Source organism: Neobacillus sp. NRS-1170 (genome assembly GCF_050468025.1).
Genome location: NZ_JBITPF010000024.1, coordinates 1 through 57,411, shown reverse-complemented (window position 1 = coordinate 57,411; position 57,411 = coordinate 1). Strand labels below are relative to the sequence as shown.

Annotated in this window: 61 protein-coding genes (1 of these 61 only partly in view); 12 read left to right on the top strand and 49 right to left on the bottom strand. The window is 41.6% G+C overall.

The window, feature by feature from the left end:
* The 9 genes from ACIFOT_RS10060 to ACIFOT_RS10020 all read right to left on the bottom strand — a co-directional run.
* Window positions 1-1,336, bottom strand: the 5' portion of a protein-coding gene (locus tag ACIFOT_RS10060; protein ID WP_430064281.1) for a M4 family metallopeptidase. It extends 317 nt beyond the left edge of the window; only the first 1,336 of its 1,653 coding nucleotides appear in the window; it begins with the start codon at window positions 1,334-1,336; the stop codon falls past the left edge of the window.
* Window positions 1,337-1,755: 419 nt separating this feature from the next.
* Entirely contained in the window at window positions 1,756-2,544 is a 789-nt protein-coding gene (locus ACIFOT_RS10055; protein WP_430064279.1) for a 2-keto-4-pentenoate hydratase, read from the bottom strand.
* 294 nt (window positions 2,545-2,838) lie between these two features.
* The gene (locus ACIFOT_RS10050) at window positions 2,839-3,618 is read right to left on the bottom strand and encodes a 2-keto-4-pentenoate hydratase (protein ID WP_430064277.1); all 780 of its coding nucleotides are present in this window, start codon (window positions 3,616-3,618) and stop codon (window positions 2,839-2,841) included.
* 61 nt (window positions 3,619-3,679) lie between these two features.
* Window positions 3,680-5,140 carry an aldehyde dehydrogenase gene (locus ACIFOT_RS10045; RefSeq protein ID WP_430064275.1) on the bottom strand — a complete coding sequence of 487 codons (1,461 nt, stop codon included), beginning with the start codon at window positions 5,138-5,140 and terminating at the stop codon, window positions 3,680-3,682.
* A 15-nt stretch (window positions 5,141-5,155) separates the two neighbouring features.
* Window positions 5,156-5,614, bottom strand: coding sequence for a RidA family protein (locus tag ACIFOT_RS10040; RefSeq protein ID WP_430064363.1), 459 nt, complete (start codon window positions 5,612-5,614; stop codon window positions 5,156-5,158).
* 4 nt (window positions 5,615-5,618) lie between these two features.
* On the bottom strand, window positions 5,619-6,623 hold the full coding sequence (locus tag ACIFOT_RS10035) for an amidohydrolase family protein (RefSeq protein ID WP_430064361.1): 1,005 nt from the start codon (window positions 6,621-6,623) through the stop codon (window positions 5,619-5,621).
* On the bottom strand, window positions 6,614-7,156 hold the full coding sequence (locus tag ACIFOT_RS10030) for a 3-hydroxyanthranilate 3,4-dioxygenase (RefSeq protein ID WP_430064274.1): 543 nt from the start codon (window positions 7,154-7,156) through the stop codon (window positions 6,614-6,616). The genes ACIFOT_RS10035 and ACIFOT_RS10030 overlap by 10 nt, the downstream gene beginning before the upstream one ends.
* Before the next feature lie 15 nt (window positions 7,157-7,171).
* On the bottom strand, window positions 7,172-7,729 hold the full coding sequence (locus ACIFOT_RS10025; RefSeq protein ID WP_430064273.1) for an NADPH-dependent FMN reductase: 558 nt from the start codon (window positions 7,727-7,729) through the stop codon (window positions 7,172-7,174).
* Entirely contained in the window at window positions 7,726-9,207 is a 1,482-nt protein-coding gene (locus ACIFOT_RS10020) for a 4-hydroxyphenylacetate 3-hydroxylase family protein (protein ID WP_430064272.1), read from the bottom strand. The genes ACIFOT_RS10025 and ACIFOT_RS10020 overlap by 4 nt, the downstream gene beginning before the upstream one ends.
* 220 nt (window positions 9,208-9,427) lie before the next feature.
* Between ACIFOT_RS10020 and ACIFOT_RS10015 the strand changes: the two genes are divergently transcribed.
* Complete coding sequence (locus tag ACIFOT_RS10015; protein WP_430064270.1) at window positions 9,428-10,051, top strand: Crp/Fnr family transcriptional regulator; 624 nt, start codon at window positions 9,428-9,430, stop codon at window positions 10,049-10,051.
* A 7-nt stretch (window positions 10,052-10,058) separates the two neighbouring features.
* Here ACIFOT_RS10015 and ACIFOT_RS10010 read toward each other — a convergent pair whose 3' ends face one another.
* Entirely contained in the window at window positions 10,059-10,685 is a 627-nt protein-coding gene (locus tag ACIFOT_RS10010; protein ID WP_430064268.1) for a Crp/Fnr family transcriptional regulator, read from the bottom strand.
* A 198-nt stretch (window positions 10,686-10,883) separates the two neighbouring features.
* Window positions 10,884-11,495 carry a TetR/AcrR family transcriptional regulator gene (locus tag ACIFOT_RS10005; protein ID WP_430064360.1) on the bottom strand — a complete coding sequence of 204 codons (612 nt, stop codon included), beginning with the start codon at window positions 11,493-11,495 and terminating at the stop codon, window positions 10,884-10,886.
* A 353-nt stretch (window positions 11,496-11,848) separates the two neighbouring features.
* Here ACIFOT_RS10005 and ACIFOT_RS10000 point away from each other — a divergent pair, with 353 nt between their 5' ends.
* The 4 genes from ACIFOT_RS10000 to ACIFOT_RS09985 all read left to right on the top strand — a co-directional run bounded on the left by ACIFOT_RS10000 (window position 11,849) and on the right by ACIFOT_RS09985 (window position 15,124).
* Complete coding sequence (locus ACIFOT_RS10000) at window positions 11,849-13,255, top strand: amino acid permease (protein ID WP_430064266.1); 1,407 nt, start codon at window positions 11,849-11,851, stop codon at window positions 13,253-13,255.
* A 24-nt stretch (window positions 13,256-13,279) separates the two neighbouring features.
* Window positions 13,280-14,137, top strand: coding sequence for a tryptophan 2,3-dioxygenase (kynA, locus tag ACIFOT_RS09995; RefSeq protein WP_430064264.1), 858 nt, complete (start codon window positions 13,280-13,282; stop codon window positions 14,135-14,137).
* A gap of 41 nt (window positions 14,138-14,178) precedes the next feature.
* Window positions 14,179-14,805: an arylformamidase gene (kynB, locus tag ACIFOT_RS09990; RefSeq protein WP_430064262.1), complete on the top strand. Its 627-nt coding sequence runs from the start codon at window positions 14,179-14,181 to the stop codon at window positions 14,803-14,805.
* Window positions 14,806-14,986: 181 nt separating this feature from the next.
* Complete coding sequence (locus ACIFOT_RS09985; protein WP_430064260.1) at window positions 14,987-15,124, top strand: hypothetical protein; 138 nt, start codon at window positions 14,987-14,989, stop codon at window positions 15,122-15,124.
* Between the two features lie 21 nt (window positions 15,125-15,145).
* On the opposite strand, the gene ACIFOT_RS09980 is transcribed toward ACIFOT_RS09985, so the two are convergent.
* Genes ACIFOT_RS09980 through ACIFOT_RS09970 form a run of 3 tightly spaced genes read right to left on the bottom strand, consistent with a single transcriptional unit; the run spans window position 15,146 to window position 16,265 of the window.
* Complete coding sequence (locus tag ACIFOT_RS09980) at window positions 15,146-15,448, bottom strand: DUF2085 domain-containing protein (protein ID WP_430064358.1); 303 nt, start codon at window positions 15,446-15,448, stop codon at window positions 15,146-15,148.
* Between the two features lie 37 nt (window positions 15,449-15,485).
* Window positions 15,486-15,743 carry a hypothetical protein gene (locus tag ACIFOT_RS09975; RefSeq protein ID WP_430064258.1) on the bottom strand — a complete coding sequence of 86 codons (258 nt, stop codon included), beginning with the start codon at window positions 15,741-15,743 and terminating at the stop codon, window positions 15,486-15,488.
* Window positions 15,744-15,749: 6 nt separating this feature from the next.
* Window positions 15,750-16,265, bottom strand: a complete 516-nt coding sequence (locus tag ACIFOT_RS09970) for a GrpB family protein (protein WP_430064256.1) — start codon at window positions 16,263-16,265, stop codon at window positions 15,750-15,752.
* A gap of 167 nt (window positions 16,266-16,432) precedes the next feature.
* Between ACIFOT_RS09970 and ACIFOT_RS09965 the strand changes: the two genes are divergently transcribed.
* Entirely contained in the window at window positions 16,433-16,612 is a 180-nt protein-coding gene (locus tag ACIFOT_RS09965) for a hypothetical protein (RefSeq protein ID WP_430064254.1), read from the top strand.
* 39 nt (window positions 16,613-16,651) lie between these two features.
* On the opposite strand, the gene ACIFOT_RS09960 is transcribed toward ACIFOT_RS09965, so the two are convergent.
* The 6 genes from ACIFOT_RS09960 to ACIFOT_RS09935 form a co-directional block, all read right to left on the bottom strand.
* The gene (locus ACIFOT_RS09960; RefSeq protein WP_289987789.1) at window positions 16,652-17,062 is read right to left on the bottom strand and encodes a VWA-like domain-containing protein; all 411 of its coding nucleotides are present in this window, start codon (window positions 17,060-17,062) and stop codon (window positions 16,652-16,654) included.
* A 492-nt stretch (window positions 17,063-17,554) separates the two neighbouring features.
* A complete protein-coding gene (locus ACIFOT_RS09955; RefSeq protein ID WP_430064252.1) occupies window positions 17,555-18,538 on the bottom strand; it encodes a quinone oxidoreductase family protein in 984 nt (327 codons plus the stop codon).
* A 200-nt stretch (window positions 18,539-18,738) separates the two neighbouring features.
* Window positions 18,739-19,500, bottom strand: a complete 762-nt coding sequence (locus ACIFOT_RS09950) for an SDR family oxidoreductase (protein ID WP_430064250.1) — start codon at window positions 19,498-19,500, stop codon at window positions 18,739-18,741.
* A gap of 19 nt (window positions 19,501-19,519) precedes the next feature.
* A complete protein-coding gene (locus tag ACIFOT_RS09945; RefSeq protein WP_430064249.1) occupies window positions 19,520-19,750 on the bottom strand; it encodes a hypothetical protein in 231 nt (76 codons plus the stop codon).
* Window positions 19,751-19,824: 74 nt separating this feature from the next.
* Window positions 19,825-20,109: a hypothetical protein gene (locus ACIFOT_RS09940; RefSeq protein WP_430064247.1), complete on the bottom strand. Its 285-nt coding sequence runs from the start codon at window positions 20,107-20,109 to the stop codon at window positions 19,825-19,827.
* Window positions 20,110-20,202: 93 nt separating this feature from the next.
* On the bottom strand, window positions 20,203-20,502 hold the full coding sequence (locus ACIFOT_RS09935; RefSeq protein WP_430064246.1) for a phospholipase: 300 nt from the start codon (window positions 20,500-20,502) through the stop codon (window positions 20,203-20,205).
* A 144-nt stretch (window positions 20,503-20,646) separates the two neighbouring features.
* On the opposite strand from ACIFOT_RS09935, the gene ACIFOT_RS09930 reads away from it, so the two are divergent.
* Window positions 20,647-22,155, top strand: coding sequence for an ATP-binding protein (locus ACIFOT_RS09930; RefSeq protein ID WP_430064244.1), 1,509 nt, complete (start codon window positions 20,647-20,649; stop codon window positions 22,153-22,155).
* A 103-nt stretch (window positions 22,156-22,258) separates the two neighbouring features.
* The gene (locus tag ACIFOT_RS09925; protein WP_430064242.1) at window positions 22,259-22,783 is read left to right on the top strand and encodes a DinB family protein; all 525 of its coding nucleotides are present in this window, start codon (window positions 22,259-22,261) and stop codon (window positions 22,781-22,783) included.
* Between the two features lie 48 nt (window positions 22,784-22,831).
* Here the strand turns inward: ACIFOT_RS09925 and ACIFOT_RS09920 are convergent, their stop codons facing one another.
* The 3 genes from ACIFOT_RS09920 to ACIFOT_RS09910 form a co-directional block, all read right to left on the bottom strand.
* Complete coding sequence (locus tag ACIFOT_RS09920) at window positions 22,832-24,079, bottom strand: MFS transporter (protein ID WP_430064240.1); 1,248 nt, start codon at window positions 24,077-24,079, stop codon at window positions 22,832-22,834.
* Window positions 24,080-24,354: 275 nt separating this feature from the next.
* Entirely contained in the window at window positions 24,355-24,777 is a 423-nt protein-coding gene (locus ACIFOT_RS09915; RefSeq protein ID WP_430064238.1) for a Gp49 family protein, read from the bottom strand.
* Between the two features lie 167 nt (window positions 24,778-24,944).
* Window positions 24,945-25,694 (bottom strand): SAM-dependent methyltransferase, encoded by a 750-nt coding sequence (locus ACIFOT_RS09910; protein ID WP_430064236.1) that lies wholly within the window; start codon window positions 25,692-25,694, stop codon window positions 24,945-24,947.
* A gap of 130 nt (window positions 25,695-25,824) precedes the next feature.
* On the opposite strand from ACIFOT_RS09910, the gene ACIFOT_RS09905 reads away from it, so the two are divergent.
* On the top strand, window positions 25,825-26,340 hold the full coding sequence (locus ACIFOT_RS09905; RefSeq protein ID WP_430064234.1) for a YbaK/EbsC family protein: 516 nt from the start codon (window positions 25,825-25,827) through the stop codon (window positions 26,338-26,340).
* 49 nt (window positions 26,341-26,389) lie between these two features.
* Here ACIFOT_RS09905 and ACIFOT_RS09900 read toward each other — a convergent pair whose 3' ends face one another.
* Entirely contained in the window at window positions 26,390-26,779 is a 390-nt protein-coding gene (locus ACIFOT_RS09900) for a VOC family protein (RefSeq protein ID WP_430064232.1), read from the bottom strand.
* A 48-nt stretch (window positions 26,780-26,827) separates the two neighbouring features.
* Entirely contained in the window at window positions 26,828-27,802 is a 975-nt protein-coding gene (locus tag ACIFOT_RS09895) for a hypothetical protein (protein ID WP_430064230.1), read from the bottom strand.
* A gap of 111 nt (window positions 27,803-27,913) precedes the next feature.
* Here ACIFOT_RS09895 and ACIFOT_RS09890 point away from each other — a divergent pair, with 111 nt between their 5' ends.
* The gene (locus tag ACIFOT_RS09890) at window positions 27,914-28,711 is read left to right on the top strand and encodes an alpha/beta hydrolase (protein ID WP_430064228.1); all 798 of its coding nucleotides are present in this window, start codon (window positions 27,914-27,916) and stop codon (window positions 28,709-28,711) included.
* Between the two features lie 17 nt (window positions 28,712-28,728).
* Here the strand turns inward: ACIFOT_RS09890 and ACIFOT_RS09885 are convergent, their stop codons facing one another.
* The 10 genes from ACIFOT_RS09885 to ACIFOT_RS09840 all read right to left on the bottom strand — a co-directional run bounded on the left by ACIFOT_RS09885 (window position 28,729) and on the right by ACIFOT_RS09840 (window position 37,140).
* Window positions 28,729-29,184 (bottom strand): DUF2269 family protein, encoded by a 456-nt coding sequence (locus ACIFOT_RS09885; protein ID WP_430064226.1) that lies wholly within the window; start codon window positions 29,182-29,184, stop codon window positions 28,729-28,731.
* 84 nt (window positions 29,185-29,268) lie between these two features.
* Window positions 29,269-29,772 (bottom strand): N-acetyltransferase family protein, encoded by a 504-nt coding sequence (locus ACIFOT_RS09880; protein WP_430064225.1) that lies wholly within the window; start codon window positions 29,770-29,772, stop codon window positions 29,269-29,271.
* 2 nt (window positions 29,773-29,774) lie between these two features.
* Window positions 29,775-30,320: an HD domain-containing protein gene (locus ACIFOT_RS09875; RefSeq protein WP_430064223.1), complete on the bottom strand. Its 546-nt coding sequence runs from the start codon at window positions 30,318-30,320 to the stop codon at window positions 29,775-29,777.
* Between the two features lie 77 nt (window positions 30,321-30,397).
* Window positions 30,398-31,471 (bottom strand): sulfate/molybdate ABC transporter ATP-binding protein, encoded by a 1,074-nt coding sequence (locus ACIFOT_RS09870; RefSeq protein WP_430064221.1) that lies wholly within the window; start codon window positions 31,469-31,471, stop codon window positions 30,398-30,400.
* A 2-nt stretch (window positions 31,472-31,473) separates the two neighbouring features.
* On the bottom strand, window positions 31,474-32,340 hold the full coding sequence (cysW, locus tag ACIFOT_RS09865) for a sulfate ABC transporter permease subunit CysW (protein WP_430064220.1): 867 nt from the start codon (window positions 32,338-32,340) through the stop codon (window positions 31,474-31,476).
* A gap of 281 nt (window positions 32,341-32,621) precedes the next feature.
* A complete protein-coding gene (gene cysT / locus ACIFOT_RS09860) occupies window positions 32,622-33,443 on the bottom strand; it encodes a sulfate ABC transporter permease subunit CysT (protein WP_430064218.1) in 822 nt (273 codons plus the stop codon).
* Between the two features lie 496 nt (window positions 33,444-33,939).
* Window positions 33,940-35,013, bottom strand: a complete 1,074-nt coding sequence (locus tag ACIFOT_RS09855; RefSeq protein WP_430064217.1) for a sulfate ABC transporter substrate-binding protein — start codon at window positions 35,011-35,013, stop codon at window positions 33,940-33,942.
* A gap of 171 nt (window positions 35,014-35,184) precedes the next feature.
* Window positions 35,185-35,352 carry a YezD family protein gene (locus ACIFOT_RS09850; protein ID WP_289987812.1) on the bottom strand — a complete coding sequence of 56 codons (168 nt, stop codon included), beginning with the start codon at window positions 35,350-35,352 and terminating at the stop codon, window positions 35,185-35,187.
* A gap of 282 nt (window positions 35,353-35,634) precedes the next feature.
* The gene (locus ACIFOT_RS09845; protein WP_430064216.1) at window positions 35,635-36,141 is read right to left on the bottom strand and encodes a GNAT family N-acetyltransferase; all 507 of its coding nucleotides are present in this window, start codon (window positions 36,139-36,141) and stop codon (window positions 35,635-35,637) included.
* A 15-nt stretch (window positions 36,142-36,156) separates the two neighbouring features.
* A complete protein-coding gene (locus tag ACIFOT_RS09840; protein WP_430064214.1) occupies window positions 36,157-37,140 on the bottom strand; it encodes a glutathione S-transferase family protein in 984 nt (327 codons plus the stop codon).
* Window positions 37,141-37,403: 263 nt separating this feature from the next.
* Between ACIFOT_RS09840 and ACIFOT_RS09835 the strand changes: the two genes are divergently transcribed.
* Both ACIFOT_RS09835 and ACIFOT_RS09830 read left to right on the top strand, forming a co-directional pair.
* Window positions 37,404-38,705, top strand: coding sequence for a helix-turn-helix domain-containing protein (locus ACIFOT_RS09835; RefSeq protein ID WP_430064212.1), 1,302 nt, complete (start codon window positions 37,404-37,406; stop codon window positions 38,703-38,705).
* A gap of 253 nt (window positions 38,706-38,958) precedes the next feature.
* Window positions 38,959-42,708 carry a S8 family serine peptidase gene (locus ACIFOT_RS09830; protein ID WP_430064211.1) on the top strand — a complete coding sequence of 1,250 codons (3,750 nt, stop codon included), beginning with the start codon at window positions 38,959-38,961 and terminating at the stop codon, window positions 42,706-42,708.
* Window positions 42,709-43,016: 308 nt separating this feature from the next.
* Here ACIFOT_RS09830 and ACIFOT_RS09825 read toward each other — a convergent pair whose 3' ends face one another.
* From ACIFOT_RS09825 to ACIFOT_RS09760, 14 genes are all read right to left on the bottom strand, one after another.
* Window positions 43,017-43,142: a YjcZ family sporulation protein gene (locus ACIFOT_RS09825; RefSeq protein ID WP_430064209.1), complete on the bottom strand. Its 126-nt coding sequence runs from the start codon at window positions 43,140-43,142 to the stop codon at window positions 43,017-43,019.
* A gap of 193 nt (window positions 43,143-43,335) precedes the next feature.
* Window positions 43,336-44,292, bottom strand: a complete 957-nt coding sequence (locus ACIFOT_RS09820; protein WP_430064207.1) for a VOC family protein — start codon at window positions 44,290-44,292, stop codon at window positions 43,336-43,338.
* Window positions 44,293-44,388: 96 nt separating this feature from the next.
* On the bottom strand, window positions 44,389-45,174 hold the full coding sequence (locus ACIFOT_RS09815) for an SDR family NAD(P)-dependent oxidoreductase (RefSeq protein ID WP_430064205.1): 786 nt from the start codon (window positions 45,172-45,174) through the stop codon (window positions 44,389-44,391).
* A gap of 221 nt (window positions 45,175-45,395) precedes the next feature.
* The gene (locus ACIFOT_RS09810; protein ID WP_430064203.1) at window positions 45,396-45,905 is read right to left on the bottom strand and encodes an aromatic-ring-hydroxylating dioxygenase subunit beta; all 510 of its coding nucleotides are present in this window, start codon (window positions 45,903-45,905) and stop codon (window positions 45,396-45,398) included.
* A 40-nt stretch (window positions 45,906-45,945) separates the two neighbouring features.
* The gene (locus tag ACIFOT_RS09805; RefSeq protein WP_430064201.1) at window positions 45,946-47,250 is read right to left on the bottom strand and encodes an aromatic ring-hydroxylating dioxygenase subunit alpha; all 1,305 of its coding nucleotides are present in this window, start codon (window positions 47,248-47,250) and stop codon (window positions 45,946-45,948) included.
* A 110-nt stretch (window positions 47,251-47,360) separates the two neighbouring features.
* On the bottom strand, window positions 47,361-48,146 hold the full coding sequence (nadX, locus tag ACIFOT_RS09800; RefSeq protein WP_430064200.1) for an aspartate dehydrogenase: 786 nt from the start codon (window positions 48,144-48,146) through the stop codon (window positions 47,361-47,363).
* 15 nt (window positions 48,147-48,161) lie between these two features.
* Window positions 48,162-49,613 carry an aldehyde dehydrogenase family protein gene (locus ACIFOT_RS09795; protein ID WP_430064199.1) on the bottom strand — a complete coding sequence of 484 codons (1,452 nt, stop codon included), beginning with the start codon at window positions 49,611-49,613 and terminating at the stop codon, window positions 48,162-48,164.
* A 6-nt stretch (window positions 49,614-49,619) separates the two neighbouring features.
* A complete protein-coding gene (locus ACIFOT_RS09790; protein ID WP_430064356.1) occupies window positions 49,620-51,308 on the bottom strand; it encodes a thiamine pyrophosphate-binding protein in 1,689 nt (562 codons plus the stop codon).
* 26 nt (window positions 51,309-51,334) lie between these two features.
* Window positions 51,335-52,126, bottom strand: a complete 792-nt coding sequence (locus ACIFOT_RS09785; protein ID WP_430064197.1) for an SDR family oxidoreductase — start codon at window positions 52,124-52,126, stop codon at window positions 51,335-51,337.
* Between the two features lie 15 nt (window positions 52,127-52,141).
* Window positions 52,142-53,056, bottom strand: a complete 915-nt coding sequence (locus ACIFOT_RS09780) for a VOC family protein (RefSeq protein WP_430064195.1) — start codon at window positions 53,054-53,056, stop codon at window positions 52,142-52,144.
* Window positions 53,057-53,183: 127 nt separating this feature from the next.
* Window positions 53,184-53,720, bottom strand: coding sequence for a cupin domain-containing protein (locus tag ACIFOT_RS09775; RefSeq protein ID WP_430064193.1), 537 nt, complete (start codon window positions 53,718-53,720; stop codon window positions 53,184-53,186).
* 156 nt (window positions 53,721-53,876) lie between these two features.
* Window positions 53,877-55,154, bottom strand: a complete 1,278-nt coding sequence (locus ACIFOT_RS09770) for an MFS transporter (RefSeq protein WP_430064191.1) — start codon at window positions 55,152-55,154, stop codon at window positions 53,877-53,879.
* Window positions 55,155-55,450: 296 nt separating this feature from the next.
* On the bottom strand, window positions 55,451-56,242 hold the full coding sequence (locus ACIFOT_RS09765; protein ID WP_430064190.1) for an IclR family transcriptional regulator: 792 nt from the start codon (window positions 56,240-56,242) through the stop codon (window positions 55,451-55,453).
* Between the two features lie 77 nt (window positions 56,243-56,319).
* Window positions 56,320-57,120, bottom strand: coding sequence for an alpha/beta fold hydrolase (locus ACIFOT_RS09760; protein WP_430064188.1), 801 nt, complete (start codon window positions 57,118-57,120; stop codon window positions 56,320-56,322).
* Between the last annotated feature and the right edge of the window lie 291 nt (window positions 57,121-57,411).

Here is a 57,411-nt window from a genome sequence, read left to right as displayed (position 1 = left end):
ATGCATCTCCGGATTTTTGTGGTGTATAAACATCTTCACCCATTAAATAATCACCCTTATCAAGGAATACGCCGAATGTATCGGAAATCGATTCATTCAATGCTCCTGACTGGTATTGATATTCTAAACCAGCCGTTCTCTCTGTTACCGCATGGGTTAATTCGTGGGCTACAACATCAAGAGCGCCGGAAAGCGGCCTAAACTGTACTCCATCTCCATCACCATATACCATTTGCTGGCCATTCCAGAAGGCATTGTTATAGTTTCTGCTGTAGTGAACGGAGGAACGAATCGTTGCTCCATTATTATCAAAACTATTGCGGTTAAATGTATTTTTATAATAGTCATATACTTTACCAGCATAGTAGTTAGCGTCTACATCTGCACCTTGAGAAACGGCATTGAATAAATTATCTGGGTCAACAGAATAATTGCCTGGTAAAAGGGTACGATTTTGTGCTGTTCTTGTTTCAATGACTCCAGTCATCGGTTTTGTTACATCGTACAAATAATAAGTACTGTTTGAAAAATAAGTATTAAATGTTTTATAGTCTCCTAATACACCGTATCCGGAACCAGTTGCAGCCCCATCAGCGACAGCATTATAGGAATTTAAAATGTTGCCATTCACAGCATCAACATAAACAACCCAGTTTGCCCCATATGGCTGGATGAATTGAAGATTTGTTTTGTAGGCCAAATAAAAATCATTGGTTTTTTTATAAACGACTAATTCTGCCTTTTCAGCCGTATCTTCTACCTTTTTACCGGTTGGATCTACTTCGGCATTCGTTAATGTATCTTTCTTTGATAGATTAATAGATTTCCAAGCCTTATCAAGAGCATCAGCCTTGGATAGCTGCGCTTTAAGGGCGCCTTTAAAGTAGGAGGAAGCTTCTGGGAAGACGTCACCATTTACAGCCGTTACGATGCCATTTTTATCTGTATGAACCTTGAATTTCGCACCATCCACAGGAATTCCCTGAACAGATTGGACAAAATCATAGTGAGTTGTGCCAAGCTCGTCCTTTTGGACACCTAGTAAAGTCAAATCTTTATCTGCATCTAATTGATAAAGTTCCTTATTTTCTTTTAAAAATTGCTTGACCGCCGCTTTATCGTTCAGTGCTTTTGTTGATAGTTTTCCATGTACAAAAGATGGAACTGTTTGACCCTTTTTCCAGTTCACCTTTGCATCTTTACCATATTGCTTTGCATCCTTTGTGACCATAACATTGTACGGAACCGCACTTTGTGTTTGTGCCGCAGCAGTGATCGGCAATACAGCCCCAACAGTTAGTCCCAATGCTAGTACCAGTGACGTTCTCTTTTTCATTCTTCCATCCTCCTAATAGATAAAAAGATTTGTTTGGAATTTAATAATAGCATGGTAAATCTATCTGCATTATTGGGAAAAAAGTGATTTCTACTAGTGCCTGTCCCTGTTCGAAGTTTGTCGAATCTATTAAAAAACCCAAGGCTTGTTTCAAAATAGCCTTGGGAAATATTATTGGTTTAGTGATTTTGATAGGAAAATGAATTTAAAAAATGATTTTAACTTTAAAAAAGCCCTACTTGGAATTGAGATCGGTACTTTGGATTGATTTACTAGCCGAAAATTGAACCATACTCGCTAAAATTTCAATTTACTCGCAAAAAATTTCGATTTACTCGCAGTTTTTCTCCGTTTACTCGCGAAACCCATTTCAACTATTCATTTACATAAAAAAGCCAGGCACCCGAGCCTGACTTAGATTACTTGCATGAAAAAGACACACTGCCTAATTCAGCAAATTGTACAAGAATGGAATCTTTTGGTTCAAAAGAAATCGCTTCGGAGATGGCTCCGCTAAGAATGATATCCCCTTTTTTAATTCCTTTTCCTGCTTCCCCAAGCTTATTAACTGCCCAGGCAACTGATGTAGCGGGATGTCCTAGCACAGCTGCGCTTGAGCTGGTCTGGGAAACTTGCCCGTTCTTCGACATTACCATTCCGATATCAGCCAAATTTAAGACTTTCGGCGACATCCACTTGCTCCCAATAAAAAAGCTGGATGAGGAACAATTGTCGGCAACCACATCTGGCAGGGTAAACTTAAAATTTAAGTAACGGCTGTCAATGATTTCGATCGCCGGGGCCACATATTTGGTAACCCGCAGCACGTCCTCTGCTGTAATATTGGTTCCTTGCAGGTCCTCTGCAATCATAAAAGCGATTTCAGGTTCTGCTTTGGGATGGATGAATTTATTGTAATCAAGCGGTTCCCATTCAAGGGCAAGCATATCATCGGTCAAATAACCATAGATTGCTTCATGTACCCCCATCATTTCTTGTTTTGCCTTACTGGTAAGCCCGAGCTTTAACCCAATTCGGCGTGCCCCATCATTTTCTCTTTTTTGGATTAGTTTTTCTTGGATAAGATAAGCCTCATCGATGGTTAATTCCGGGTATTGATCCGTAACCTTAACCACTTCCCGACGCTCTTTTTCTGCCGAATACAAATAATCTACAATTTCTAAGTCAACACCGCTGGTTAACGTCATTATCTATACCTCCTATTCGCGGCCATTTGCCAATTATCAAAAGTTTGGCTTGTAAAAATTTTTACGTGACCCTATTCGCTGTAATAAGGCCTTTTCGGTCACGTAAACTCTTCCTACGTTACCCTTTTCTTGGTTCCTGAACCTTTTCGGTCACCTAGACTCTTCCTACGTTACTCTTTTCTTGGTCCCTGAACCTTTTCGGTCACGTAGACTCTTCCTACGTTACCCTTTTCTTGGTCCCTTAACCTTTACAGTCACCTAGACGTTGTAAAAGTATAAAATTACTATCAAAACCTACTCAAAAGTAACCGAAACTGATCCAAGTGAACCAAAATGTGCGGAAAATTGATCGCCCGCCCTAACAGGCAAGGCCTTCGTCAACGCACCCGGAAGGATTAATTCACCCGCTTTAAGCGTAATACCAAATTCATGAAGTTTATTCGCCAGCCAGGCCACAGCTTGAGCCGGATGTCCAAGAACCGCAGCACCAGAACCTGTTTCGGCCATTTCTCCATTTTGAAAAATCACCATTCCAACAGTACGCAAATCGATTCCGTCAATCGGAGTTAATTGATTACCCACCACAACCATTGCGGAAGAACCGTTGTCGGCAACCGTATCGACTAATTGAATCTTCCAATCCTCAATCCGGCTATCAATAATTTCAAGTGTTGGCACCACGTACTTTGTGGCCATTAGGACATCCAAAAACGTGACATTCGGTCCTTTTAAGTCCTCGCCAAGAATGAACCCAATCTCTGCCTCAACTTTTGGACTAATCAACCCCTCAACCTTCACGATGCCGCCATCTTCCACCTTCATTTCTTCCAACAAATGGCCATAATCTGGTTCGTCGACTCCCAGCATTTGCTGCATCGCCACGCTGGTCAAACCAACCTTTTTCCCGATGACCTTACTGCCCTGATTCACTTTTTTAGCCATGACCTCAAGTTGAATCTTATAGGCATCCTCTACCTTTAATTCAGGATACTCCACAGTAAGAGGAGCGATAGCATTCTTCGTGCTCTCCGCTTCTAAAAGACTTTCCACAATTTTGTCCACTAACTGATTCATACACTCACTCTTTCTATATGAATTCATAAAGAGTGCCATAAAAGCACTCTTCGATTCTGCCCTAAAGCTTCAACGTAATTGTTTTTGCTTCTGTATAAAATTCAAAACTATGACGGCCGCCCTCACGGCCAATGCCGCTCGCTTTTGCCCCGCCAAAAGGTGTTCGTAAATCGCGATAATACCAGCAGTTGATCCAAAGTAAGCCAGAATTCACTTTAGCCGCAACACGGTGGGCACGACGAAGGTCATTTGTCCAAACGACACCGGCAAGCCCATAGATGGAATCATTGGCAATTCGAATTGCGTCTTCCTCTGTTTTAAATGGAATGACTACAAGGACAGGGCCAAATATCTCCTCTTGTGCCACTCTCATTTTATTATCAACGTCATAAAGAACCGTTGGCTCGTAGAAATTTCCTTGGCCTAATTCTAGCATTCTTTTTCCGCCGATTGCTAGTTTGGCTCCTTCAGAAAGCCCGATTTGAACATATTGATCAACAGTCTCCAAGTGACCTTTTGATACTAATGCCCCCATATCGGTTGCTTCATCCAGCGGATTTCCTACCTTTATATTTCGAACAGCCTTTAAAAATTTATCAAGGAACAGATCGTAAACACTCTCCTGCACCAAAAGCCTAGAGCCGGCTAAACAAATTTCACCCTGGTTTCGAAAAATGGCTTCGATTGATCCCGCTACTGCTTCATCCAAATCGGCATCTTCAAACACTATGTTCGCAGATTTACCGCCAAGTTCCAATGAAACCGGAATTAATTGGGAAGCTGCATTTTGCATTACCGTCCGGCCGGTTGTACTGTCTCCGACAAAGGAGATGCGGCGGACCGATGGATGGTTGGTCATCGTTGTTCCGGCTGTTCCGCCAGGCCCGGTTATAATATTCAATACACCAGGCGGCAGTCCTGCTTCATTGGCGATTTCACCTAGCATGACGGCACTTAGCGGTGTATAGGATGCCGGCTTCACTACAACCGTGTTCCCTGCTGCTAAAGCAGCCGATGCCTTCCAGGTCATTTGCATAAACGGGAGATTCCACGGAATAATTAAGCTGGTTACACCAGCAGGTGCATACTTTGAATATGACATATATTTTGCTTGGTCATAGTGTTCATGATGAATATAATTTGCCATTTCCGCGAAAAAACGAAGATTGGCAGCAGACCTTGGAATATCAAAGCCGCGGCTCTCTTTAATGGGTTTTCCGACATCCAATGTCTCAACAAGAGCCAATTCATCAACTCGTTCCATGACTAAATCAGACATCTTACACAAAATCTTCGACCGTTCTGCGACAGGCATTTCGCTCCATATGCCGCTTTCAAACGTCCGCTGTGCCATTTCAATGGCATATCTAGCATCTTCTTCATTTGCCTTGGCGACCGAAGCTAGCTTTTGATTCGTAGAAGGATCGATCGTATCAAAGGTTTCACCTGAAAAAGCATCCCTATATTCTCCATTGATGAAGAGTTTCGCATCCTTGATTACTTGTTGCTGTGTTAAGTTCATCCCCGTCGCCTCCTGCTACTTTACTTCTACGATCATTTCAACTTCCACTGCATTATTGTGTGGAAGCTGAGCCATTCCAACAGCCGATCTAGCATGTCTGCCTCTTTCGCCAAATACCTGTACAAGTAAATCGGAGGATCCATTCATCACTTTAGGCTGATCGACAAAATCAGGTGTGCTGTTGACAAAACCTAATATTTTCACAATCCGCTTCACTTTGCTTAATTCGCCAAGTTCATTTTTTAATACACTTAGGAGATTTAGCATACATTGTCTTGCGGCATCATAGCCCATTTCAATGGTGACATCCTTCCCCAATTGGCCGCGGAACTCATTCGTCCCCTGACCTGATGTAAAAATAAGATTTCCGGTCCGGACGTAGCTCACATAATTCCCTGATGCAGGGCGAAGCGGCGGCAAGGTCAGCCCAAGTTCTGCTATTTTTTCTTCAGGTGTAAGAATTTTATTTTCCATCATGTCACACTCCAGCTTTTACAGGAATATTTAAGAATCGAAGCGCATTTTTACCGAGCATGGCTTCTGTTTGTTCTTGCGTGAGTCCCTGCGTTTCATCAATCACTTTTCCAGGCGGCACTTCTCTTAATAAGAATGGATAATCAGAGCCCATGATAATTTTTTCATGACCGAAATTTTCAATTAAATATCGGAGATTAATAGGATCATTGACTAAAGAATCAAAGTAAAAGTTTTTCGCATAATAGCTTGGCGGTTTGTCGAGCAATCGTAAATGCGGCCAAACCTTCCAGCCTTGATCAAGTCTTGGCAAAAGGTATGGAAGGGATCCCCCGCCGTGAGCGAAGCAAATTTTTAGCTTAGGGAATTTATCGATGACCCCTCCTAAAATAAGACTTGCGCCTGCAAGGGCTGTTTCGCTCGGCATCCCCACTGTGTACATCAAATTATGACGCGGCATCCGCTCTTTTCCTAGCGTTTCCCAAGGATGAATAAAGAGGGGAACCTCCCATCTTTCCGCCATCTCGAAAAACTCGATGAAAGAAGGATCATCCAAATTAACACCGTTTACATTAGTACCAATTTCAATGCCCTTTAACCCTAATTCGTGGACGCAGCGATCCATTTCACGAATGGCGATATCTACATTTTGCATTGGCACAGCCCCTAATCCAATAAATCGAGTTGGATACTGATTGACTGTTTCAGCAATGAAATCATTTTGAATCCGTGCTAATCTTTCCGCTTCTTCGGCAGGTGCCCAATAGGAGAACGTTACTGGAATCGGCGAAAGTACTTGGATATCAACCGATTCCCGCTCCATATCATAAATCCGCTTCTCCGGACTCCAAACTTGATCGGTGACTTCCCGAAATACCTTACCAGCGACCATAATATTGGCGCCGCAGGTACAGGTTCGTTCAAGCTTTGGCCATTTTTCTCCCGTAAAATGCTGAGTCAGCTCAGACCAATTCTCAGGAATAATATGCGTATGAAAGTCTACTCGCATTTCCATTCACTCGCTTCTTCCGGCATTACATTGCCGCAATTCATGCATGTTCTTAGCTCACGGCTGCCGTTAAAACCGGCAATAGCTTCTTTAACTTGCACTTCGATATTGGTTAATTGAATCTTTACTCGATGCATTTCATGGTCGCACTCATCACAGAACCAGACGAAATCTTCCAGTTCTCCTTGTGCACGGTTTCGTTCAATGACTAGACCAATCGTATCTGACACTCTGTGCGGTGAATGGGGCACATTGGCAGGGAGATGGAACATTTCCCCCTCTTTTACCTCAACAACCTCACGTTTTCCTTCCTGATTGATGACTTCCACGTAGCAGCTGCCTTTAATTTGATAGAAGATTTCTTCCGAAGGATCAACATGGAAATCACGTCTTTTGTTTGGCCCGCCAAGAAGCATCACCATCAATTCTGCATCCTTCCAAATCACTTTATTATTAACAGGAGGCTGAAGCTGATCCTTATTCTCTTCAATAAATTTCATTAGATTAATCGGTAAAAACTGAGTTTTTGTCATTTCCTCTTCTCCCTTCTATCCTCTTACGATTTCGAAATTTCCTTTTAGAGCTTTTTGCATATGGACCACTTCTTCTGCCAATTCGGAAATTCTCCGCAGCAAATCAGGGTCAACAATTTCATTTTTCTGGTTAAAATGCTCATTGTTTGCATAGACATAGCCTGGTGCGACAAAAGCACGGAAGTAACCAGCAATCGGTTTTAATTGGTTTTCAATGACCAAATAATGCTGGTAGGTTCCGCCATTTGCCACAAATCCCATCACTTTGTTTCGGAAATCGTTTGGATGGATTAAGTCAAATAAGTTTTTTAACGGTCCAGGGATGGAGCCTTGAAAAATCGGTGTTCCAAAAATATAAAAATCAGCGGAAGAAACCTTTTGAATCACTGTCTTTGTATCCTCGGAATAGGCGGAAGGATTTCGTCCGTCGCAAAATTGAACTTCGTAGTCGATCAGATCTAAATACTCCACTTCGATTTCCGGGTGCTTCTGCTTCACTTCTTCTAATACTCTTCTGACGAGAATTCCTGTTTTTGCCCCAATAATCGTCCCTGAAATACCTAATAATTTCATACTTGGCTCTCCAATCCTTTATTTAATACACTTACCTGCAATGCCTCATCTACCATATCAGGCGAATGCGTACGCTTATAATTATTGTAAAAAATCGCCCGTTTACGGATTGGATCTCCTGTATAATAGCGCTCGTATTGAAGCAGACGCTGACCAAACGCTTCACCGCATAAATCCCATGCAAGCTTGAACAGACTTACACGGTCTAAGGAAGACACTCCTTCTCTTCCCACATAATAATTTTCCATCGCATCCTTTAATGGCTCACTTTCAAAATCGGCGCCGGTTGGCGACATCAACAGCCCGCCAGCCCCTATAATCTGCATCACTTCAATGGCCCTTGGGTACATCGTCGGCAGCAGTCCTCTAATGGTTTCAAGCGGAATATAACTTGGCATTGCTTCACCGTGTTCTGTCATCGTATATTCCACTTCGGCAACCCGTAATAACGCTCTGATGGATTCAACCGATTGGATTAATTCGCCGAGGTCATTTTGAACATTTAAATAGACATCGACTCCAATGGAATCCGCTAGCTTCATAGCTACTTCAGTGGCAAATTGCAGCTTAACCAGTCCTCTAACACCGGACTGGTGTGCCGGCTGCTGGCCTGCTCCAGTCATTGGGTACAGCTTATTCGCTGCTTCAACATTGTTATAGAGGAAGACTCGGTCCCAAGGAACGACAACATCTTCAAAAACGAGCAGGGCATCCATTTCCTCAAATCTTGACGCTAACGGATGATCAAAGAGGGAACGAGTTCCATCCTGCATTGGTTCCCGGCAAATAATTTTTAACCCCGGTGTTTCAATTGGAATCGCAAAAGCAAGAGCATACTTTTCATCACCCGGTTTAAAGCCAGGGAATGAGTAAATGATGACTTCATCTGTAATCGGAGCAAGCGTAGCCAGCATTTTCGCTCCTCTTACGACTAAACCATCAGGAGTTTCCTTTACGGCACCAAGGTGGGTATAAGTATCCTTTTGTTCGTGTGAAGTCTTACTTCTGTCATTTTGCGGATTGATAATCGCATGAGTTAAAAATAAGTCATGATCACGAAGATACTTATAATAATTGCGGATGTTTTCAGCCCAATTTTGATTGTATTTTTCAAAAAACCAAGAATTATAGTACATCGACGTTACAACAACATTTAAAAAGTCCGGTGTTCTGCCCATTAGCCCAAAGGTTGCCTTGGCAAACACTTCAAAAACTTCTCGGCGTTTCATTAAATCTTCATAGCTTTTTGGCACTAAAAAAGCGTTGTTGACTCTCTCGCCAGTTTCTTCGCATATATGGGTAATTCTATCTTGGTACTCTGGGTTATGCTGCAGGTCATATAACTTGGCAATTTCCAGAATTGGCTGTTTAAAAACTGGTTCATCAAATAAATTGGTCACTTTTTTGCCATGCAGCCACACATCAGGTTTTCTGGATTTTACGGATTCAATATATTGATTACCTGTTCTAATTCCCATCGTTTGGGCCTCCTTGATTTACGGAAATTTACAACTGAATTGTAACCGCTTCCACAAAATGAAAGTGTAGCCTATTTAACATATTTTTCGATTTTATATTTTTAATTATCTAAATAATGAATCTAATCAATGGATAATCCCTTTGATTTCAACTATGATAAAAGTGAAAAACAGAAGACATCTGAGTAGGGCATCCAAAAATATTTTTGGAGGTAACGCTATGGCCACACTGTATGAACATGTTTTTGATTGGGACAGCTATTTACAGTTTGGAACGAGGCAGTTCTTTAAGAGAAAGGAAGCCATCTACAGTCAAGGGACCTGTGGGGATGGGTTTTATTTTCTTAAGAAGGGGTTAGTGAGGATTGTCAGTGTAAATGCATCAGGCAAGGAGCGAATCTTAAACATTGTGATTCCGAATCAGCTCCTAGGCGTCCAGTCGCTGGATCAAAGGCAGCATTTTACAACCGCCATCGCCGTAAAGGATTCCGTCGTTTATCACTTTCCTTGTGAAACATTTAAAACACTCCTTAAAGAGCACCCTAAGCTAGTTCCACTTTTTTCGCGTACGGTTATTCACAAAATGAAAATTTTATTAGATCGCATTAATTTGGATACGCTTACATCTGAACAAAAAATCGCCCTTCTTTTACACAATATTTGCTATGAATTTAAAAATTACGAGATCGCTATTTCACAGCAGGACATTGCCGGTTGCACAGGATTAACAAGAATCACAGTATACAAGGTGTTAAAACAATGGCAAGAGGATGGCATCATCGAGATTATGAAACGAAAATACTATATAAAAAAACCAGATTTCTTAAGAAACCTGGTTAAATAGATTTTTATTATTGGTTTGCAATCGCTTTTATTTTTTCCATATCTTTAATCACAATTTGACGATTTTGTAGGGTGATATAGTTTTCCTGCTTCCACTTTTGAATCACCCTATTGAGGGTAATACGGGATGTACCAATATACTTGGCAAAAGAGGTTTGATTCATGGAAGCGCTACCATTTTCCTCTGACAATTTTAACAAATAATAAGCCATTTGTTGTTCCACTGGACTTTCAATGAGCGAAAGGATTTCTGCTAAAGTTCTAAATTTGTAGATTAGTGACTCAGTATAAATCACAGAGGCCTCCGGATGTTCTGCGTAAATAGCTGCAGCTGCCTCATCAGAAAAGAAATAGATAACTGAGGGGCAGGCTGCGGTGGCACTTGTTAAATAAGGTTCCTGGTGAACACCATGTTCTCCAAACAGCATGCCTGGCGGCACAACATTTATTATCCGTTCATTCCCTTTTTCCGACAGAAGGGTGATATTTATTTCGCCGATGCTGAGATAATAAAATCCTCTTCCACTATGCCCTTGGCGATAGATGACCTTATTTTTTTCTACCTCAAACCGCTGGCCATATTTTAAAAATGGTTCCCACTTATAGCGAAGCTCCTGCATTAGATCACCGTCCATTTTTATAGACTTTTTTCTGAACCAAATTTTCATTTACCGTATGAGTACTCTATTTTGCTTTACGGGCAATGAAACGCACTTTCATTTACCGTGGCAGCTTCCTTTTTGGCTTTTCGGGCAATAAAACGGCTTTTCATTTACCGTTGAGGCTCTTATTTATCATTTTAAGAGCAATGAAAACGCCTTAGCTAACCTTTTTTATAAATAAAGTCCCCTAGTATAAATAGCCGTGATTGTTTTCGCAACTTCTTCTACAGTATCGTGATGTTCGTTCCGGACAATTTCCCATAGGTACATCTCATTTGTAAAAAACCATCCCCTGGCTGCGAGCTTATGATTTAACTCTGGTCTAGCCAGCCCGTTTTCTTGAGCATAGGCAATATCCTCTGAAATTCGCTGAATAAACTTTTCCCGAATCGCCTTCCATTTGATTGAGATGGCGGTCGAAATGCCAATCGCCTGCTCGAACACCTGCATCATGTTCCGTTCTGTTTCTGCCATTTTCAAAAATGCAGTTGCTTGCTTTAGGATAATCTCCATAGCTTCCTTTTTGGTTCTTGGCAAAAAGGAAACCTCTGCAATTTCATAGAACTTCTCCATGACATTCTCCATCAAAACAACTAATATTTCTTCCTTCCCTTCAAAATGAACATATGCCGTTCCGTACCCAATATTGGCCTTTTTGATCATCTGAGAAATGGTTGCCTTATGAAAGCCTTCTTCAAGAAATACCTCTTTAGCTGCATCTAATAACTTTACCCGTGTTTTGATTGAACGCAAATGCCGTTTATCCATCACTTTTTCATCCATCATACCCATTCCTCCTGTTTCTATTTACAGCATATAAGGATTCCCCTGAAAATAAAAGTTTTTACAAAAAAAAGAACTCGTAATGATATAACATTTATAATTTTCTGATATATATTATTGACATCATGTCATTTTCCTTGTTATGATTCACTTTGAATTATGGAAAAAGGAGGGTTTTGATCAAGATAGATTTTTCCCCTAATGGCATCCTTTGTCGAAAATCATTTGTAAGCGGTTCCAAAGAAGTGAAACTCTATCAATTAAAAAAAAAACAGCTAAACTCTCAAAATTCCATTATGATTAAAAGCAGTATGAATGAAAATTGAAGATAAAACAAGGGAAGGTGGGAAAGTATGACGAATATGAATACAAATGGACCAGAAAAAGGTTTAAAGAGGGAATTAAAAACAGGCCAGCTCACGATGATTGCGATGGGCTGCGCCATCGGAACGGGGCTCTTCCTCGGCAGCGGGCTCGCCATTCAAACAGCAGGACCAGGTGTTTTAATCAGCTATGCGGTTGGTGCCTTTATTGTCCTTCTTCTTATGGGATGTTTGTCTGAAATGACGGTTGCACACCCGGCCTCAGGATCCTTCGGCGTTATTGCAGAAAAATATATTCATCCGATGGCAGGCTTTCTTGTGCGCTACTCATATTGGATTGCGAATGTACTGGCTGTTGGGGTAGAAGTAAGTGCCATCGCTGTTTATATGAAATACTGGTTCCCGACAGTGCCAGGAATGGTCTGGATATTACTATTTGGAGCTGTGTTAATTTACGTAAACGCTACAAGCGTCAATACCTTTGCAACCTTTGAGTATTGGTTCTCGATGATTAAAATTAGTGCTATTGTCGGATTTATCATTCTTGGAGCCTATGTTTTATTTGGAACATCTGATCATCCAAAAATGGGTGCAGAGAATTTTGTCAATGACGGAGGATTTCTCCCGTTTGGCTGGAATGGAGTATGGATTGCTATCTTTATTTCCCTATTCAGCTTCTTAGGGACTGAATTGATTGCCGTAACGGCCGGGGAAGCAAAGGATCCTGATGTAGCCGTTCCGAAAGCCTTGAAAGCAACGGTTTTCCGTTTATCTACCTTCTATGTATTAACACTTGCAATCATGTTAATGATTGTACCTTGGAAAGCAGCTGGAGTTGATAAAAGCCCGTTTGTTAAAGTAATGGAAATTTTGAATATCCCTGGAGCCTCTGGGATTATGAATTTTATTATTTTAACGGCCGCATTATCCGCCATGAACAGCCAATTGTATGCTTCAACACGGATGGTGTTTTCCTTATCCCGCAGTAATTTTGCCCCTGCGTTCTTAGGCAAATTAAACAAAAAAGGTGTTCCGGGGGCAGCGCTCGCCGTTTCCACTCTTGGGATTATTGTTGCAGCAGTGGTAAGCGCGTTATTCCCCGGCACATCCTATGCCTTCATGATGGGGATTTCGATGTTCGGTGCCTTATTTACATGGTTAATGGTCTTTGTTTCTCATTTATTTTTCAGAAGAATGTGGGAAAAATCAGGCGGGCGAAAGCTTCCGGTAAAAATGATGGGCTTCCCTTATTTGACCATTTTAGGAGCAGTACTTCTTGTAAGTTTAATGATTACCACATGGTTTACCGATTTTAAAATTTTACTGCAGTTTGGAATACCTTGGTTAGTCTTTTTATGTGTGGCATATTTCTTTTTTCATAAAAGAAACATGAATAATCTATCACAGCAGGATTCTTTGGAAGAACAAATTAAATAGATTAATGGAATGTGAGGGAATGTTATGAGCAACCTGGATAATCTACAAGAACACAAGACATCGAATCTCGAAAAGGAAATTCAATTAGATTTTAAAAAAGAAATGTCTTACGGTGATTATCTTCACCTTGAGCAAATTTTATCAAGCCAGCATCGGCTTTCTGATCATCACGATGAAATGCTGTTTATTATTATCCATCAAACAAGCGAATTATGGATGAAGCTTATTCTACATGAGATGAATGCGGCGATTGAGTGTATCAAACGTAATGATTTGGAACCATCTTTTAAAATGCTGTCACGTGTTTCCAGAATACAGCAGCAGTTGATTCAATCATGGAGTGTCCTATCCACTTTGACACCGGCTGAATATATGCAATTTCGGGATAAATTGGGACATTCCTCTGGATTCCAATCCTATCAAAACCGTTTGATAGAATTTGCGCTCGGAAACAAAAATGCCCATACACTTGCAGTCTATCAGCATCAGCCGGAGTTATATGCCCGTCTAGTGGAATCACTTCATGCACCAAGTATTTATGATGCTGCGATTTCAGCGCTTGTGGCACATGGTTTATCAGTTGATGAAAAAGCCTTGAACCGCGACTGGTCGCAAAACTATGAACCAAATGCCAGCGTGGAAGAAGCGTGGCTCCATGTTTACCGGAATACTGATCAATACTGGGATTTGTATGAACTGGCTGAGAAGCTGGTCGACATTGGCAATCAGCAGCAATTATGGCGCTTTAATCATATGACAACGGTCGAAAGAATTATTGGCCATAAAATGGGTACTGGCGGCTCTTCTGGTGTTACGTATTTAAAACGAGTTCTTGACCAGCAATTCTTCCCGGAGCTATTGAGTCTTCGAACTAAGTTGTAGGATAATGAAGATGTTGAATCTGAGTGTTGGAGGCTGTAAGAATGAGTAAATGGATCGATGTTTCGCAGCGCCTTGACAACAATATCGTTGTCTGGCCAGGAGATACCCCCTTCAACTACAAAGTCAGTTGGAGTAAAGAAGAAAGTGGTTCTGTCAATGTAGGACAGATTACGATGAGTGCTCATACCGGTACCCATATTGACGCTCCTTTCCATTTTGATAACGACGGAAAAAAAGTAATCGATTTGGATCTTGATTTATATATGGGCGAGGCAAGGGTCATTCATTTACAGGAAACGAACAGCATTGGTGTAAAGGACCTTGCCGATATGAATCTTAAAGGGGTAACACGCTTGTTAATTCGGACGGATGCCTGGAAGGATCGAAGTGTTTTTCCTGAGTCGATTCCCCCGATTGAACCCGAATTGGCTTCTTATCTTTCAGAGCTTGGCGTTCGTCTGATTGGCCTTGATTTGCCGTCTGTGGATCAAATCGACAGCAAGGAACTGTCTGCCCACCATGAGCTTACCCGTTTTAATATTCATATTTTGGAAGGGCTTGTACTGGACGAAGTGACGCCTGGTAATTTTGAATTGGCCGCTCTTCCCCTTCCATTAGTGGAGGCGGATGGAAGTCCAGTCCGTGCGATTTTACGAAAAATTGATTAGTATAAACGAGAATGACGTGTGCCATAAGCATACGTCATTTTTTATTCTGTTTTTCAAAATATTTGATATGGTCCATTTTTACTAATTTCTCATCATTTTTTAATCTTTTTTATCATTGATATCTAACTTTAGTCGGAGATACTTATTACAACAATAGGTCATTCTTTTAAGGGGTGAAGCCATGAACAGCTTTGATTATCTTAAGATTATTGAAGAACTTGGAAGGCTTTTGAAAGATTACTATGATTGCAGTGATACAAAAATTCGTGAGGAGATTTATGAAGAAATTCAGCGATTAGGTAAAGTTATCGCTGTATAATTTTCTTCCTAACAAATAGCCTTACTCCATATGAAGTAAAGCTCTAATAATGGATTCACTCACACTAACAATAATGATGCTTTGCCCCAAACCACTCATCAACCCAGTTGTGAATCTCAACGCATTATTACTCAGTCGATATTTCCTTTTCTGCGTCCAGCCATCCACTATCATTGGGATATTTATTAGCAGCCCCAGCCATAACGGCACATGTAAACTGAATATCATGAATAATGGAAAAAATAAATATCCCAATAGAATTCCCGTACACCTTGCGCATAATGGGAGTGTATATCCTTTTATCGTAAGACTCCTGGACTTCATCCGATGACAAGGAACAAACCTTAATAATCTCTCCATATTAATGACAATCCGGTCCGCAATCACAGTCTGGCCCCCAATCACAATCAGGATCGCAATCAGGAATACAATCAAGGTAAGAGATGCAATCCCCTTTCTTTTTGCGGTATTTATTTTTCCCATAATAAATCAGGATAAAAAGAAGCAGCAATATCCCAATACCTATAGCAATTAAACCAAAGACTAATTTAGTTTTTATAATTAGCACAGTTCCAACGACAAAAGAGATGATCATCATAGTTAATAATAGAAAAAACATCGAAAATCACCTTTTGTTTTGTGCATACCAAGCAAGAGCATGCTGTTCCATTTCCTTCACAAATGATTTTTTGGCTGGGCTATAATCACTTGTATTTTCATATCGCTCTGCTAACATTTCCTTAAAGCGGCTGTACCTTGCTGCTTCCTCTGGATGGGCTCGAAGATAATCCCGAAAAATTAAATGACGCTCAATTTGCGGATTATCGAATTGATAAAAATGAATATGATGGGTTCTGTTTTCTCCGCCCTTTCGAAATAATCTTCTGCCTGGAATACCCCATTCCCCTACAACATCATATCCAAGTTCGTTCATTTTGTCGTTGTATGAATCCACCTTTTCAATGTCTCTTACGATACACATCATGTCGATAACAGGTTTTGCCTTTAATCCCTGAACAGATGTACTGCCAAAATGTTCGAATCCGATTATTTCATCCCCAAAAATGGTTTTGAGAAATTGTGCCTCCTTTTGGAACATTATCGCCCAACTTTCATTAAATTCGGAAAGTCTTACTTTCATTCTATTCCCTCCAAGGACCTATTTTCACCTCTCTATAACATTATAAGTGCTGTTTTTTATGAATGGGTATTTTTTACTTACTTTTTAAAAAAGTACATAATTTGGAAACTAAACAGGAATAATTTTCGTCTAATAAGTAACATTAGTCCTAGGGATGGTGTCTGAGCATGACCTGGTTTTATATAGCTTTGGGGTTTATTGGGATTGTTGCGATAATTACGATAGAGGAAAAAGCAAAGGAGTATTTAATAGAAAAAGGATATAAATTATCAAAGCCGATTCAATTGCTGTTAACTATGGTTGGTGCGGGCCTGATTTCTCTTGTTATTTTTTACATAAGACATTAAAATTAATCCCCCACAAAATTGTGAGGGATTTTTTTCTTTTTATGCAACTTTAATTGCTTTCCCGAATGGAACTCTTGGTAAAAATGCACCCGGTACCAGCCAAAATAATTCAAAATCGACCTTCTCCATCTCTTCAGAAAAAAATCCGGTTACGTCCGTAATATAAAACAGTGTATCTACATTCTCTTCTTTTGCCCACTCAAGCACTAATGTATAGGAAGATTTCCCATGTGTATGATATTTGATCGTATCACTTTTTACGGGAGTAATGCTTCGAATTTTAAAATCCGCTTGAACCAATATCGTATCTGGCTTTAGCTGTTCAAACAGTTTCACTATGTTATTAATAAGGATGGCTGGAGCCTCGTTGGTGGAAGTATCCACGGCTAAGGCTACCTTTTTGTCTTGACGCTGCTGAATCATTGAAAGTATTGATTTGTGCCATTTCAACGCCATTTCCCCCTTTATTTGAATGAGCGAGCCATATTATTTTTGGCTAAAAAGGAAGGGCTTATGATTGGATAATTGCGGTACTATTTTTTAGCTGTTCTTTTACCCATTCGTAATTTTTAACTTAAAAATGTGCATTCTAATCTTATATAAAGTTCAACAACTTTAGTAACCCAAATAAAGTAGCTAGGAGACACAAATAGAATAATGACGTTAATCCGACAAATGGGTCCAATAATAAATCGAAAAAGGCACTCCATTTTTCCTTTTTAGTAGCGGCATTTTTTAATTCAGATATCAGGAAACGTAATGAAATCCAGATACAAATAACTCCCAATAATAGGAAGATGGTTCCAATCAATTAACTCACCCTGTTTCAGTTTGAGAAATGTTTTATTAAGTATATTCTCCAAATCATATTTCAAAATGTAAAAAAGAGCTGCCGCAGCAACTCAGTTTTTAACTAATTTATCGGCGAATCGAAAAGGGCGATTAATTCATTCCTTCGATATCCAGCAAGACTTTGCCTGTACTCATCCGGTTTTCTACTAAATCATGTGCCTTTGCGGCTTCCGCCAATGGAAAGTGGTGGCCGATATTTATTTTTAAGCTGCCATTAGCTATCATTGGAAATACCTTTTCCGCAACGGGCTGCAATAAATGAGGGCGCAGTTTTCTTGTCGTACCTAAGCTGAACCCTAGAACAGACCTGCAGCTAGCATGCAGATCGCTTGTTTTAAAATCCCCTGCTTCACCGCTGGAATTACCTATCTGAACTAAACGTCCATAGGGTGCAAGGCACGCTAAACTTTTTTCAGTTATTTTCCCTGCAACAGAGTCTAAAATAATATTTGCCCCTTTTCCTTCAGTTAGTTCATTCACTCTTACTGAGAAATCTTCCTTTTCGTAGTTAGCGACATAATCAGCACCAGCCTCTAGCGCCACATTTATTTTATTTTCACTTTCAACTGTCCCAATCACTTTTCCTGCCCCTAAAATTTTTGCTAATTGTATGGCGGTCGTCCCTACCCCGCCCGCAGCGGCATGGATGAGAACCGTTTCTCCTTGTTCCAATTTTGCTAGATTTGCGAGCAAAATATAGGAAAGAAAAGTAACGATTGGACTAGCAGCAGCTAAATCAAATCCGATACTTTCAGGTATTGCAAAGGTCAAATTTTCATCAGCCACAATGTACTCTGCATAGGAACCATTGGACGGAAACGCAATCACACGCTGTCCAACTTTTAAATGCTGAACGTCTTCTCCAACTGCCTCTATTACACCTGCAGCATCAATGCCGGGAATAAACGGAAAGGTTCCTCCCTTTTTCCCGTACCGTGACTTTATATCAGCAAAGTTAACACTCGTTTTTACTACGCGAATTAAAACCTGTTTAGTACCGAATTTCGGCAATTCAACATCGGTGTATTTCATCACATCTGTGTTGCCAAACTCAGTTACAATAATTGCTTTCATTTTGGAATCCCCCGTTCAATCAAGTTTCTGTTTCTACCTATTCCATTTTTGCAGGGATAATTCCTTCTTAAGGATCAACCACCATACTGAGATGCGTGGGAAAATTGGATTTCGCAAATAAAATAATTTCTCATCCAAAAAATGACCCTAAAAATGCAAAAAAGGCTGCACATTTATGTGCGAGCCCCTTTTTTCAGCCTCTATTTGATTGAATTCTTCGTATTTTCATAAATTCCGATTACTGCTTCATCGATTTCATCTCTCGACATCCGCAATGCTTTCTCTGATCTGGCAAAACCAATTTCAAGTTTACCTTCCTTCAGTCCTTTAAAAATTGCGTCTGCGAATTCATCCAAATTAGCCCCGAAAGTATGTAATCCCACACCGCCTAAATCCGTATTTACCGCAGGAGGAGCCACTTCAATCACCTTAATCGAAGTATCCGAAAGCTGCAATCTTAAACTTACAGTAAAGGAATGCAGTGCGGCCTTCGTAGCCGAATAAATCGGGGCAATCGCCATTGGTGTGAAAGCCAGACCTGACGTTACATTAATAATAGTTCCATTTTCTCTGTTAGCAAGATACGGCGCAAATAGCATTGCTAGATGTATCGGCGCTTCCAGGTTAGCGGTTATTTCATTATTGTAGTAGTTCCAATCCTCTATCGGGTTCGCCTTAAGAATATTGAAGCGCTGTTGAATACCCGCATTATTCACAAGGACATTCAATTCTGGATAATGACTTGTTACCCATTCAAATAACGCCAACCGCTCTGATTCATTTGTTACATCACATACACGAGTCTCTATTTCAGGGAATTTTTCTTTCGCTTCCTTCAGCTTTTCTTCCCTTCTCCCACAAACAATGACCTTGCTTCCCGCTTTGATAAATCGTTCTGTAAAAGCTAGTCCAATTCCAGAGGCACCACCTGTGATTAATATTGTATTGCCTGCTAAATTCATTAATCCCCCTCTTCTCATTTTAATAAAATAAATTTAGAACTATGGCTATTACAAAAGTAAGGATACAAAAACCCATCATGAAATACCCAATGTAGCGAATCCCTTTAGGCAAAGAACTTAATTTAAAGCTGTTTCTTTTGTAAACACCCCCAGCAGTTATCTTTTGCAGATCCTCGATTGGTGTATACAATTTATCATCATCAATCTCTTTAAATGCTTCACTGGGTTGTGTCTCGTGTTTTTTTTCCATCCCTAATACCCCCCTCACTTATAACTCTCTAAAATATATGAACAAGAAAATACGATACATAAGTTGTATCGCTGTTACTGATTAATCACAATATATCCCAGCCATACGAAGAATAGATAATTCGGGACCACTAACAAAAGGGCAGGCCAGCGAGTCTTCTTTTTCAGGGATATCCCTGCCCCAACATATAATAAGGGAAAAATTAAACCCCATACTTCGAAACGTGGAGTAGCAGCAAGATAAAGGGACATGGGTAAGATAAGAATGGAGGAAATATAAAGAATTTTTCTCTTATTTAACATTATGGCAAAAATGGCGAGGATAAGTGAAATTATGGTGAAAGGCCAAAAAATAAACATATATTACCCCCAACTTTAAAAATGGTTCCTTTCAAGTAATTATATTCAACAGATAGGCTTAACTATCCTGCCATCTTACCACAATTAGGAAAATCATAAAAACCTTTTCCTGCCTCCGCAAGTAAACGCGGACCTCACTTTCATAAAATCATACATCAGTGCTGCTTTTCGTCCTTTATCGGTTTCTCTATTTCTTTTATTATGAAGGCAATCCATGAATTCTTCATCACATTGACAAGGTGATATTCCTTTATCTAGACATTGGTCATGTTTTTGGCAGCATTCATCCACATCATTAATCGGGGCTCCTGGACCGCTACAGCCAGGTCCGCACCAACGGTATCCTGGAAAAATGCAGAAGGAAAAAAGACCACTTCGGCTTCTGTTTTGCAAAACTTACCACCTCCATACCAATTACTTTATATTAAAATATGATTGTCTGATAAAAATGTATTGGCAAATCCCCAGTTTCAAGACAAGCATTAGTAGAAAGTTATATAATAAAGATAATAGTATATATTGAGGAGTAGATTCCTTTTGGCTTCCCTTCAGTTTTTAACTTTACTTTTTAAAAATAAATGGCTCATATATATTCTGCTAACGTTAGTGCCTTCCCTAGCGATTAGTTCTTATTTGGCGCAGCATCAGGTAAGTGTGGCAGAACTAGAATATAAAGGGAAAGCTCAGGAGTATGCCAATTTTCATGCCATGACTATTGAGCATTTTCTAGGTGAAACGGTCGGAAGACTAGAAATGCTGGCTACCTCGATCAGGGTCCAAAATAATAATCTTAATGGTGTAGAAAAAATACTGCGGGAAACGATGGGGAAAGATCCACGTTTTTCTGGTTTCTACTGGGCAAGTACAAACGGGGACCTGTTAATTAGCACGAACAAAATCAATTCTACAGTTAACGTAAGTGACCGTCCTTATTTTCAGGAAGCGATTCAATCAGAGAAAACCACTATATCAGAGCCACATTATGGCCGTGTAACCGGCAGGTATATCATTTCAATCGCCTCCCCAATTGTGGAACATGGAGAAATTCAAGGTGTTCTACTTGCCAGCTTACGAATCGATGAAATAGAGACAGCGATTCAAAATTTATTAAAAGATGAAATGATTATCGTCTACGATGGAAACGGAAAACAATTAATAAAGGCCGGTTCCATCATTAAGCAAGATTCGGTTAAATCCAGCATGAATGTATCACAGGTACCATGGACGATTTCTGCCTTCGTCGCTTCTGATAATGAACTCATTTTTTGGAAGACCTTTTTTATTAGCCTTGCCGTGATCTTAACCATTACGAATATCTTATTTTTATTGGCAAAATACGTCCTTTTACATCAAAGATTGAAAAAGGAAAAAGCACAGACGGAGATTCAAAAGCTGGAATTAATCGGCAATCTCGCTGCCAGCACGGCCCATGAAATAAGAAATCCTCTTACTGGCATTAAGGGATTAGTGAAGCTCTTAAGTGAGGAAAATGGGGATGAAAAGGCACAGCGATATTTCAATGTCATTCAAACGGAAATTGATCGGATTAATGCCATCGTAAGTGAATTACTGGTGCTTGGCAAGCCGACAGCTTATACACTAAGAACTTACAATGCCAATGACATTATCGCAGAAATAGTCCCGATTATTCATTCCGAGACCAATTTTATGAATGTGGAATTGAACATCCAATACGCTGAAGAAGATCTGCCTGTTTCCTGCGTAAAAGATCATTTAAAACAGGTTATACTCAATCTAACGAAAAACTCTATCCATGCGATGCCCGGCGGCGGCAAACTTACCATTCAACTAGAAAAAGAAGCCGACAATTGTAAAATAACCGTAGCGGATAACGGGGTAGGAATGCAGAAGGATCAAATTTCGCAGGCCTTTAATCCTTTTTACACGCTGAAGAAAGATGGCTCAGGATTAGGTTTAACCGTATGCAAACGGATAATCGATTCCTATGGCGGAGATATCTCTATCAAAAGCATGCCAAATGATAGAACAGAGGTAGAAATTACCCTTCCTCTTTCATTTGAATAAAAATCGTAGGATCTCCCTGCGATTTTTTTAATATTCTTTCTCACAAATTGGAGGAATAGAATTTTTTTAAGAGAATAATATTGAACGATGGGAGAGTGATAGGATGAAAAGAAGGTCTTTTTTGATGATGCCATTACCGGGCTATGAACCAGAAATCGGTCGTTGGCTCTGGTCTTTAGAAGATGTCCGGCGCACTATTAAAGAACGATTAGCTGGACTGAGTCAGGAATTGATTGATAGAAGGCTTGAAGGAAGACATTCAATCGGAAGCCTGCTTTACCATATTGCGCTAATTGAAGCAGATTGGTTATATGAAGAAGTCCTTTGTTCAGGATGGCCGTCTGATGTACAAGCTATGTTTCCGTTAGAACACCGGAATTCTTCCGGAGAATTAGCACATTTTCAAGGTGAAACCATTGAAGCTCATTTCGATCGACTAGATTCCATACGTGAAATCTTCCTTACTCATTTCCGGACAATGAATATGGAGGATTGGAGAAAGCCAAGAGTTTTGCCAAACTACGATGTAACCCCAGAGTGGGTTGTATATCATCTAATTGAACATGAAGCCCATCACCGAGGGCAAATTTTTCAACTCTTGAACTATTTAGAGCACCTTGAGGATTAAACTCAAAAAAACAGCTACACAAAGTGCATAGCTGTTTTTTTGTATTCATTAAACTTCTTCCCCTTTTTTCATTAAAGCCGAAGAGCCTTTGAACAGTGGCACGAGGAATAAAACACCAATGAAAAAGAGTAAGGCCGAACCTTCATACATCGCGACAAGTGATAAGCTCTTCTTCAACCAGCCGCTCATAGTCATGGTGATGACCATTGTCCCCATAAACATCGGATTCAATATTCCGTTGACGCGTCCAATAAAGGCTTCATCGGTATTTTTCAAAATCATTGTATTAATACCAATGTGAATACATGGCATAAACAAACCGCTAATGAATTGTGCTGTCAGCGTGATCCATAACTGCTCTGATAGGCCCATCACAAAAAATCCCAGGGCACTCACGGTCATACCAATTGCAAGCAGAATTTGCGGAGGAGTTTTTTTCGCGAGCCCCATCGTTAGGCCTCCTCCTAAAATCATTCCTGCGCCGAATGCAGCCATCAGCCATTGCAGCTGCTCTTTTGGCAAACCTAGTTTTTCGGTAATGAGGAAAATCGCAAGCGGCTGTGTCAGTCCCAGCGCCAAGCCAGCTGCCGCAAAGCAGCCTCCAAGTAACGTAAGTGCTTTACTGTTCAGCACATAACGGAACCCTGCCTTCATTTCCTCGACGAGTGTGGTTTTTTCTTTCTTTTCCTCCATTTCGCGGTCAGGCGGCAGCATCATTAAAATCACAGCAGAAAGAATAAAGGCAACACCCATGATTGCAATCGCTGCGTTAATGCCGTAATGCTGGAAAACAAACGTTCCAATAATTGGTCCTAGGATCATAAACACCGCAAACAGCGTTTGATACATGGACATCCCCATCTGAATCATTTCTTCCTTCACATGAAGCTTGAACAACTTCATTCCCGAAGGCTGGGAAAACTGGGAAAGAATCGACGAAACCAGTGTTGCAAAGAAAATAGCCTTCCAGCTTCCTAAGACGAGTGTTAATAATACTACAAAAATAGAAAGGGCGCTGAGCAAATCGCACCAAACCATTGTCCGTTTTGGGCGCCACCTGTCAGCAAAAGTGCCCCCGATAAAGGAAAAGAGAAAGATTGGTGCGAATTCAGCAACTGATATAAGTGAGACCGCCACTGGGTCCTCATTTGTCTGCTCAATTACAAATAATAAAATCGAATAGTTGCGCACCCAAATACCAATTTGCAAAAAGAAAGTAGAAAGCAAAATGGTGCGAATGACTTGATTACGGAATAATGCCCCCATTGATAGTCCCTGGTTAGTTGTTTCCGTCATAAAAAAACCTCCTTATCCATCAATCTGGATAGGAGGCATTTTGAGGCAACAGGGCAGAATACTCCGTTCATTACTTGTACTCCCCTAATGCCTATAAAAGCCCGCACTAAACCTATCCAGAAAAAATATATCCGTTTTATACGAAATTTTTTTCTAAAAATAGGTTTAGTAGATCATTGGCTTTTTGGTCACCCTTTCGTTATATCGTATGTTTTATACTACTTGATTCTATTCAAAGAATCAAGAGTAATATTGTAGTTTTTTGGAAAAGGGCGTTATTCAGTTGTTAAGCTTTTAAATTTGTAAGCTTCCAATTCCAAGATTTTATTTTTGATACGCTCTAAACAATACTGCTTATTTAACTCTTTATCGGGTGAGACACAGGATTCCGTCATGACAAAACCATTTGGCAGCAGGACAGCCACGATGGTGCACTTTCCAAAGAGCTGGGTTATTTCAATTTGTGACTTTTCAATCATCGCGTCAATTTCTGTCTTTGTTGCTTTCTGAGTAATTTGCTGGTCCTTTACCGCAAAGAAGGCATAATCTGATGGCTCAAATGCCATATCAAAAGCCTGCTGCGTTGTTTCAATGATATCGTTACTGATTAAATTTCGAACCTTCACTTTTCCATCTGGTGTCATTTCCAATAGCTCTACTTTATTCCCTGGTATCCCCTTTACTTGAAAAACCTTCAAGTTGTTCCCCTCCATTATGCATAATTCCGCTTTCTCATAGTTTATTCGGGGCCTAGTCAAGCTGTGAGTTTTAAAATGAAAGAGAGTGGCAGCGATAGTGTCCAAATTTGTCAGACTTTTAATAATAAGTTAAAAGCTAATTGTGATTGCAGTCGGAAAAACAGGGATCAGTTCCGAAACAAATACAGTCCAAATCCCAACGTATCCCTGCCCCACGTTAAATAGGTGCGGCGCCAGGCACGGATTCGCTCCAGCATCGCATCATAGTCTGGATCTTCCGGATTCTCTAGACAATAATTCTCAATCGACATGGAATAGAGCCATTCATATTCGTCCCAATCCTCTTCGCTGGCAACATACGACCATAACGGAACTAAGCCTAATTCCTCGCCAGCTTTCACATTCTCTGCATGGCTCCTGAGTTCAGATTCCTCCGCTCCGCCAAGTGCCGCCAAATACTCTGCACTCGGAGTCTGTTTCCAGTAACCTTCCCCTATTAAAAGGAACCCATTTTTGCGGACGAGACGCTTCATTGTCTCCAAAGTAGACTCCAGCCCGCCTAAAGCGTGTGTCGATCCAATACAAATTCCTAAATCATAGCTCCCGGATTCACATTTTTCGACTGCAGCACCAGCATCATCTACAATAAACTCAATGCTTCCCTCAGGAATCCTGCTGCTTGCACGTCTTTTTGCTTCCTCAATTGCCCCAGCGTACAACTCAACAGCTGTACCAGAAACCTGGTAATTTTCCACTAGTCGAATCAGCAGCTCACAGCGGCCAGCACCAATATCAATTACCTTATCCTGTGGTTTAAGCGAGGCCATGCCTAGCATTTTCTTAATCTTTTCTTCACTCATCGGGTTATAAAAGGCATGATCCCGATGAGCAATCGCTGAAAATTTGTTCCTGTCCATTTTCACGACCCCCTTATTTCAATAATTCTATTTTAATACTACACTTTCCATTTTATAAGCCAGCTTTTTCCTTTTTTTTTAATTTGTGTTATGATTTTCCATAACACCATTAGAGGAAGGATGAAATACGTTGTCATTTGAAAGTGTAAAAGCGCATTTTAAACAATGGAATCGTGAACAAGATATGATGGAGTTTGAAACCTCAAGTGCTACTGTAGAACTGGCAGCCGAAGCAATTGGCGTAATTCCTGCCCGAATTGCGAAAACTTTGTCCTTTCGCGGAGAAAACGATCAAGCAATTTTGGTCGTGGCCGCCGGAGATGCCAAAATCGATAACAAGAAATTTCGCCAAACCTTCGGCTTCAAAGCGCGCATGCTTACTCCCGAAGAGGTCCTCGATCAAACTGGACATGCTATCGGCGGAGTTTGTCCATTTGGCTTAAAAAATGAACTCGATGTTTACTTAGATGCCTCCATGAAAAGGTTCGAAACCCTATTTCCAGCTTGCGGGAGCTCCAACTCTGCAATCGAGTTGACGAATGATGAAATGTTTCAATATTCACTTGCCAAGAATTGGGTTGATGTTTGCAAGGGCTGGGAAGAAGAAGAATTGAAGGAAACAGTAGCATTAAATAATGAGGCTTAGCTGAAAAAACAAGCAGTTGTTAGATCGAACAACTGCTTGTTTTTTTGTATTACAATTCCTTTTGATCTACATTTAATTCAATTAAATTCCCATCAGGGTCCGCGCAGAAGATTTGTGCGAATCCGCTTTTGCTATTGGGCTTTTCTAGAATCTCAATCTCATTTTTTCTTAACCAATTTCGCGTTTCATGATAGTTTTCCACCCTTAGCGCGAAGTGACCTTCTCTACTTGATAGGCTTTTATCTTTTCGAATTGTCTGTGAGGACGGATGCACAATTAGGTGAAGCTGCTTCCCCTCTATTTCATACCAAGCACCTGGAAAGTCAAAATCAGGGCGCTCAATTTCTTTCAAACATAAAATTTTTCCGTAAAAAGCTTTTGCTCGTTCTAAATCTGTCACCGAAAGACTGACGTGATGGAGGCTTTTATATTTGATCATGAAACCATCTCCTAAAAGGTTATAAAGGTAATTTTATCATATCCTGGCCTAAGATGAGCATCCTCCGCCGCAGCTTGAACAACTAGAGCAGCTTGAACCGCCGTGATCCCCGCCGCCATGGTGGCTGCCACCGCTGTCACCTGAACCGTCCGTAGAGGAACCTGTTCCACAAAACATGGCGGTAGTGCATCCGCTCGTGGTAATTGCTGCATTCGCATAGGCATAAGCTTTCGTATACTTCCAATAATCATCAAAATAATAATAGGAGAAAAAGACCATCATAAGGGACAATGAAGTCATTTCCCCAAATGTCCGCTGCCTTGTGAATGTCCCTTTCTTATCTTCCTGATAGATTTTTTCAGATTCATTCAATTGCTCTTTCATTTGAGCAATCAAATAATCAACCAAATCTTTATTATCTTCATTTATATTAAAATATTTTTCTTGAAGCCATAGATTACTGCCTTGTCTAAAGTCCTTTAAAACCGCGGTGTCCATCGGATGTTTGAAAAAACTCCCCCACGATTTCCAGCTATATTCCGTAATTTGAAACAACTGTGAGAAGACCCAATCAAAAAAGGCACGTTCCTTTGGTGCAGGTTTGGGGCTTGTGTTAGGCGTGTGGTGAAGCATTTTCCCCATAAATTTCCCTGAAAACGATTGATACTTTTGTGTAAAAAGCAGCATAACATGCCAGATTTCATCGACCTCTTCACTAAACATAGGCGTTTGTTTTAAGAGATTCGTCAGTATAAAATACCGTTTTAACTCGAACAGCCGCCATTCAAATTCATCTTCTGTTCGTTTCGGATTCTCCTGAAGGAACCGCTGTTTAACTTGCTGGATATAATCATCATCTATAGCGGCGTTAAATTTTTCAAGCAACGGCTGGATGGGTACATGATTAAGGGCACCGAGACGGGCAGGAATATTTTCTTTTGCTAATTTTGGCCTGCCTTTTAGTACCATCGTAATGATTCCTGCGGTTACCAAGAGTCCTGCTGCTAAAATTCCTAATACCAAATTACCACTCCCCCTTTATCCTTATTTTAGATGATGAGCTAAAATTTGTAAAAATCTTAAAAAATTATGGTAAATTTAGATTACTAGACTAACTAATAGAGGTGAACGATTGTGCTGGAAAATTTCCCTGTTTATATGTCTTCCTTTAAACAAGAAAGAATGATAAGAGTCTATCTGCCGGAAAGCTATAACGAATATGAACGACGCTATCCTGTATTGTATATGCACGACGGACAAAATGTTTTTGAAGACGAAGGGGCTATACGAGGGATATCGTTAGGAATGAAGGACCACTTGGAACAAACTGGTCTTGACATTATTGTCGTTGCGATTGACTTGAACCCTGAGGGCGAGGAGCGGATAAATGAATATTGTCCATGGGTGAACGGTGAAACAAGTAAGAAAGTTTTAGGGTACGCCAGCTCTTCAGGGGGCAGAGGCGAAGAATATCTGGACTTCATCCTCCATGAACTGAAACCGCTCATCGATAAGAAATACAGAACGGTTACGGACCATACTTCGATGGCAGGCATTTCTTTAGGCGGTCATATTTCTACATATGCTGCCTGCAAGTATCCTCATATCTTTAAAAGAATCGCCGCTATTTCTCCAGGTTTTTACCGTAACCAGGAAGAAATCGAGAAACTTTTAAGGAGCTCCGACCTCTCATCCATCGAAAGATTTTACATCGACTTTGGCACAAAGGAAGTCGGCGAAGACGAGGAAATGAACCAGCTGTTCCTTGGGCTTACGAACGGTGTTTATGATATTTTGAAAAGTAAAGTGGAAAACTTACATTTTGAGGTTATTGAAGGTGCGGAACACCGCTATGAATTTTTTAGAAAAAGAATTCCCGGCATGATTTCCTATCTATATTCAGACCTCAAAAAAACAGGTATGGCGGATTAATCGCCATACCTGTTTGATTAAAATGGTTTTAATATCATAAGGATAATGATAATGATAAAAATAACATTTGCCACGTTTTCAGTTCGGAAAAGGGCTTTGGATAAGCGCCAATATTCCTCAGGGATATCATCACCCTTATGGGATTCTAATAGGGCTTTTACCGGTTTGGACCTTGGTGACAGCAGGAGCGGTCCAGACGCAAGAGCCACTAAAAATAGAATAAGACTTATGACATACCATCCCATCCGAAACAGGCTTGGATTGAGGAAGCCCATAATCAAACCTGTCACCAGCAAAAGCGTACCGCCAATCATCACATAAATATGTAACTTGTGACGGATTCTATAGGAATGCCGTAATTCGGTCATGGTATTTCCAGATTTGACAACTGTCGTTAAAATAAAACCAGGCCCCATCCCGATGATAGCCGAAAAAATATGAATAAAAACAATGACTTTGTAGAATGTAATCATTTTTAGACGACCTCCAATCTCTACAAGGCCATTTTAACACATAATTTCTCTCCTCATGAATCGCCTTTTTTACATTTTCATGATTTATAAATGCAATACCATATGTTCATCAGCATAATATATGCCATTTATTTTCATGGCCTTTTCCTCATATCCATACTCTTTAAATCCTAATTTTATATAGAGCTTTTTTGCCTTTTCATTACTGGCCATAACAGATAAGTTTATTTTTTCAATTGCTTCGACTGATTTTGCTTTCTTTATAGCCTCGGTCATCAGTGCCTCACCGATGCCAGTGCCGCGTTTTGACTGTGTTACATACATGGCATAGATATTGGCACGGTGCTTGATTTTTTCTGCTTGTTCTTGCAGTAATGTGACGACTCCAATCAGCTCCCCATTTTCAAACGCGCCAAACGTATAGTTCCCTGGCTGACTAAAGTTACGGGCTGTCTGTTCGATCGGGTTTTCTCTCTTTATCGCATCTTCATAGCTTGTTAAAAAGGCCTCTGGATTTTGTTTTAATGCTTCTAACCTTAAACCCCAATACTTTTCAGCATCAGCTGAAGTTAGCAATCTAATTTCCACCCTTAATCCCCCTTGCGAAATAATCGATCCACTTCTTTTTTTAAGTCCTCTAACAGAGGAAAAGTTGAGTGGCTGCCCAGGCTTTCTACGATATTCGTATAATACCACTTTTGCTGATCCCTTCCTGCATTAAACCTGTCCCACACCTTGTCGCCAACCTGTTCATAATCACTTAAAATGGAGCGTATATTGTGGAGTTTATCGGCACAGGCTACTGCACGAATTCCTACAGAAGCGGTCTTTAAAAATTCTATCGTATGTTCCTTCCTAGCTTTCCAAGACAGTGATTTATCTGGTTCGGAGCAGCCTGCCACAATTTCAGCAATTTTCGCTCCAAATTCCCGCACAATATCTTCTAATGTAAGTTCTGTATCTTCAACAGTATCGTGCAGGATCGCCGCAGCGACGACGTCATCGCTGTACCCCGCCTTCAATACCAGCATCCCGACTGCGGCAGGGTGGGCGATATAAGGTATATCGGTATTTTTCCTGCATTGGTTTTGGTGTGCTATACTAGCAACTCGAAGTGCTTTATCAATTACGTCCATATAAATGACCTCCCTTACCTTTTATTTTACAAGGTTGAGTGGAGAAATGGAAAAAACAAGCAGCAATCTGCTTGTTTTTAAATTGAAAAATCGTCCGGTATAAAAACCTTCAACTGTTTTGGTTTTACGTACACATCTTCCCCAGTTTTTAGATTGAGGCTTCGATAGTGTTCTTTTGTTAATTCCGCTTCTAAAAAATCACCATTATCTTTTCGGATAAGTTCAAGCTGGACCACCGCTCCAACCAAATGGATATAGCTGATTTTTGCAGCAACTGAATCAAGGCTTTTTTCTAGTTCAATGCTGATATCATAGGGCCGGACATAGCCAACTGCATCTGTATTCATCGATTCCGCAAATTCAGGCGGTGCGTCGACCTCAAAATTCCCATGGCGCAGTTTCCCATTATGCAAACGCCCCTTAAATAAATTAACATTACCTAAGAAATGATAAACAAATGGACTATTTGGATTTTCATAGACTTCTTCTGGTGTACCAATCTGCTCAATTTTTCCTTCATTCATAACAACAATCCGATCTGCAACATCAAGTGCCTCCTCTTGATCATGCGTCACAAAAATACTAGTAATCTGGTAATCATCATGCAGCTTTCGAAGCCACCTGCGAAGATCTTTCCTAACCTTTGCATCCAAGGCACCAAATGGCTCATCTAATAAAAGGACCTTAGGTTCAACAGCCAAGGCTCTTGCAAGTGCGACCCGCTGCCGCTGCCCGCCAGACAAATTGGATGGATAGCGGTCGGCATAAGCCTCGAGCTTTACTAGTTTCAGTAATTCATAGACCTTGTCTTTTATTTCTTGTTTGGAGGGTCTCATTTTTCTAGGACGCACCTTTAACCCATAGGCAATATTATCAAAAACGGTCATATGGCGGAATAAGGCATAATGCTGGAACACAAAGCCGACTTTACGCTCCTTAGTATGGATGTGGGTCATATCTTCATTCCCGAAAAGAATGGCTCCCTGATTTGCCGTTTCTAAACCAGCAATAATCCTTAGCAAGGAAGTTTTTCCCGAGCCGGACGGGCCAAGAAGGGCAACGAGTTCTCCTGTTTGAATATCGATATTAACATTTTCAAGGGCGTTAAAGGTGCCAAATGACTTTGAGATGTTTTGAATTTGAATGCTCATTTTTAGGAAACTCCCTTCGCTTTCCATTCAATTACATTTTTTATGATCAAGGTAAAGATAGCGAATAATGACATTAACGATGCGACCGCAAAGGCGGCAGAAAATTGATATTCATTATATAAAATTTCAATATGAAGCGGCATCGTATTGGTCACTCCGCGAATATGCCCAGACACAACCGAAACGGCGCCGAACTCTCCAATCGCTCGAGCAGAACACAAAATAATGCCATACAAAAGTCCCCATTTGATATTCGGCAGGGTCACCAGCCAAAATGTTTTCCAGCCGCTGGCACCTAGTGTCATGGAAGCTTCTTCATTGGCGGTTCCTTGCGTCTGCATCAATGGTATCAACTCCCGGGCGACAAAAGGCAGAGTCACCAAAAGAGTCGCAAGTACAATTCCGGGTACAGCAAAAATGATTTTGATATTATGTTCCAGCAGCCACTGTCCAAACAGACCGTGGGCACTGAATAATAAGACAAATACCAAACCTGCGATGACAGGGGAGATTGCAAAGGGCAGGTCTATTATTGTAATGAGAAGGCTTTTGCCTTTGAAATGAAACTTGGTCACTGCCCATGCAGCCGCCACACCAAAGATGGCATTAAGAGGAACGGTAATTAAGGCTATGATTGCAGTTAACTTTATCGCCGCTAAGGCATCAATGTCGCTTATCGCTGCTAGAAAAACAGGTATGCCTTTTTCGAATGCTTTTATAAAAATAGCTGAAAGCGGTAATAACAAAAACAAACATATAAATGCTAAAGCGATTGTGATTAGGAACCAGCGCACCCAGCGAGGTTCTGATTCTTGGATTGGGGTTTGCTGTGGTGCTGTTGAATATTGTAAAGAAACATGCCCGGCCATCGTTTTCCTCCTTGCTTATTAAAAATTTTTTTGATTATTGTTTGTTATACGTTACCATTTCTTTGTTTCTAACCTTTTGGGTCACGTAGAGTCTTTCTACGTTACCCTTATCTCTGTTTCAAACTCTTTTCGGGTACGTAGACCCTTTCTACGTTACCCTTTTCCCTGTTTCTGACTCTCTTTCGGTCACGTAGACCCTTTCTACGTTACCCTTTTCCCTGTTTCTAACCCTTTTCGGTCACGTAGAATTCTTTCATGATCTGTTTTCTTACCGAATTTCGCTAAATAAACTTCCGATTTGTCCACCACTGTAATAAATTAATAACAAATAATAAAATAAAAGAAAAAATAAGCATGACGGCAGCAATGGCCGTGGCTCCCGCGTAATCATATTGTTCCAGCTTCGTCATGATTAACAGCGGGGTTATTTCCGTACGCATCGGCATATTCCCTGCGATAAAAACTACAGAACCGTACTCGCCCAGGGCCCGGGCAAATGCTAATGCGAAACCTGTAAGTGCCGCCGGAAGGAGCTCTGGAAAGAGTACTTTTACAAACGTTTGCAATCTGTTCGCTCCCAAACTTGCAGAGGCCTCTTCGATTTCTTTGTCCAAGTTTTGCAAAACAGGCTGTACTGTGCGAACAACAAAGGGTAACCCGATAAAGGTTAAGGCAATGGTAATTCCTAGTGGTGTGAACGCCACTTTAAATCCTAAAAATTGCCCAATCCAGCCATTTTCCGTGTACAGCGTCGTTAAGGCTATCCCTGCGATCGCCGTCGGCAAGGCGAAGGGCAAATCAACCAGCCCATCAATGATTCGTCCACCTGGAAAGCGATAGCGAACCAACACCCAGGCGATTAACACACCGAATACAACATTGATGACCGCTGCCAGTAAGGAGGCACCAATACTGAGCTGATAGGAAGCCACGACCCTTGGTTCCGAAATTGTCTGCCAAATTTTTGACCATGGAGCATCAGCAGAATTAATGAATATCATCGATACTGGCAGAATGACGAGAAAACTAATGTAAAACATCGTAAATCCCAGAGAAAGACCAAATCCGGGAAGGACATGATTCCTTTTTAAAGAACGAAACATGAGGTTGACCCCTTCCGCTATAAACTTTTTGGGTAAATGAACTATTTCATTTACCCTTTAAGCACTTTTTTCCGATTTTGGGGAAATGAAATGCATTTTCATTTCCCCTGCTAGCACTTTTTTTCCTGTTTAGGGAAATGAAATGCCTCTTCATTTACCCTGCTAGCTCTTTTCTTCCTGTTTGGGGAAATGAAACGCCTCTTCATTTACCCTGCTAGCTCTTTTCTTCCTGTTTGGGGCAATGAAACGCCTCTTCATTTACCCTGCTAGCTCTTTTCTTCCTGTTTGGGGAAATGAAACGCCTCTTCATTTACCCTGCTAGCTCTTTTCTTCCTGTTTGGGGAAATGAACCACATTTTCATTTCCCCTTCTAGCTCTTTTCTCCCTGTTTGGGGAAATGAAACGCCTCTTCATTTACCCTACTAGCTCATTTCTCCCTGTTAGGGGAAATGAACGGACTCATCTTTCTATAAACTCTTACATTAGGCCCCAAAAATTATTTCGGTTGATAAATTTGATCAAACGTCCCGCCATCATTAAAGTGCGTTTCCTGCGCTTTCTTCCAGCCTCCAAAATAGTCATCAATCGTTACAAGATTGATTTTTGGAAACACATCAGCATACTTAGCGAGAATTTCTTGATTGCGCGGACGATAATAATTTTTGGCAACAATCTCCTGTCCCTTATCGGTGTATAAAAATTTCAAATAAGCCTCTGCAGCTTCTCTTGTTCCCTTTTTATCTACCACTTTATCGACTACGGCAACAGGCGGTTCTGCGAGTATGCTTAGAGAAGGAACCACTATCTCAAACTTGTCTTTGCCTAACTCATTTAGCGTCAAGAATGCCTCATTCTCCCAAGCTATTAAAACGTCACCAATACCGCGCTCAACAAATGTCGTCGTTGCTCCACGTGCGCCAGAATCCAGCACTTCAACATTTTTATATAATTGGCTCATGAAGTTTTTGATTTTTGCTTCATTACCGCCGAATTTTTCCTGTGCATAAGCCCAAGCAGCTAAATAATTCCATCTCGCTCCACCTGAAGTCTTCGGGTTCGGTGTGATGACGGAAACGCCTTTTTTCGTTAAATCATCCCAATCCTTAATCCCTTTTGGATTTCCTTTTCTAACAAGAAAAACAATCGTGGATGTGTAAGGTGTGGAATTATCGTCCAGTTTCTTTTGCCAATCCTTCGATAATAAGCCTGCTGTGTTAGCAATTTCATCGATATCATAAGCTAAGGCTAGCGTGACAACATCGGCTTCAAGGCCGTCAATGACAGCGCGCCCCTGTTTCCCTGAACCGCCATGGGATTGTTGAATCGTAACCTTTTGGCCGGTTTTCTTCTCCCAATCCTTCGCGAATTCCGCATTAACCTCTTCGTAAAGCTCTCGAGTTGGGTCATAAGAAACATTTAATAATTCAATCGGCTCTTTCTTTTTAGCGGCAGCCTCTGTATTCTTGGCAGGCTGACTGCCCGCCTCATTACTGCTGCATCCTGCAAGAACAAGAGCAAAAAGCATGAGAAAGAATGATAATTTGTAAGCAATTTTTCGACTTAATAACATTGTTATTCCCCCTTTTTTCTAATAAAAAAGGCTGCCTACTTTAGCTCAATGCGTAAAAAAAGATTGCCTTTTACCAGGCAGAAAACTCTCATAGCATTGTCTAAAAATAAGCAGCCTTCAGTACGACTGATCGGCAACTTTGATTGTAAAAATATGGTTTACATAGTGTAGTCACTTTTGGTTCTTTACACCCGCACTTTTAGAGGCAAAGCGCGTTTTTTCTGTTTTATCTATTTGTGTGATATTACCGTCATGGACGGTTATGATTACAGAACCATACTCCATATTTTTTAAAGTTGATAAAATAAAATTGGCTTTCGCTTGATCCACAATTGCCATTTAATCATCCTCCTCTTAAACTACATATTTCATATAAGTTTACTTGGTTTTAACTAAATAAAAATCCCTTTTAACTGACAACAATGTGGACTCCCCTTACTAATCGGGTAAATCATGATCAGCCACTCTCCCTTCTGAACAAAAAAAGGCCTACACCCAGCAAGTGAGTATAAGCCTTTGGTTATCCAATCAGCTTAATATTAAATTATCTTTCAAACTTTTAAATTATTACCATTTTATTCTGACTTTTCCGACCTGTCAAGTGTGTTTTCGAAAATTCTCTTATTCTTTAAAAGCTAACCGGAATGCCTTTACCACGATCCCATCATCTGCTGGCACAAAGTCCAATTGGGGCACCCGCTCAAAGCCAAGGCGCTCATACAATCTCATCGCGCCATCCATAAATTCTCCCGTATGAAGTCCGATTGCTTTATGTCCCTTTGCCTTCGACCGACCAATGCATTCATGAATCAAAGCTGAAGCTATCCCTTTGCCTCTTGCTTGTGGGGTAACCGCAAGCATACGGATTTCGGGATAATCCAGTTTTTCCACAAAGCCGTCATAGGCATCCGTTTTGGCTGGAAACAAAACGACACTCCCCAGTATGGCTCCATCTGCAACTGCCACAATCCGCTCGACATCTGGGTTATTATCACTTTCTGATAAAATGCCTCGCTTCAATGCCTGCCAATGCCCATCGGGAATTTTTTTTGCATGTTCTTCGTAGGATATAACTCGCTGCTCCCGAATATACGGTATTTCCTCATCTTTAGCATCACGTATGATCATTTTTATGCCCGCCTCTCAATGGATTAAAAACTTTTCCGTTTTAGTACTTAACACTTCACGATTATGCTGCGAATGCAAACCTGACAAGTCCGGACCCTTCGGCAATATATGAAAGCTTTTTTGATCATCGCTAGCAATATGGTTGGATAAATGATAATGCACTTTAATAGCATGAAAATCAGTCGTATCCCCAAAGCCGGGTGTTTGATAGAGATCACGCAAATAGCCCCATAGATTGGAAAAATCAACAATCCGATTGCGGTTTGTCTTGAAAGCCGAGTAATAGGCGGCATCGAAACGGACTAATGTGGCATATAGCCGGACATCTGAATCGGTAATATATTCTCCAAATAAGAAGCGGCGTGTGGAGAGACGCTCTTCCAATTCATCTAATCTGGCAAATAAGGTATCATATGCTGCTTCATAGGCTTCTTGAGACTGGGCAAAACCACATTTATAAACACCATTGTTGACATCATGGAAAATGATATCATTTAAAGCATCTATCTCCCCACGCAAGTGTTCCGGATACAAAATGGGAGCATTTTCTTTATGTAACGAGGCCCACACGGTTTCCAGATAATTTGTTAGTTTAAAATAATCATTGTTTACTACTTTTTGTTCCTTTACATCCACCATCACAGGAACAGTTGGGCGGCCAGAGTAATCGGGTGCTGTTTTCTGATAAATTTCACTCATGTATCTGATTCCGAGTACCGGGTCAACTCCGCCTTCATCAAGTGCAAATTCCCAGTCCACATGAGGGAGTTTCGGACGCATCGGGCTGGCGGTTCCTAAACTGATGGCTTCTTCCAGGCCAAGGATGCTGCGAACGATTACCGATCGATGCGCCCAAGGACAGACAGCCGACCATAAAAGCCTATATCTTTCCGCCTCAACAGGCAGCTCCCCTTCTTTTGTACCAAACGGTGTTGTAAATCTATTTTTCTGGCGATTAAATGAACCATCCGAGTTGATTTCTTTTATTCCTTTTGACATAAAAATACCCTCTTTAAACTTGATTAATCATTTCAGTAAAATACAAGTTTTTCAATCGATTTTATCCATTTTAGTATTTTTTAGTTTTATTAGTCAATTAATATCGCTGACTATATGTAATATTCAGTTAAATATCCATAAATGATTTCTTCTTGGTACGAAAGTTGAAAAATTAATCCTATTTACTTAATTACTATTAATCTAAAAGTAGTTAAAATGTAAAAAAGTCCTTTATTTTCGTTCTAGGAGAGTAGGTATATTGCATGTCCATAGGAAAAGTGATTTATTATCATCGCAGAAAGCAAAATAAGACGCAGGAACAGCTATGCCATGGCATTTGCTCGATTACACACTTAAGCAAAATAGAAAATAATACGAAAGACGCCAATCCCAAAACACTGAAGCTGTTATGTGAAAGATTGCAGATTTCTATAGAGGAAGAAAACAAAAAGACCGAATTAATCAGGCAGGAGCTGGATTTATTTTACGAGACAATTGAACGGATGCACCAGGAAAAGGCTGCTGCAATCTATAAAGAATTGCAGAGGGACAAGGAATACATCTATTGTACGGACATGCTTTATTTATATGAGCTATATAAGCTCCGCTATTACCTCCTTTTGGAGGATCTTGAAGCTTTTGAAAAATCTTCACTAGGCATTCATCGGTACATCTCGAAGTTTTCTCCCTTTGAGACTTTTGTATGGGACCTTCTTCAGGGAATCTATTATGGGAAAAAAGAACAATTCCCGAAAGCTCTCCTCTTCCTGTCCCGCGCGGAGGAACAGTCAGAGCAATATCAGTCAAAAATTACAGAGTATTATTATTTTCGGTCAGCCTTGGAAGGCCATTTATGCCACTATTCTTTATCCATTCATTATGCCTATAAGGCATTACGTGTGTTTCAAAATACAAATAACTTTTTGCGAATTGTCTATGTGAAAATGATTCTTGCGGTTAATTTTATTTATATTGGGGAATTTGATAAAGCCAAAGAAATGCTTCTTCATATTTTAAATGATGCAGAAATGCTTCAGGATACAGAGACGCGGTCCCTTTCCCTGCATAATCTCGGTTTTTTGCATTATAGACAAGGAAAGATTGAAGAATCGGTGAACTATTATTTGCTGGCCCTTCAACTAAGAGATAAAAACACTCTTAATTATTACATAACGATATCCAGTCTGGCCGAGGCCCTGATCTCCGATTCACAATATGAAAAGGCAGCGGGTATCTTAAAAGAAGCACTAGATTCCTTTCAGGATCAAAAGTCACCTCGTTTTATAGAATTGAAAATCCTTTATCAAGAAGCAGTCGGCCCGAAAAAAACACTCATTCAATATCTAATTAATCATGGATTATCCATCATCGAAAATCATATGTCTGCCGATAGAGGAAGCAAATATCTTCAGATGATGGCGGCCTATTATGAGGAAAATCAGGACTTCCGTTCTGCCAACCATTATCTTCGGATTGCCAACCAGCATCTTAAGAATCGGCTTTTCAATATAGGGTCGCCCGTTGAACTTAAGAAAGCGAATATAATCGAGGAAAACGATCGTTAACTTAATAGATTGACAAAGGATAATTGCCCGCAGCAATTGTCCTTTTTTGTCAGCTAATTAGAATTGTCCCAAGTAAACAAGATGATAAGGCTTCGTTATTTTGCACAAAGGACCCCTGCTTCTCAAAAAAACCCTCCATCATCCACCACCTAAAAGTTAGAATTGTCCCAATTAACAGTCTACTTATTTCACTCTATAATTTTTTAATAGAGAGATTGCAAGATAAATTTTTTACAGAATAGGAGAATGAAAAATGGAAAAGCCTAGATTCAAGAAGTATTTTGCGGCGATGATGACTACCGCTCTACTTACCGTACCCACCCTTCAAGCGTTTGCTGATGACTCTAGCAAAAATTTAGTAAAACCAGCAGACGGCATATCAGAAGTTCTACAGGGTATAAACGCAAAAGCAAGTACAGGAAAGCATGTTATCACGCTTATTACGGGGGATGTTGTCACTGTAACAGAGTTAGCCGATGGGCAAAGTGTCATTAGCGTAGAACCCGCTGATAATGCTGGGGGCGGGGCACGAATTATGACAATCAACAAGGATACCTATGTCATACCTGACCAAGCAATGTCTTATTTAGCCTCCGGCTTCTTGGATAAGGATTTATTCAATATCTCCACGCTCATTGCTGATGGATATGATGATGCCTCTCAAAATACTTTGCCTGTCATCGTTCAATATTCTGAGTCTAAAACTCGTTCTGCTGTGCCTAAACCTACACCAAAAGGAGCCAAGCAAACCCATGTGCTAGAAAGCATTAATGGTGTGGCACTTTCCACTGATAAAAAGCAAACGAAAACGTTCTGGCAAGACATCACTAAAGGAACCCAACCAGCCAAGGCTTCACGAGCAGCGTTAACCCCCGGAATTGAAAAAGTCTGGCTTGATGGCAAAGTAGAAGTCACCCTTGCAGAAAGTGTTCCACAAATTGGCGCACCAACGGCTTGGAATGCCGGCTTTGACGGAAAGGGTGTAAAGGTAGCCGTGCTTGACACCGGAATCGATGCGGAACACCCCGATATTGCTGGTCAATTGGATGCTTCAAAGAGCTTTGTCCCTGGTGAGGACGTAGAAGACCATCACGCTCACGGTACACATGTAGCATCCACTGTACTTGGAACAGGAGCAGCGTCAGCAGGAAAGTATAAAGGTGTAGCTCCAGGATCACGACTTTTGGTAGGTAAGGTGCTTAGTAATGAAGGTTTTGGTCAGGATTCCTGGATTATTGATGGGATGGAATGGGCTGCCCACAATGCCAAAATTGTTAGCATGAGCTTAGGCAGCTCGGAGCCCAGTGACGGAACAGACCCGATGGCAGAAGCAGTGAATAATCTAAGTAAAGATACAGGCGCACTGTTTGTTATTGCTGCAGGCAACACGGGAACTGAAAGCATTGGTTCACCAGGCGCTGCAGATTCAGCCCTTACAGTTGGTGCTGTTGACAAGTCAGATAACTTGGCTTACTTTTCCTCAAAAGGCCCTCGCTACGGAGATATGGGGTTAAAGCCGGATCTTACTGCTCCTGGTGTAGATATTACTGCGGCCCGCTCTCAATTTGCAACTTTGGGCAGCGGCTCTTATCTCAAGATGAGTGGCACGTCGATGGCAACACCTCATGTTGCTGGAGCGGCAGCCATTCTCGCACAGCGCCATCCTGATTGGACAGGGGCGCAACTGAAGGATGCGCTGATGAGTACAACCAAGAAACTGGACAACATTAAGCCATATGAGGGCGGAACCGGCCGACTTGACATAGCGGCCGCAACATTGGGAACTGTACGTGCGACAGGATCCATCGACTTTGGCTTTTTTGACTGGCCGCATGAGGGAGATGCTCCGGTTGAGAAAAAAGTTACGTACACGAACGACAGCGACCAGCCAATAACACTGGATCTTTCTGTAAAGGTTACAGATAACAGGGTGGCAGATGCGCCTGCTGGGATGATAAAAATTTCAACAAACCAAATAACTGTCCCTGCAAAAGGTACTGCTGATGTTTCCGTAAAACTTGACCCACAGCTTGGAGCTCTCGGTGCCCGTTATCAAGGACAGCTTACCGCCTCAGCTGATGGTCAAACAGTGGTCCATACAGCACTGGGTATGATCAAAGAAGAGGAAAGATATCCGCTAACTTTAAAAGCAATCGATCGTGACGGGTCTCCTACTCTAACGTACATCAATCTCCTTGGTCCGGATGGAGTTCCACAGTTTATGGCCGTTGACGGTACGAAGGAATTACGACTGCCGCCTGGAACTTATTCTGTGATGTCAATGATGGATGTTGACGTGAATACAGATCATTCTGGTGTCGCACTTGTCGGTAACCCTGAAATCAACCTAAATGGACCGCAAACAGTTGAACTGGATGCCCGTAAAGCGAACGAAATAACCGCTAATGTCCCAAAAGAGACCGAAGCGAGTTTTAGAAAAATGGAATATCACCGTACGATTGATGGAAATATCGTCGAGGACATTTACGTTCTGCCGGTTTGGAAGGATCATATGTACGCACAACCAACTAATCCAGTAAAAAATGGTGATTTCGCCATGAACACACGCTGGCGTCTTACAGAGCCTGTATTAATGATCAACTTCAACGGCCAAGAATTAGATGATATCCCTCAAGCGGGAAGTACGCTTCTAAAAGGGAAATACAATTTGGATACCGTTTATGCGGGCAAGGGTGCTGCATCAGACTATAATGGATTGAATGTGAAGGACAAGGCCGTTATCGTGGAACGCAGTGATGAAGTATCCGGTTCAGAGAGGGCTGCGGCAGCCTATAAGGCCGGGGCTAAACTCTTGATTACTGTAAATGATGGACCGAAAGAACTGAGCGAATTTGTTGGAATTGAAAATGAAGATTTCTCACTTTCAGATAGTCCAATTGCAGTAGCTGCTATTAGTGGAACAGAGGGTAAAAGTCTCATTAAGGCTGCCCTTTCTGGAAAATTAAAATTGAAAGCCGACGGTAATCCTGATAGTGCATACATTTATGATCTTGTCGATAACCATCATAATGCTATACCAAAGGATTTAACCTATTCACCTAAAACAAAAGATCTTGTAAAAATTAATACTCAGTATAGATCAGACCGCACGGCTCCAGGTGCTGAGTTCCGCTGGGATCTCCCGGCATACCGCCCAATTGGAGTAGGCTTCCCTATGAGTCTATCCCTGCCAGCTGTCCGAACAGAATGGGTATCTGCCCAAGAGGGCACATCCTGGTATCATCAGGCTAGTGTGCTTGACGGCCAATGGGAAGTACGTCAGCCTTTAGCCAAATACACGCCAGGGCAGCAGTTAGAGGAAGAATGGTTTGCTCCAGTAGTCCGCCCTCGCTTTGGTGATGGCTTCTGGGTACCTTACCGTTCAGGGAACAGCCTGATTATCTATGTTCCTGCATGGGCTGATTCTGGCTTAGGAAGCACAGGTGCAGAAATGACTTACCCTGGTCAGCAAACACTAAAGCTTTATCAAGGCTCCAACCTCGTGAAGGAGGGTAAAGGACAAGCAATCTATTCTTTTGCAAACTATCCTGTTGAAAATACCCAATATCGAATAGTCAGTGATGCCTCCCGTGATGAGGAGCGCTGGCATACATCCGTTCGAACACATACAGAGTGGACGTTCTGGTCTAAACAGCAAGAGGAATTTAAATCAGATTTACCGATGCTTTCGCTTGATTACAAAGTGGATACCGACATGAACGGAGACGCCATTGCCGGTCATTCGACCAAAATTGGTTTGTCGGCGATCCAAATTTCCGGCGCCCCAGGAAATGGTAAAATCGATGGAGCATCCCTTGAGGTTTCATTTGACGAGGGAAAATCCTGGGAAAATGTTGGATTAATTGCTGAAGGGAAGGGCTGGACAGCCACGATCCAACATCCAAATAAACCGGGAGGCTTTGTCTCTCTTCGAGCCAGTGCCTGGGATGATGCCGGAAATAGTATTAAACAAGAGATAATAAAGGCATACGGATTAAAATAGTGGAGATTTAAAAAATTGAATTTCGAATCCTTGAAAAAAAGTAAGCTTCCATTGGGAGCTTACTTTTTTAATGTATTTTTCGTAAATCGATGCTTCTTGTCACTTTTCTGCGAAATAAAACACAAGAAACGTCTGCTGGATAAGCAAACGTTTCTGAGGAGGTAAAAATTTTTATATAGATTGGCTTTGGTGTAATAATATCCTATGTACAAGATAGGAAAAGTGAATAGACAAGTGCTGAGCCTGATAAAAAAATTTCAACAAAAAAAGCCATTACAGGCTTTTTTTGTTGATGAAATATTGTTTTCTTAGAAACAGATAACTGCTCCTACGATGATTAACAAAATAAACAATACAACGATTAAAGCAAAGCCGCCGCCGTAACCGAAACCGCCATAGCCACAACAACCACCAAATCCACCATAACCGAACATATTATAGACCTCCTTTAGACTTATTCCCTACAATTTATGTAAAGAAACTAAGATGGGGAAGGGCTCTTTCCCTAGAAATTTCATGGAAAAAATACAGCACCCATTTTGTACGGAAAAGTTTACTTCTCTTCAAAACAAAAAAGCCCCGTTTTAGGGACTTCTTTTGAATAAAATTTCGAATCTTCTCCCGCGATTAGTACCTTTCAAGTAATTCGATGATTACTTTGTATGCAGCGATCGTATCCATATAAGCGTATCTGCCTTTGCCGTTCCAAAAATTCCCCCTTTGGATAACTGGATAGCCAAGATTCTCTAGCAATTTCACTTTTTCATCCATATCATGTACGACGAATGAAATATGGTGGACACCTTCTCCTTGAGTTTCGAGATGCTTTTTCCACGTGCTTGTCGAATCACCTGGCTCAATTAATTCCAGTTGAAGTAAAGGCGTGTTAATAAACATATATTTCGACTTTGCATCGGTTGGCTGACCTTCAAAAATAACCTGAGTAAGCTCGCTTGGACCTGAATGAATAACCGGTGGTTTTTCTACTCCCAATAATCTGCAGTACGCTTCGGCAGTTGCATCCAGATCTTTTACAACAATCGCAAGCTGCTCGACTTTATTGGTTCCTAATAATGGAGTGAAGACATCTGTGGTCGGAGCAGTATCCCTCCCGCTTTCTAACAGCTCCATTAAAGTCTTATGACTCTTTAAGGTATCGACATAAACGTATCTGCCATCGCTAGAAGTAAATTCCCCACTTTGAAGCAATGGATATCCGTTTTCCTCAAAAACTGGAAGTCTATCTTTAATAGAATCGACATCAAAGGCGATATGATGAATGCCTTCCCCGACTGTATCCAAATACTCGCGCATGGTGCCGGGCTCCTGGTTCGGTTCAATCAATTCAATCTGCACAGTCGAAGTGTTCATGAACACCAGCTTACTGCGGGAATCCGTTGGCTGCCCGCGAAAGACCACTTTAGAAACTTCCCGGTCGCCAGTTAAAAACCAATTCGGTTTCGGAATGCCCAAAAGTTTGGCAAAAGCCTCCGATGCCTGCTCAATATCACGCACAACAAATGCAACTTGATTAATGACATTATTGCCGGCCAGCGGCTTTTTTTCCGTCAATGATTCGGTCATCTTGATTCACCTCAATTTTTATAGCTAATTTTGCAAAATTCTCTTGCGACAGACAACTTTTCCTCCGCCAAAATAAGGGCGGTGACAGTCACCCCCCTACCCAAGACCGCGAACAGCCAGCCCTCCATCACTCGAAATTACTTCACCTGTAATCGCACGTGCCTGATCAGAGGCGAGAAGGAGATAAGCTCCAACATGGTCTTCCGATTTCATGGCAATTTGCAGAGGGTTCCGTTTTTTAATGCTTTTCTCTTTCGTTTCGTTATCGACGATTTTGACAAAAGGCTGTAGAGGCGGGATAACATGCAAGGCAGTTAATGTTCCTCCAGGCGCTACTGCATTGACACGGATATCCGGTGCCAGTTCAAATGCCAATTGGCGCATCAAGCCAATTTGCGCATGCTTGCTTGCCGTATACCAAACCCCGCCGCCATCCGGATAGAACCCTGCGCCGGAAACAGTGAAAATCATATTCCCGGACGTCTTCTTCAGCTCTTCCACTGAAGCTTTTGCTCCATTAAAATATCCCTTCACATTGATATCAAACAGTAGATTGTAAGCAGCAGACATGGCTTCCGGTGATACCGTTTCAAACTTGGCAAATCCATCGAATACTCCGGCATTAGCCACAAAAACATCCAATTTGCCGTAAGATTGGACCGCTGTCTGGACTGCCCGAACATGATCCTCATAGACTGTGACATCGCCTTCAATACATTGAACCTTTTCACCGAAAAGCTGTTTTAGTTCATCCAATCCAGCGGCAGATTTATCAAGGATGGTGACTGTGGCACCTTCCTTCACAAATGTCTCCGTGACAGCCTTGCCAATACCGGAGGCACCTCCGGTCAAATAAATTGATTTTCCGTTAAGCTGAGACATCAGGGTGCTCCTTTCTATTTAAAGCTGCTAATTTTAGAGTTTTGTTATCGAGAGTAAATGCAGCTTATCCGAGAGTAATTGTCTTCTATCCGAGAATAAGTTTTGCTTTCGAGAGTAAAAGCTACTTATCCGAGAGTTAACTCCTTTTATCCGAGAGTAATTGTCTTCTAACCGAGAGTAATCGGCATTTATCCGAGAATAACGACAAATCGCTTTGACGATTAAACAAAAATAGCTAAATTTCTAGTATTTAATGTCGTTTGGTCAACGATGAAAACACGCTTGGACAGCTTCCATTCCCCGTCCACATAAGTGAATTCATCGTGTCGCTCGCCTGAAATTAAGTCGTGGTGAATATCGGTGCTGCGGCTCCGGTAAATCGTCAAATAACTGTTGACGACCGCTTTTTCATTCGGCACATACTCCAGCAGGCGGACATTATTGACAGACCTGCGGGTACGAGATGGGGGAATTTCCGCCCAGGCGTAATCCGTTTTCAAACGATCCACCCGAATTTTCAATAATTCAATATCATCATCAAACGCAAACATATCTAAAGAATAATCGGGACGTTCAATCCCTTCCTTGTTGACCCTGACTGGCATTTGATACGAAATATCAGGGTGCAGCAGGCTGAACCAGCCATCAAAATCAATATCATCGAGAAGCTTCGCTTCCGTATACAGCCACTGTTCAAATTCATAGGTTGCCAGCATCTTTTCCAAACTCATCTTGATCCCTCCAATCTTTTTATGCAGACCCACCCCCGCTTTAAGATGTCATAAGATCGAGCCAGTAACGATAAAAGTTTCGTTGATTTGCCTCTGTGAACTTATCATCAAACACCACGCCAGGACCGACGAAATCTTCTACAGGATTGCGGTGTAAGCCCATCGTATAATTAAAGGTCAGCTGCTTCACTAATGGCATCGTTCCTGAGGATGCCGCTGTAATATCCGTGAATACCTCAGTATCATCCTGTTCAAAAATTCCGGACGGGCTGAACGTTAAAATATATGACTCACGGGAACGTCTCTTCCAATCATCCGATGCATTCTTCTCCACTAAAAACCAAGTAATAACCTCCATTTTATCGACGCCGACCGGTCTCCACAGGCGGACCGTCGTATTGGAGATCAATTGGCCTTTTACCTTCGTATGAGAAATTAAGAAAGATAGATTCGGAAAAATATTGCCGATCATATTTTTCAAATTGGACAATACATCAAACTGTTCTTCTGTTAAATTCGCCTTGTATTCATCCATCAGTTCCACTGGAAACGCAAAATCAGGATTAGGGGTGCCTAGATTTAAGCCGTGTCCATTTTCTGTATGGATTTGGTAGCCCTTTTTGGAATACGTAGCACTTGGAACCATTCCTAATTTCACGATCGAACCATGAGTAACCATCGTATGATACGAATCGCCGACAAAATTATCCGCGCCGATTTTCCAATTCGATTGAATTATGAATCGCTGCGGCGGCCCAATGACTTCCATTTCCGCACGGCCCACTAAAATATCGAGATACCACTTAAAATCACCTAAAAACTGTTCCAATGGTTCAGCCGCATCATTCCATGTCCCGAACAACAGGCCCTTATAGGATTCGATTCTGATTTTCATAAGTCCCATTCTTGATTTATCGAAGTCCTCGCCATAAATATCCTTTTGAAGCGGCACACCTATACAATCGCCATTGTTTTTAAAATTAAAGCCGTGATACGGGCAAGTAAACGAAGATTTATTCCCTGCATCCGCCCGGCAAAGCTTCATCCCGCGGTGGGTACACATATTGTAAAGACCACTGATGACACCATCTGCCCCGCGGGTAATAATCACGGAGTAGCCGGCTACGTCCCTGGTAATGAAATCATTTTTGTTGGGAATTTCTGATTCATGACCGATAAACAGCCATGTCTTCAAAAATACTTTTTTATGCTCGAGGTCATAAATCTTCTGGTCTCCTAAAAGAGAGGCAGGGATTGCGCCAATTTCCGGCTGGACGGAGTCTTTTAAGTATTCAATCACATCTTGCTGCGACATTTCTTCAAGATTTATGTTTGTTTTCATCATCACCTATTCCCCCTAAATTCTAAATTTCTGATTTTTACAGGAGAATAATTTCGGGTTCCCCCTGTTTTCTTCCATATTATTAGTGAACATCCCCATCTTCATTCTAGCATTTATCCGACCTTGACCACCGCATCTTTGTTTTTCAAAACAGCCAAAACACTGAGGGCAGCCAGGTAGCTTGTTCTCGGATTATTCGGCATAGGATCATTCTCGACAACCAGAGATAATTTTCCGAACGACCCAGCCGCCTCAATCGAGTGGCTGTTTTTCCGGACAGCTGGATCGGATATAATTTTAACTACCGTTTTATCCGGACCCAGGCCCGCTAACGACAAAATGATTGATACATTAATATTTTTCGGAAACAATTCAATCGCTTCATGAGCTGAGCCCTCGAACATCACTTGTTCGCAGTCGGCAGGAGCACCAGGCAGGGCCGCCGGCGGCTTCCTCGTTACAATCGAAACCGATTCCAGCTCGCCGATGGATTTCGCCGCCTTCAGGATATCCAATCCGCCAATCGCCCCTGATGGCAAATATATTTTCGTGCAGTTTTTTTGGCAAATTTCTTCAAGCTGCCGGTAAAAATCCACATCGGCTAACGCGCCAACACTGCTAAGCACTAAATCCTTGCCGCTTGCAAGAATGTCGGCGCCATAATCCTTCACCACTTGTATTGTCGCCGCTTCGATCACAACGTCAATTTCAGCAGACTGGATCATTGATTGCGGATTTTGAAAACTTTCTGTATCAAACTGTGCCGCAAGCTGCCCTGCCGTTTGTTCGTTTCGAGTATAAAGGCCGACAATTTTACTCCCTGGAAGAAGACCATTGATATTGATGCTTTGAAGAAGGAACTTCCCAATATTTCCTCCGCCAATTAACCCTATTCTCATCTGGTATCCTCCTTATTAGTTAGCCAACCCGTAGGAATCTGCGAAATATTCCAGCCCGCAATGTCTGGTTTCACGGGAAAGCCCGCTTTCTTTTAAACCTGGAAAATCAAGATGAAGATCTTGGAACACGGTATGGTTATTATGGAAAACCGCACCGGCTTCCAAGTGGTCTGCCAATTTGACCGCAAGCGCTTCATCCTCTGTCCAAACAGACGCTCTTAAACCGAACTCGCTGTCATTGGCAAGCTTCACTACTTCGTCAATATCAGAAAACGGCAAAATCGGAATGACCGGACCGAATTGTTCTGCTCGAACGATTTCACTTGTTTGCTCTACACCAGTAATGATGGTCGGCATGATGAAATATCCTTGTTCCCATGATTCCGGATCGAGCTGAATTCCTCCCGTAATGACATTGGCTCCAGATTCAGCTGCCCGCTTAATCAGACCGTTAACATAATCATACTGGGATTTGTTATTTAAAGGACCCATTTCCACATCTGGCTGAATTCCATTTCCAACCCGGATACGGCTGAATTCCTTCGTAAGCTTTTCAACTGTTTCCTTATATCTAGATTCGTGCACATAAATCCTTTTGATTGCTGAACACACCTGCCCTGCCGCACGAAGAACTCCAAAACGCAGACGCTTGATCGCTTCATCATCTAAATTTACATCCGGAAGAAGAATTGCGGCATCGTTCCCACCAAGCTCCATGTACAGTTTCTTTACGGTGCCGCTGGCGGCGCGCATAATTTCCTTCCCCGTTTCCGTGCTGCCCACGAATGCAATCGTGCGAACCCTTGGATCCGAGCAAAGCGCATCCCCAATCACACCTCCTGCGCCTGACACAACATTGATGACCCCATCCGGAAAATAGGAAGCGACGACTTTTAAAAACGTCATGATCGTTAATGGACAACTGGTTGCAGGCTTCACAACGACCGTATTTCCAGTCAGAACAGCCGGGATGACCCGCTTAAAGGTCAGAATCATCGGTGAGTTCCAAGGCGAAATGATCGCGGCAACCCCGCGCGGACGCTTGCGAATTTGCACCTTTTGATTACCGGGCAGGCTTTCAGGCTTCCACCATTCTAGTAATTCCTCTGCCCCTTGCTTCATAATATCTACACATCGAAGAATATCCTTTTTCGCTTCCACCAATACTTTACCATTCTCACGGACTAGCAAACTGACATTCTCTTCAACGATCGCACGAATCTCCTCGGCTGCGAGATGCATCCTGTTTGCTCGGTCCTCGATTTCAGTTTGCGCCCAGCTTTCATAGGCTTTCGCTGCTGCGGCTACTGCCTGGTCCACTTCCGCCTTTGAACATAAAGCCACCTCGCCGGCCACTTCACTCGTATTGGCTGGATTGATGACATTCGCTGTTATTTCCGCTTGAATCCATTTTCCGTCAATCAGATATTTACCAGAAACCGCTGGATATGTTGAAATCACTGTCATTCCTCCTTATAACTTCTTCGGCTTGAAAGCATCAGCTGCACCCGGAGGACCTCCAAATGGTTTCGCCATTGGTCCAACCGCATCCATGTCTACGACAATCATCGTTGGCTTTTTGTTTTCTACGGCCTTCTCAAGCTCTGTGACAAACTCTGCTGGCGATCCGATTCGTGATGCATCAAATCCCATCGATTGACTTAACTGCACAAAGTCAGGGCTCATCAAATCAACAGCTACTTGACGTCCATAAGCGGCACTTTGAATATTTCGAAGCACCCCGTAACCTGCATCATCAAACAGGACAATAATTAATGGCAGTTTTTCTTGAGCGGCGGTTGCCATTTCACCGACATTGACCATAAACCCGCCATCACCTGCCATCAGGACAACCGGGCGATCCTTGAAGCCCATTTGCGCACCAATCGCAGTTGGCAGCCCTTGACCAATTCCGCCGCCAGATGCGTGAATCGATGTCCTAGGTTCATAGATTTCAAATAGTCGGCTGCCCCACACATTCGCTTGAACGGTGACATCGCGGACTAAAATCGTGTTTTGCGGCAGTACTTTTCGCATGCCATCAAGAATTTGTTCATATGGCCCAAGTGTGGCTCTTAGCTGAGTACGCAATTCTTCCCGAACGGACTGTACTTCATCAAGATAAGCAGAATCCGGAACAATAGATGTATTAGATAATTCTTGATTTAACCCTTGTAAGATTTGTTTGGCATCCCCTACTAGCCCGTAGCTTGCCTCGTAGTTTCGATTGATTGCCAGCCAGTCGGCATCAATGGCGATGTGTTCTTTTGGAACAGTAACTTTCCAATTGGAGGTTTCATTCCCTCTAAATCGAACACCTATACTGATCAACAAGTCGGCCTTTTTCAGCAGGTCTTTCGTTAATTCATAAGCGGCAAAGTGACCGATGCACTGAGGATGGTCTTCTGGAATACTTCCTTTTCCAGACTGGCTTGTGATGACAGCCGCTCCAATCTTTTCTGCCAGCTCTTGAACTTCTTTTGATGCACTGGATGTAATCACTCCTCCTCCTGCCCAAATAACCGGACGGCGGGCTTGGGAGATTTTCATTAATGCCTCTTCAGGCAAATATGGAAGGGTTTCATTGGATGGAGCCATTGTTCTGATTTCATCAATCGGATAATTAGGAATAATAGCAGATTGAAAATCAATGGGGATTTCAAGCGTTACAGGTCCTGCCGGATAGGCAAATGCGTCCTGAATCGCCTGCCTGACCACAGCCGCTGCCTGCTCAGGCCTTCTTAAACGGACCGCTTTTTTACTGCACCCTTCCATCATCGACAACTGGTCCTTACATTCATGGATATATCCCCTGCCAGTTCCTAGATAAGATGAAGCCACCTCACCAGTTAGATGAAGAACCGGCACCCCTGCTGCCCATGCCTCAATTAAGGAACCTGCTGCATTCCCGGCACCCGTTCCCGTACTTGTAATCACTACTCCTAATTTCCCTGTCGCTCTAGCATAGCCGTCCGCCATATTGGCCGCGCCGCTCTCACCACGGGAACAGACTAAATGGATGCTTCCTTCGCGAAGGATTGCATCATAGATTGGCATGTTGTGGATACTGACAATGCCGAAAGCCACTTCCACGCCGGCACGAACAAGTTCCTTTACTACTGCATCTGCTGTTGTAAATTCCATTTGCTTTTGTTCACTCATCATCTATTCCTGCCTTTATCCGAAAATTAAAGCGCTTTCCCCAGCGCTCCAGCTGTTTCAATCGTGGAACCTGATACATAACTTGCTTTCTCTGAGGCTAAAAATAAAATCACACTGGCTACTTCCTCTGCTTCTCCTACTCTGCCCAGTGGAATATTTCTCTTTTTCGCGAGGTCTGCATAATAATCTTCCGCTTTTATTTCAGGTGCATTTTTCAATCGGCGCCGCTCCCATTGATCGGTCCGTATCAAACCTAAGCTAACAGAGTTAACTAAAATATTATCGGAAGCAAGCTCTTGGGAAAGGGTCTTACTTAAATTCAGTAGACCTGCTCTTGTAGCTGCTGTAGCAATCATATGTCTTTCCGGCTCCTTGGCTAAGGTAGCATTGATATTAATGATTCTGCCGCCGCCCCGCTCGACCAAATAAGGATGAACCGCCTTCACCGCGTAAATGATGGCAAAGTATTTCAATTGGATTTGCTGCTCCCATTGTTCATCTGTTACATCAAAGAAGTATCCCATGACACTTTGTCCTGCTGCATTCACAAGGATATCAATCCCGCCAAAATGGGCTGCTGTCCCGTTGATAAACTCGTTGACATCCTCTTTACTCGTTACATCGCATGTTGCCGCATAAATGGAATCTATGGAGCCAAATTGCAGGAGATGATCATAGGCTTTTTCCTTCCGCTCAGAGTTTCTGCCGCAGACCGCTACTTTAGCCCCCTCCTGAAGGAACATTTCCGCTGTTTTTAATCCGACTCCAGAGGTTCCTCCCATTATGACAGCTACTTTATCCTTTAATCCTAAATCCATCGTGGCACCCCTCCGTTACACCAATTCTTTTGCATTGACCCATCCTGGATCCGGCTGTCCAGCCATCGCTGCCCGTGTTTCCGGTTTAGGAGGTCCGGCAATTCCCCATTGATCCATCAGATGCGGCACCCGTTTCCAAACACGCGCTACCCATTCGGCCTCATCTTCAACTGTTTCTAAATAACACGTATACTCCATGACAAACTTCGCTGGATCCTGGAAGTAGCAGAAAACATTATTGCCAGGGCCATGGCGCCCAGGACCCCAAATTTCTTGATAGCCTGCTTTTCTTACATTGGCGATTCCTCTCATCACCTCATCGACCGTGTCCACTTCATAAGCGATATGGTTAACAGAAGCGTGCTGGTCCTGATTAAAAGCAATCGAGTGGTGCTTTCGGTTGCAGCGCAGGAACGCCATTTGATGCTCGCTCCAGTCGGTCACCTTAAACCCAAGGACATTTGTATAAAAATCGACAATCATGTCGAGATCTTTCGTATTCATCACTACATGGTTCAATTTAACCGGGTCGACGTTTTTCTTATTCCAAATCGTCGTATGCATTTCCACATAGGCCGATAATTCGATGCATCGATTTTCCGGATCGACAAAGCGCAGGCCGTAGCCTTTTCCTTCTTCATCCAGGTAGCCCGGTTCGGAAACAATTTTGACACCCTTTGAAGCCAGGATTTCCGCTGCCCGGTCGACTGCATTTTTATCAACCATGCCAAACGCGATATGGTGCAAGCCGCTTTTTTCACCGGCTTGGAGACTTAAAATATGATTTTCAGGACCTGCCCCACGGAAGTAAACCGAGTGATCATCCTGAGATACTTTATCCAATCCCCAGATTTTTTCATAAAAATCAGCCTGCTCATTCAGCACCGGGGTAATTAAGCCGATGTGCCTTAAATGTGTAATGCCTAACATCTCGCCACCTCCAAAGTCTTTTGAAAGTCAACAGGGATGATCCCGCCTGTAAGGTAAGTGGACCATCCCTGTCAACGAAGAAATTCCTAGGTAATCAGGGAGTTTGAGTATGGAACCCTGCCTAATCTTATTTTCCGTTAATAATTGCTTCTCTTTCTTTTGCACGGTGGATGCGAAGCTCTTCTAATGCGCTTCCCTTCGGATAGGTAGGAAGGTTCGGCTTCACGGCTCCAAGCATAACAAGCATGAGAGCTTCTTCATCGCTGTCGTTGCGGATTCCTCGGTAAACGCCAGGAGGTGAGCTGATGCAGTCTCTTTCGTTTAAAACGATTTCATGAACTTCCTCTTTACCCTCTTCCTGAATAAGAGCGGTTACAGTTCCTTTTAAGATAAAGAACACTTCTTCTACATCATCATGTAAATGAAGCGGACCTTCACAGCCTGCAGGCAATACCATGGTGCTTAACGTAAAGTGTTCTGCAGCAATCACATTGCTGTCATTGTTAGCGGTTGCACCGCGGCCGATATAGCGCATTTGTGCTCTCTTATATTTTGGGTCGATTTCTTCCTGAAACTTTAAGACGTTCCAATCAAGGCTGCGATCATTTAGTCTCGCCACATATTTTTTCTCAAATGCTTCTACTGAAAATTTTTCTTCAGACATTTTCCAGCACTCCTTTTGTTTGATATGTTTTATATATAAAACAATGTTTTCTTTATAAACCAATAATAAATCCCAATATTATAATTGTCAATTAAAAATATTGAGAAAATTATATTTTTAAAACTATGTTTTGTATACGCAACGTTTTGAACATACTTAAACGGTTACACGATTAGGTGGTACATTTTCAAGTTTGAGCTCTGAAGCTTCTTTCTTTAATGTAAACAGATAGGCAATAAATCCAAGTGAAGCTGCGATAATCAACATGACGATCGAAGGTCCGAAATCCCCTCCAGAAATATCAACCATCCATCCCATGATATAGCTTGAAAACCCGCCAAGAATGTTGGTAAAGCCCATCAACCCAGCAGCACGTCCCGCTGTTTCAGGAGTAGAGAATTTAACAATAAATAAATTACTTAAATGGAATACACCGCCTTGTGCTCCCATCGCTAACCCCATACATACTCCTGCCATAACAGGTTGAGGTGAAAGAATTGCCGCTGTTAAAAATAACGTCGTCAAAAGAAACAGAATAGTCGCAAGTAAACCTGGACGCTTTGTTTTATCCGATAAATACCCACAGATTAAGACGAATCCTAAAGCAAAAAGCCAAGATAAAGAGGTGATTCCTGTCATTGCTTCTCTTGTGAACCCTTTCGCGCCGACTAAATAAGTAGGGAGCCAAATACTAATACCGAAAAATAAAAATGATGCCACTAACATACCAAACCAGACAATCCAATAACGGAAATCCTGTACAAAATTTTGTTTTTTCGTTGATCCTTTGGAATCTGACTGGCGAATATAAGCTAATTCTTCTTTATCTAGTCGTGGATGTTCTTCAGGTGTATCACGAGTAAGGAAAATAAACATTGGAAGTACAATCAAAACATTAAACGCTGCTAAAATGAAAAAAGCAGCTTGCCAATGGAAGGTGGCAATCACAAGTGTCAAAATAATCGCTCCGCATGCAGGTCCTAAATAGTTTCCTGCCAGCCAGGAAGATTGTGCTCTGCCGAGTTCACGCTGATGGAACCAGTTAGAGATAAACTTTCCGCAAATCGGGATCATCATCCCTTCACCGATACCAAGGATGATACGGCTCACGATAAACATCTCATACGAGGTAGATAACCCTCCAATAACCATAGTAATCGCCCAAGCAATCAGACCCAGTATACCTGTCTTTCTTGCTCCAAGCTTATCGATAATAAAGCCCCAAAAAATATTGGATAAGGCATAAGAAATGGTAAAGACAAAAGTAATCATTCCAATTTTGGCATTCTTATCTGCACCTGTTATTCCTAGATCATTTAAGAAGCCTTGATCCGTCTGGATAATAGAAATACCTAATTTATCAATTTGTCCAAAAAACCAAAAGAAGAAGATTGGTAAAGCAATATAAATCCACCTTTTGTTACCTTTTAGCATCAAATAGCCCCCTTTAGTTTTGAATATTCATGAACACGCTTCCAAAAAATTTTATTATTAGTATACAGCATTCCAGCGGACCTAAACGGACGATTAATCCTCCTTTTTTATTATTCGTAGTGATTTTTATGTTTTATATACAAAACATAGTTTCCTACTAAGTTCATTTTAAAATTTTGAGAAAATTGTGTCAACACTAATTGTGAAATTTGTTTTACAATTTAAAAATCGTTTTATATACAAAACATTAAATTAGATTTGAATAATAAAAAAGCCTGCGAAATTTCGCAAGCCTTTTAGTTTATTTTGGCGTGGTAACCCATAAAGCCTGATAGTTGTTCCGAGACTTCAAGCACTTTTGGTAACGCAATTTTTTCAATAAATTCACTATTGAATGTTTTCTCTGTTGCCACGACATTGATCGCAGCCATGACTTGACCTGTGCGTTCAAATATAGGAGCAGCTACCGATTGAATTCCATGGTGAAATTCACCCTTTGTAATCGCATATCCATCTTTCCGAATTGTCGCTAATTCCTGTTGAAATTCCAAGAAATCAGTTTGCGTTCTTTCCGTGTATGGTTGTAAATTAGAGCCAAATACTATTTGGTTTAATCGGTCTTGAGGCTGAAAGGCAAGCTGCACTTTTCCATTAGCAATCGCATGCGCGGGCAGTCTCAGCCCAATATTCACATTCACCGCCGAAACACCTCTCACAGGTGCGCTCCCAACATAGACAACTTCATTACCATCCAAGATCGATAAATGACAAGACGCCCCTGTTTCGTCCCTTAATTTTTCTAAATAGGGCTGAGCAATTTCAGGGAGCTTTAATGTACTTAAATAGGCAAATCCTATTTCCAGCACCTTTGGAGTTAGACTATAGCGTTTAGTATGCTCATCCTGATACAGATATCCTAGTGTTTGGAGTGTATACAATAATCGGAACGGGACCGTCCTGCTGACATCCAGTTCTTTCGCAATTTCAACCAGGGATAAAGTGGGGCGCTCCTCACTAAATAACTTTAAAATTTCCAATCCCCTCACCAAAGCATTGGCATTATAACGTTCCTTTTCTTCTTTTGCCATAAGCGTTTCACCATCTCATTGTTATTAATTACTATTCTACAATTTTACCAGATATTAAGCAAAGCCTCTGGGAACTTTTAGTGGGTCACGACTGAATTTAGGAAATTCAGGATGATTGAATTAAAACGAATGGGATCTTCTTGATAACACAAATGACCGGTCCCAGGTATGGTAACGAATTTTGAATCCTTTATGGACTCGTGAAAAATCTGGGACTCACTTATGGGTGTTACTCGATCTAATTCACCGCAAATAACAAGAGTTGGAGCAGAGATAGAAGCTAGAATATCCATTTGATTCAAATGAAATAGAGAATACGCAACAGAGCGGAATCCCATTGGCCTTATTTGCGAATAGATTCTTTCTGCTTCTTTCTTAATTTCAGGATCCGGGTTTGGGGAAAGAAGTTCCTTTACTCTTAGTGCTGCAAGTTCTTTCGGTTCCATTAATTCAATGTTATTCAATCGATTTTTCAATTTCCGGTCATTATCTTCTTCACTCAAGGCAGCTGCCCCTCTTGTCGCATCAGAAATAATTAATGCATCCACCATTTCCGGAAAGCGGTAACAAAAATCAAGAGCAACGGCCGAGCCCATAGAATGTCCCAGCAGCGTAACAGATTCATAGTTTAAATTTTCGATAAATCCTTTCAAAACATCAGCAAATTGCCTAAATTCCCTTAATTCTTCTTTTGGATCAGAACTCCTTCCATAACCAGGGGCATCCCACGCAATCACCGTATATTGCTTCGATAAGCCCTTTAATTGTTTTTTCCACGATTGAGAATTGTTTCCCATTCCATGTAAAATAATTAATGGGGCTCCCTCGCCTTCGATTTCATAATGAATTTGTAAATCTCCTACTTGTAAAAAAGCCATATTCTCCCTCCTTGTGTTTTATAAGTGAAACATTGTTTTATATTTTACATATTAAAACAATTACAAGATAAGTCAACAGAATCTTTAGAAAGTTAACAGATTTTCCGTAAAATGTTCTCAAAAATAAACGGCTTTGTTAAACTTAGCTGTTGATTTGCGCTCCAGGCGCGAGCGGTTCGCGGGCGTGCCTGGAAGCCTCCTCGGCGCTTTGGCGCCTGCGGGGTCTCCCCTGCCCCGTACTCCCGCAGGAGTCCTCGCGCTTTCTGCTCCAATCAACAGTGGTAAAAATCA

Excerpts from the sequence above, each read along its gene's own strand:
- ACIFOT_RS10055 (WP_430064279.1), bottom strand. The coding sequence starts at position 2,544 with ATGACGTTAACCAGCGGTGTTGACTTAGAAATTGTAGATTATTTGTAT.
- ACIFOT_RS10050 (WP_430064277.1), bottom strand. The coding sequence starts at position 3,618 with ATGAATCAGTTAGTGGACAAAATTGTGGAAAGTCTTTTAGAAGCGGAG.
- ACIFOT_RS10045 (WP_430064275.1), bottom strand. The coding sequence starts at position 5,140 with ATGAACTTAACACAGCAACAAGTAATCAAGGATGCGAAACTCTTCATC.
- ACIFOT_RS10040 (WP_430064363.1), bottom strand. The coding sequence starts at position 5,614 with ATGGAAAATAAAATTCTTACACCTGAAGAAAAAATAGCAGAACTTGGG.
- ACIFOT_RS10035 (WP_430064361.1), bottom strand. The coding sequence starts at position 6,623 with ATGCGAGTAGACTTTCATACGCATATTATTCCTGAGAATTGGTCTGAG.
- ACIFOT_RS10030 (WP_430064274.1), bottom strand. The coding sequence starts at position 7,156 with ATGACAAAAACTCAGTTTTTACCGATTAATCTAATGAAATTTATTGAA.
- ACIFOT_RS10025 (WP_430064273.1), bottom strand. The coding sequence starts at position 7,729 with ATGAAATTATTAGGTATTTCAGGGACGATTATTGGGGCAAAAACAGGA.
- ACIFOT_RS10020 (WP_430064272.1), bottom strand. The coding sequence starts at position 9,207 with ATGGGAATTAGAACAGGTAATCAATATATTGAATCCGTAAAATCCAGA.
- ACIFOT_RS10015 (WP_430064270.1), top strand. The coding sequence starts at position 9,428 with ATGGCCACACTGTATGAACATGTTTTTGATTGGGACAGCTATTTACAG.
- ACIFOT_RS10010 (WP_430064268.1), bottom strand. The coding sequence starts at position 10,685 with ATGGACGGTGATCTAATGCAGGAGCTTCGCTATAAGTGGGAACCATTT.
- ACIFOT_RS10005 (WP_430064360.1), bottom strand. The coding sequence starts at position 11,495 with ATGGATGAAAAAGTGATGGATAAACGGCATTTGCGTTCAATCAAAACA.
- ACIFOT_RS10000 (WP_430064266.1), top strand. The coding sequence starts at position 11,849 with ATGACGAATATGAATACAAATGGACCAGAAAAAGGTTTAAAGAGGGAA.
- kynA (WP_430064264.1), top strand. The coding sequence starts at position 13,280 with ATGAGCAACCTGGATAATCTACAAGAACACAAGACATCGAATCTCGAA.
- kynB (WP_430064262.1), top strand. The coding sequence starts at position 14,179 with ATGAGTAAATGGATCGATGTTTCGCAGCGCCTTGACAACAATATCGTT.
- ACIFOT_RS09985 (WP_430064260.1), top strand. The coding sequence starts at position 14,987 with ATGAACAGCTTTGATTATCTTAAGATTATTGAAGAACTTGGAAGGCTT.
- ACIFOT_RS09980 (WP_430064358.1), bottom strand. The coding sequence starts at position 15,448 with ATGAAGTCCAGGAGTCTTACGATAAAAGGATATACACTCCCATTATGC.
- ACIFOT_RS09975 (WP_430064258.1), bottom strand. The coding sequence starts at position 15,743 with ATGTTTTTTCTATTATTAACTATGATGATCATCTCTTTTGTCGTTGGA.
- ACIFOT_RS09970 (WP_430064256.1), bottom strand. The coding sequence starts at position 16,265 with ATGAAAGTAAGACTTTCCGAATTTAATGAAAGTTGGGCGATAATGTTC.
- ACIFOT_RS09965 (WP_430064254.1), top strand. The coding sequence starts at position 16,433 with ATGACCTGGTTTTATATAGCTTTGGGGTTTATTGGGATTGTTGCGATA.
- ACIFOT_RS09955 (WP_430064252.1), bottom strand. The coding sequence starts at position 18,538 with ATGAAAGCAATTATTGTAACTGAGTTTGGCAACACAGATGTGATGAAA.
- ACIFOT_RS09950 (WP_430064250.1), bottom strand. The coding sequence starts at position 19,500 with ATGAATTTAGCAGGCAATACAATATTAATCACAGGTGGTGCCTCTGGA.
- ACIFOT_RS09945 (WP_430064249.1), bottom strand. The coding sequence starts at position 19,750 with ATGGAAAAAAAACACGAGACACAACCCAGTGAAGCATTTAAAGAGATT.
- ACIFOT_RS09940 (WP_430064247.1), bottom strand. The coding sequence starts at position 20,109 with ATGTTTATTTTTTGGCCTTTCACCATAATTTCACTTATCCTCGCCATT.
- ACIFOT_RS09925 (WP_430064242.1), top strand. The coding sequence starts at position 22,259 with ATGAAAAGAAGGTCTTTTTTGATGATGCCATTACCGGGCTATGAACCA.
- ACIFOT_RS09920 (WP_430064240.1), bottom strand. The coding sequence starts at position 24,079 with ATGACGGAAACAACTAACCAGGGACTATCAATGGGGGCATTATTCCGT.
- ACIFOT_RS09910 (WP_430064236.1), bottom strand. The coding sequence starts at position 25,694 with ATGGACAGGAACAAATTTTCAGCGATTGCTCATCGGGATCATGCCTTT.
- ACIFOT_RS09900 (WP_430064232.1), bottom strand. The coding sequence starts at position 26,779 with ATGATCAAATATAAAAGCCTCCATCACGTCAGTCTTTCGGTGACAGAT.
- ACIFOT_RS09885 (WP_430064226.1), bottom strand. The coding sequence starts at position 29,184 with ATGATTACATTCTACAAAGTCATTGTTTTTATTCATATTTTTTCGGCT.
- ACIFOT_RS09875 (WP_430064223.1), bottom strand. The coding sequence starts at position 30,320 with ATGGACGTAATTGATAAAGCACTTCGAGTTGCTAGTATAGCACACCAA.
- ACIFOT_RS09870 (WP_430064221.1), bottom strand. The coding sequence starts at position 31,471 with ATGAGCATTCAAATTCAAAACATCTCAAAGTCATTTGGCACCTTTAAC.
- cysW (WP_430064220.1), bottom strand. The coding sequence starts at position 32,340 with ATGGCCGGGCATGTTTCTTTACAATATTCAACAGCACCACAGCAAACC.
- cysT (WP_430064218.1), bottom strand. The coding sequence starts at position 33,443 with ATGTTTCGTTCTTTAAAAAGGAATCATGTCCTTCCCGGATTTGGTCTT.
- ACIFOT_RS09855 (WP_430064217.1), bottom strand. The coding sequence starts at position 35,013 with ATGTTATTAAGTCGAAAAATTGCTTACAAATTATCATTCTTTCTCATG.
- ACIFOT_RS09850 (WP_289987812.1), bottom strand. The coding sequence starts at position 35,352 with ATGGCAATTGTGGATCAAGCGAAAGCCAATTTTATTTTATCAACTTTA.
- ACIFOT_RS09845 (WP_430064216.1), bottom strand. The coding sequence starts at position 36,141 with ATGATCATACGTGATGCTAAAGATGAGGAAATACCGTATATTCGGGAG.
- ACIFOT_RS09840 (WP_430064214.1), bottom strand. The coding sequence starts at position 37,140 with ATGTCAAAAGGAATAAAAGAAATCAACTCGGATGGTTCATTTAATCGC.
- ACIFOT_RS09835 (WP_430064212.1), top strand. The coding sequence starts at position 37,404 with ATGTCCATAGGAAAAGTGATTTATTATCATCGCAGAAAGCAAAATAAG.
- ACIFOT_RS09830 (WP_430064211.1), top strand. The coding sequence starts at position 38,959 with ATGGAAAAGCCTAGATTCAAGAAGTATTTTGCGGCGATGATGACTACC.
- ACIFOT_RS09825 (WP_430064209.1), bottom strand. The coding sequence starts at position 43,142 with ATGTTCGGTTATGGTGGATTTGGTGGTTGTTGTGGCTATGGCGGTTTC.
- ACIFOT_RS09820 (WP_430064207.1), bottom strand. The coding sequence starts at position 44,292 with ATGACCGAATCATTGACGGAAAAAAAGCCGCTGGCCGGCAATAATGTC.
- ACIFOT_RS09815 (WP_430064205.1), bottom strand. The coding sequence starts at position 45,174 with ATGTCTCAGCTTAACGGAAAATCAATTTATTTGACCGGAGGTGCCTCC.
- ACIFOT_RS09810 (WP_430064203.1), bottom strand. The coding sequence starts at position 45,905 with ATGAGTTTGGAAAAGATGCTGGCAACCTATGAATTTGAACAGTGGCTG.
- ACIFOT_RS09805 (WP_430064201.1), bottom strand. The coding sequence starts at position 47,250 with ATGATGAAAACAAACATAAATCTTGAAGAAATGTCGCAGCAAGATGTG.
- nadX (WP_430064200.1), bottom strand. The coding sequence starts at position 48,146 with ATGAGAATAGGGTTAATTGGCGGAGGAAATATTGGGAAGTTCCTTCTT.
- ACIFOT_RS09795 (WP_430064199.1), bottom strand. The coding sequence starts at position 49,613 with ATGACAGTGATTTCAACATATCCAGCGGTTTCTGGTAAATATCTGATT.
- ACIFOT_RS09790 (WP_430064356.1), bottom strand. The coding sequence starts at position 51,308 with ATGAGTGAACAAAAGCAAATGGAATTTACAACAGCAGATGCAGTAGTA.
- ACIFOT_RS09785 (WP_430064197.1), bottom strand. The coding sequence starts at position 52,126 with ATGGATTTAGGATTAAAGGATAAAGTAGCTGTCATAATGGGAGGAACC.
- ACIFOT_RS09780 (WP_430064195.1), bottom strand. The coding sequence starts at position 53,056 with ATGTTAGGCATTACACATTTAAGGCACATCGGCTTAATTACCCCGGTG.
- ACIFOT_RS09775 (WP_430064193.1), bottom strand. The coding sequence starts at position 53,720 with ATGTCTGAAGAAAAATTTTCAGTAGAAGCATTTGAGAAAAAATATGTG.
- ACIFOT_RS09770 (WP_430064191.1), bottom strand. The coding sequence starts at position 55,154 with ATGCTAAAAGGTAACAAAAGGTGGATTTATATTGCTTTACCAATCTTC.
- ACIFOT_RS09765 (WP_430064190.1), bottom strand. The coding sequence starts at position 56,242 with ATGGCAAAAGAAGAAAAGGAACGTTATAATGCCAATGCTTTGGTGAGG.
- ACIFOT_RS09760 (WP_430064188.1), bottom strand. The coding sequence starts at position 57,120 with ATGGCTTTTTTACAAGTAGGAGATTTACAAATTCATTATGAAATCGAA.